Here is a 57,671-nt window from a genome sequence, read left to right as displayed (position 1 = left end):
CCAGTTGCTGACGAAATTGCGGCTGAGCGCCAAAAACCACCAGCTCGCCTTGCCCCTGCAACCATGCAGTTAGCTGCGTACGGTAATCGCTGCGCAGCGCCGTGAGTTCGCGGCCCGCAGGTTTTCCTGCGCGGTAGAACATCACCGGCAGAACCACCATCATCGCCAGCATGATGGCACCCAGCGTCAGGGCCAGCGTGACATCGATAAAACTCAGGCCGAAGGTCACCAGAATAATCACCACCATCGCACTGATAAGCGGCGATATTACGCGCAGATAAAGGTGATCCAGCGTATCGACATCGGCGACGAGGCGGTTGAGCAAATCAGCCTGACGAAAACGCGCAATACCGCCCGGTGTCAGTGGCATGATTTTGGTGAATGTGAACACGCGAAGGTGAGCCAGTACGCGGAAAGTCGCATCATGGCTGACCAGCCGCTCGGCGTAACGTCCTGCGGTCCGGGTAATAGCCCCACCGCGCACGCCTGCCGCAGGCAACATGTAGTTAAACGTATAGAGCCCCGCCAGCCCGGCAACGGCAGAGGCCGCCAGGAACCAGCCGGAAAGCGTGAGCAGCCCGATGCTGGCCATCAGCGTGACGATGGCCAGAATGACGCCCAGCGACAGGCGGAACCAGTGACGGCGATATAACGCGAGATAAGGCAGAAGAATTCTCATGATTACAGCTCCTTACTGCGCTGAGATAACAGACTGGCGAACAATCCACCCTGAGCAACCAGTTGCGTGAATGTGCCGCGCTCTGCGATTTGCCCTTTATCCATGACCCAGATTTCGTCGTAGTCGCGTGTATCTTCCAGCTGATGGGTAACCAGCAGCGTAGTCTGCGATCGGGACGCCTCGTTTAAGGCACTCATCACGCGTTTTTCGCTGTGTGCGTCAAGGCTGGCCGTCGGTTCATCTAGCAGCAATAACCTGCAGGGAGAAAGCAGGGCGCGCGCGACAGCGACACGCTGCGCCTGACCCACCGACAGTCGCGCCGCGCTGTCGCCCAGTTCAGTTTCCAGTCCCTCAGGCAGCAGCGGCAGGAATTCATTCACATACGCACGGTTAATTGCACTTTGGAGTTGTGCTTCGCTGATATCTGGCTGATTCAAAAGAATATTCGAACGCAGCGTCTGCTCCGGCAGATGTGGGTTCTGGCCGACCCAGCTGAGTTGTTTACGCCATTCATCATTGCGCAACGATTTCACCTCAATGCCGCTGGCACTCAGGGAACCCTGATATGGCAGAAAACCAAGGAGAGCACTGAGCAGGGAGCTTTTGCCCGCACCGCTCAGCCCGACAATCGCAATGCGCTGTCCTGCCGGAACAGTAAAGGTCAGCGGCCCTGCCAGCGTTTTTCCCTGCGGCGACTTAACCAGCAGGTCTCGCGCCTCAAGTGAAACGTCATAACCCTGCGGCCAGCTTTTATCACCGTCACCCATTTCGGCTTCTTCGGCGCTCAGGAAGGTCAGCAGGCTTTCAGCCGCGCCGACCGCTTGCGCTTTAGCGTGATAAAACGCGCCTAAATCACGCAGGGGCTGGAAGAATTCTGGTGCGAGGATGAGCACCAGGAATCCGGCAAAGAGCGTGACCGGCGTACCGTAGCTGCCAAAATTGAGCTCGCCAAGGTAGGAAAAACCGAAGTAAACGGCGACGACGGCGATGGAAATTGAAGCGAAAAACTCCAGAACCGCAGAGGACAAAAATGCCAGACGTAAAACGTCCATGGTGCGCGCACGGAAGTTCTCAGTGGAGCGTTTGATTTTCTCCACTTCGGCAGAGCCGCGGTTGAAGAGGCGTAAGGTGTCCAGACCCCGCAGGCTGTCGAGGAAATTACCGCTCAGACGCGCGAGGGCGACAAAGTTACGACGATTTGCATCCGCCGCGCCCATGCCAACCAGCGCCATAAAAAGCGGGATTAGCGGGGCAGTGACGAGCAGAATTAATCCGGCAGCCCAGTTAATTGGGAACACGCTGACCAGAATCAGCAGGGGAATAATCCCGGCTAATGCAATTTGCGGAAGGTAGCGGGCATAGTAATCCTGCATATCTTCGATTTGTTCAAGAATGATGCTGGCCCAGCTACCGGCCGGTTTACCCTGAATCCACGCGGGTCCCAGTTTTTCGAGGCGGTCCAGAACCAGTTTACGCATTTCCTGACGAATAACCCGCCCGCAGATAAAGCCAACCTGTTCACGTAACCAGGTCACGACGGCGCGCAGAATAAACGTCAGGGCCATCAGCAGGAAGCTTTGTAAGAGCGTTTCACGCGGCGCATGTTCAATGATCAGACTGTGCAGTAATCCGGCCATCAGCCAGGCCTGTGCGAGGATCAGCAAACCAGAAAGCAGACCCAGCATCATAGACAGTCTGATCCAGCCTTTAGCGCGGGAGCTTTGTTGTTTTAACCAGCGGATAAGTTCTTGTTGTCGTGTTTTATTCATCAGGCATCAGTCTGCGCAGCAATCCGGATGGGAGGGCGCTCATGTTACATGCTCAGACCACAAACTGAAAATAATAAGGCGGCAATTACGCCGCCTTATTCGTTACTCTTTGTATGGACTCTATGTCCAATAACTACCCGAAGGAGTAATTATAAATCCGGGGCTTGCGATAAACCGTCCAGATAGCGTTCGGCATCCAGCGCGGCCATACATCCGGTTCCCGCAGAGGTAATTGCCTGACGATAGATATGATCCATGACATCGCCGGCAGCGAAAACGCCCGGAATGCTGGTCTGTGTTGCGTTGCCATGCGAGCCGGACTGCACTTTGATGTAGCCATCTTTCAGTTCCAGCTGACCTTCGAAAATGCCGGTGTTCGGGCTGTGACCGATAGCGATGAACACGCCAGCTACGTCAACCTGCGATTTTTCGTCAGTACGGACATCAAGCAGGCTCGCGCCGGTGACGCCCATCTGATCGCCGACCACTTCGTTCAGCGTTTTGTGCGTGTGCAGAACGATGTTGCCGCTGGCGACTTTATCGTTCAGACGGTCAACCAGAATTTTTTCCGCACGGAAACTGTCCCGACGGTGAATGAGGTGAACCTCGGAGGCGATGTTCGCCAGATAAAGCGCTTCTTCTACAGCCGTGTTGCCGCCGCCGACTACCGCAACTTTCTGATTGCGGTAGAAGAAGCCGTCACAGGTTGCACAGGCAGACACACCGCGACCTTTAAATGCTTCTTCAGAAGGCAGACCGATATAACGTGCCGAAGCACCGGTGGCGATAATCAGCGCGTCACAGGTATATTCGCCGCTGTCACCGGTCAGGCGGAAAGGACGGTTCTGCAAATCAACTTTGTTAATATGGTCGAAAATGATTTCGGTATTAAATTTGGTCGCGTGCTCGTGCATACGTTCCATTAAGCCCGGACCGGTCAGACCTTCCGGATCGCCCGGCCAGTTTTCCACTTCCGTGGTGGTGGTCAGCTGACCGCCTTTTTCGACACCGGTGATTAAAACCGGGTTGAGGTTAGCGCGTGCAGCATAAACTGCCGCGGTATAACCCGCCGGGCCAGAGCCCAGAATCAATAATTTACTGTGTTTAACCGTACTCATGCGTAATTCATCTCCGCGATGGCGACTAGCGATAGACAGATTGTAGGGAAAATAGCGCGTTAAAAAAAGCAAACTCAGATGTTGTTAACGATTTGTCTGATAGTTTTTACTGCCGAACCCGCGTAGAAAGGATTTCGCTGCAGGTAACTGTTTGATGGTTAGAGTAAAAAAACAGCGTAAAGACATGAATGCGCTGGCAGGTTGTTTGCCCATACGCGGACTTTTGATGACAAATCACGGCAGTTTGTGTGGATTTGACTGAAATAAGGCGTGAACGGAATTGTTATTGTTCAAAGATTAAAGATAGCTAAAAAGGCGCGCTGGCTTTTCAATCTGGCACGTTCTTCTGATTTTGCTTCTTTTACTTTGACAATCCGCTGTGCATTTGCGAAAACATCAGGGGAAGAAGAAATTAACTGCCTGTCTGTGACTTGAATTTATGCAATTGGCTGCTACCAGACCCGTTCTGGTCTTGCTTTTTGACTTTTTAGTTACAGCAGGGTTTAGTGAATCAGGTTGGCTGTTTACAACCTATTAATTTCGCACGGTTATTTCTTTTGAGTATCCGCTTATACGGCCGTGTTCCTTTTGACAGGGGATCAACACGACTTTTGGATGCGTGAACCTTAATAATCGGGTCTTCGCTTGGGACAACCCTTAGACATTGAAGTTGGCTGGGGTATGGCAGGTGCAGGGAAGGACAGCAGAGAGACAATAATAATGGTAGACAACAAAAAACGTCCGGGAAAAGATCTCGACCGTATTGACCGTAACATCCTCAACGAATTGCAAAAGGATGGCCGGATTTCAAACGTCGAGCTTTCCAAACGTGTGGGATTATCTCCGACTCCATGTCTGGAGCGCGTTCGTCGTCTGGAACGTCAGGGCTTCATCAATGGCTATACCGCATTGCTCAACCCGCATTATCTGGATGCTTCGTTGCTGGTATTTGTTGAGATCACTCTCAACCGCGGCGCGCCAGATGTGTTTGAGCAGTTCAATGCGGCAGTACAAAAACTCGAAGATATTCAGGAGTGTCATTTGGTTTCTGGGGATTTCGACTATCTGTTGAAAACCCGCGTACCTGATATGTCGGCTTACCGTAAGTTGTTAGGTGAGACTTTGCTTCGTCTGCCGGGCGTTAACGACACCCGTACCTATGTGGTAATGGAAGAAGTGAAACAGACGAATCGCCTGGTCATTAAGACACGGTAATTGTCAGGTGCAAAACCTTGCATTTTTAGCTACACTCCTGTGTATCTATACAGCTATGGCGCCGGGGTCTACTCTCGGCGCTGTTGCTTTTTCTCAGTTCACAGGAACCTGGAGAGCCTTTCTTGAGCCAGGAATATACAGAAGATAAAGAAGTTACCCTGAAAAGACTGAGCAATGGTCGCCGTATCCTGGAGGCTTTGCTGGTTGTGGTAGCGATTTTTGCTGCTTATTTAATGGCAGCACTGGTGAGTTTTAACCCCTCTGATCCAAGCTGGTCTCAGACCGCATGGCATGGGCCTATTCATAACTGGGGCGGTGGTGTGGGTGCCTGGATGGCCGACACGCTGTTCTTCATTTTTGGCGTATTTGGTTACGCTATTCCCCCTATTATCCTGTGTCTGTGCTGGGCGGCTTTCCGTCAGCGGGATAATCAGGATTTTGTCGATTATTTTGCTCTGTCGCTGCGCCTTATCGGGACGCTGGCGCTTATTGTTACGTCCTGCGGTCTGGCATCCGTCAACGTCGATGACCTTTACTACTTCGCGTCGGGCGGTGTGATCGGCAGTTTGCTGAGCACAGCGATGACGCCGTACTTCAACAACGTCGGGGCAACGCTGGTTCTGCTGTGCGTCTGGGCGGCCGGGCTTACGCTGTTCACCGGCTGGTCATGGCTGACGATCGCTGAAAAAATCGGCGGTGCAGTGCTTGGTGTCACTAATATCGTGACCAACCGTTCGCGCCGGGATGAAGATTACGAATACGACGAGCAGGACGATCCGTTACTGGAAGACGATGACGAAAAACCGGTAGCGAAAGTGGCTCCTGCCGCGGTTGCTGCTACTGCGGCGGCTGTGCCAGAGGCTGTCGCGGCTTCAGAAGCTGACGAAGACGACGTTCTTTTCTCTGCGCCTTCCGTGACTAATCCGGCAGTACAAACGCCTCCGGTTACGCCGGTTATTGCAGCCGAACCAGCTCCGGCTATGGCGGCAGAAACAGTGAATCCGTATGCGGCTGAACCGCCGGTGGCAGAAATAGCTCCGTCTCCGCAAGCACCGCAGCCTGCGGCTCCGCCGTTATATAACTTCGAAATTCCGGAAGAGACACCTGTGCCACGTCATCCGCAGCCGGTACAGCAATCACCTTCTCCGGCACCGGTTCAGCGCAGCGATGACGATGGTCCGAGTATGGGTAACTGGCAGACGGCGGTTGAGCATTCACGTTCTCCGTTCGATTTCAGCTCTGCGGCACCTGATGCGGCGCAAATTGCGAGCGTCGCGGCCACCGCAGCACTGGCAACCGGCCTTGCGCAGGCAGGGCAGTCGGCGGCAACGTCTGCCAGCAATACGTTTATGCCAGCGTTCAGCGCCGTGAGTGATGAAAATCCTCAGGTGAAGAAAGGCTTCGGGCCGGAATTGCCGCGTCCAAATCCGGTGCGTATCCCAACGCGTCGTGAACTGGCTTCCTACGGGATTAAATTGCCGTCGCAGCGCATCGCCGAACAGCAGAAAAATGCACAAGCTGCCGCGCAAAAAGAGGCAGAACACGCTGACTGGCATAACGATCCTCTGGCGCAGGCTGATGAGGAAGCCCGACAGGAAGCGGCGTTGCAGGAAGCTTTTGCGGCTCAGCAACAGGAACGCTACGGTGAATCTGTCACCGAAGATGAGCCTGATGAAGAAGCAGCGTTGCAGGAAGCGGAATTACGCAACGCGTTTGCAGCGCGGGAAAACGCCCGTTATCAGCAGGACGTCGAACCGCAAAGTGGTCTGGTTCAGCATCATCACTCGCAGAGTCTGCCGCCAGAGGCGACAAATACCGTTGCGGATGATTTCGCTGCCGCTGCGATGAAACTGAGCCAGCACGATGCGTTTAGCTTCTCGCCAATGGCCGATCTGGTTGATGATACGCCGTCAGAACCGTTATTCACGTTGCCAGCTCAGGCAGAAGAAGAGCCGCAACCTGCTGCGTTTGCACAACAGCCGCCTTATCAGCGTCAGGCCGCTTCAGAGCCTGTGCAGCATGCGCAGGAATATGAAGCGCCACGTCAGTCATCGCCGTCTGCACAGCCTGATATGGACAGCCTGATCCACCCGTTCCTGATGCGTAATGAGCAGCCGCTGGTCAAGCCGACAACGCCGCTGCCGTCCCTGGATTTGCTGACCTCGCCACCGGCGGAAGCAGAACCTGTTGACGAGTTCGCCCTCGAGCAGATGGGCAATCTGATCGAAGCGCGCCTGAACGATTACCGCATTAAAGCGGATGTCGTCGGAAAATTGCCAGGTCCGGTCATCACACGTTTTGAGCTGGATCTTGCGCCGGGCGTGAAAGCCGCGCGAATTTCTAACCTGTCGCGTGACCTTGCCCGTTCATTATCCGCCGTCGCCGTGCGCGTCGTGGAAGTGATCCCCGGCAAGCCGTACGTTGGTCTGGAGTTGCCGAATAAAAAGCGCCAGACAGTGTATCTGCGTGAAGTGCTGGACTGCGCGAAATTCAAAGAAAGTACCTCTCCGCTGACGATCGTGTTGGGTAAAGACATTTCAGGCGAGCCCGTTATTGCCGATCTGGCGAAAATGCCGCACTTGCTGGTGGCCGGTACAACCGGTTCCGGTAAGTCTGTGGGTGTGAACGCCATGATCCTCAGCATGTTGTATAAATCCAAACCAGAAGATGTGCGCTTCATCATGATTGACCCGAAAATGCTCGAGTTGTCCGTGTATGAAGGGATCCCGCATCTGCTGACCGAAGTGGTTACCGACATGAAAGATGCAGCGAATGCGCTGCGCTGGTGTGTCGGTGAAATGGAGCGTCGCTATAAACTGATGTCCGCGCTGGGTGTGCGAAATCTGGCGGGTTACAACGAACGCATTCTTGAGGCGGAAGCGATGGGCAGACCGATTCCCGATCCATTCTGGAAGCCTGGCGACGGTATGGCTGCAGAACCGCCATATCTGCAAAAAGAACCGTTTATTGTGGTGATGGTCGACGAATTTGCTGACCTGATGATGACCGTCGGTAAAAAAGTGGAAGAGCTGATTGCACGTCTGGCACAGAAAGCCCGTGCGGCCGGTATCCACCTGGTGTTGGCAACACAGCGTCCTTCCGTCGACGTCATTACCGGTCTGATCAAGGCGAACATCCCGACCCGTATTGCCTTTACAGTGTCGAGTAAAATCGATTCCCGCACCATCCTCGATCAGGGCGGCGCAGAATCGTTACTGGGTATGGGTGACATGTTGTATATGGCACCAAACTCATCGATTCCGGTTCGTGTTCACGGCGCATTTGTTCGTGATCAGGAAGTGCACGCGGTGGTTCAGGACTGGAAAGCCCGCGGTCGTCCTAAGTACATCGAAAGCATCGTTTCCGGTGGCGACGATGGCGAAGGCGGCGGTCTCGGTCTGGACGGTGATGAAGAACTCGATGCCCTGTTTGATCAGGCCGTTGCGTTCGTCGTCGACAAGCGTCGTGCGTCCATCTCAGGGGTTCAGCGTCAGTTCCGTATCGGGTATAACCGTGCGGCGCGAATTGTGGAACAGATGGAAGCGCAGGGCATTGTCAGTGCACCGGGCCATAACGGTAACCGCGAAGTGCTGGCTCCGCCATCACACGAATAAATCATTGGGTTTTGCCGGGTTTTGTTAAGAGGGGTCGCGAATGCGGCCCTTGTGCAAAGATGCGTAAAATGACTGCTTTTCAGATGATTGAGCTACCACCAGGGCGTTGCCTCGGATAGAGTTCGCACCCTACGTCTTTTGTCTTCGTGAAAGGCATCGTCTGAAGTTTAAGAATTTTTGAGGTAATTATAAGAATGAAAAAATTGTTATTGGTAGGGTGTTTACTGACTGCATTTACCTCCGCTTCCGTTATGGCTGATGCCAGCAGTGATCTCAAATCCCGCCTGGGTAAACTGAATACTTTCCACGCCAGCTTTACTCAGACTGTGACCAGCGATGACGGTTCTGCCGTTCAGCAGGGTGAAGGCGAACTGTGGGTCAAACGTCCAAACCTGTTTAACTGGCATATGACGACGCCGGACGAAAGCATTCTGGTTTCTGATGGCAAAACACTCTGGTTCTACAACCCGTTTGTTGAGCAGGTCACTGCAACCTGGCTGAAAAATGCTACAGGAAACACGCCGTTCATGCTGATTACCCGCAACGACAGCAGCGACTGGTCAAAATATAACGTGAAACAGCAGGGTGATGATTTCCAGCTGACGCCGAAAGCGTCCACAGGAAATTTGAAGCAATTTGCAATCACGGTTACACCATCAGGCACCATCAAAAGCTTTACTGCGGTTGAGCAGGATGGCCAAAAGAGCGCTTATACCCTGAAGGGTGAGCAAAACGCGTCTGTTGATGATGCGAAGTTTAAATTTACTCCGCCAAAAGGTGTGACGGTGGACGACCAGCGTCAGTGAGGTAAGCTTGAGTAATCTGTCACTCGATTTTTCCCTGAATGAATTCCAGCCACTGGCCGCGAGAATGCGGCCGGTAACACTTGCAGAATACATTGGTCAGCAGCATCTCCTCGCTCCGGGCAAACCTTTGCCGCGTGCCATCGAGGCGGGTCAGTTGCACTCGATGATTTTGTGGGGGCCGCCAGGAACCGGGAAAACCACGCTGGCAGAACTCATTGGCCGTTATGCAAATGCCGACGTTGAGCGTATTTCAGCGGTGACCTCAGGGGTGAAAGATATCCGTGAAGCTATCGAGCGCGCCCGGCAAAATCGTGATGCCGGGCGTCGTACCATTTTGTTTGTTGACGAAGTCCACCGTTTCAACAAAAGTCAGCAGGATGCTTTTCTGCCGCATATCGAAGACGGTACGATTACATTTATTGGTGCCACGACAGAAAACCCGTCATTCGAACTCAATTCTGCCTTGTTATCCCGTGCCCGTGTTTATCTCCTTAAATCGCTGACGGCTGAAGATATCGAAAAAGTCATCGATCAGGCGCTGACGAACGCTGAGCGTGGCTATGCCAACGAAAAAATTCGTGTCCCGCCTGAAACGCGTCGCATGCTCTCTGAGCTGGTTAACGGTGATGCCCGTCGTGCGCTGAACAGCATCGAAATGATGGCTGATATGGCTGAGATTGATGCCAAAGGCTACCGCACGCTGACCCCGGAACTGCTTACCGAGATTGCCGGAGAACGCAGCGCGCGTTTCGATAACAAGGGCGACCGTTTTTACGATCTGATTTCTGCGTTACATAAATCCGTGCGCGGTTCCTCGCCGGATGCGGCGCTGTACTGGTACGCACGCATTATTACCGCCGGTGGCGATCCGTTGTATGTCGCACGGCGTTTACTGGCGATTGCGTCTGAAGACGTCGGTAATGCCGATCCGCGTGGTATGCAGGTGGCTATTTCGGCCTGGGACTGCTTTACGCGCGTCGGCCCCGCAGAGGGCGAACGTGCCATTGCGCAGGCTATTGTTTATCTGGCGTGTGCGCCGAAAAGTAACGCGGTCTATACCGCTTTCAAATCGGCAATGCGCGATGCGCGTGAAATGGCTGATTACGATGTACCGGAACACCTGCGTAATGCACCAACCAAACTGATGAAGGAAATGGGCTTGGGCGCGGAGTATCGTTATGCACATGATGAGCCTAATGCCTACGCGGCCGGTGAAGATTATTTCCCGCCAGAAATGGCCCGAACGCAGTATTATTACCCGACTTCACGGGGGCTCGAAGGCAAGATCGGTGAAAAGCTGGCATGGCTCGCTGAACAAGATCAAAATAGCCCGACAAAACGCTACCGCTAATTTTATCGTTGCGGTAAGGTTATCGGTGATAACTCTTTGACACGCTGCTATTTCAGGCAGCGTGCACCGTCAAATTAACATTCAATAACGACACGTACAGGATTAGCATGCTGGATCCCAATCTGCTGCGTAATGAGCTAGACGCAGTTGCAGAAAAACTCGCTCGCAGAGGTTTTAAACTCGATGTGGAAAAGCTGCGTTCTCAGGAAGAACGCCGCAAAGTCTTGCAGGTAGAAACGGAAACTCTCCAGGCTGAACGTAACGCACGATCGAAATCTATCGGTCAGGCAAAAGCCCGTGGCGAAGACATCGAACCCCTGCGTCTGGAAGTGAATACGCTGGGTGAGAAGCTGGACGCTGCGAAAGCTGAGCTGGATGCATTGCAGAACGATATCCGTGATATCGCTTCCGCTATTCCAAACCTGCCAGATGATTCGGTACCTGCCGGTAAAGACGAGAACGATAACCAGGAAGTCAGCCGCTGGGGCACACCGCGTCAGTATGATTTCGCCGTCCGCGATCACGTATCGCTGGGTGAAATGGCAGGCGGTCTTGATTTCGCTGCCGCAGTGAAACTGACCGGCGCTCGTTTTGTGGTTATGAAAGGGCAAATCGCCCGCATGCACCGCGCGCTGTCCCAGTTCATGCTGGACCTGCACACCGAGCAACACGGTTATCTGGAAGCCTACGTGCCGTATCTCGTTAACCACGAGACGCTGTACGGTACAGGCCAGTTGCCGAAATTTGGCGAAGACCTGTTCCACACCAAGCCTTTAGATGAAGAGGCCGGCAGCAGCAACTATGCGCTGATCCCAACCGCAGAAGTGCCGCTGACAAACCTGGTTCGTGACGAAATTCTGGAAGAAGAATCTCTCCCACTGAAAATGACCGCCCATACACCTTGCTTCCGTTCAGAAGCCGGTTCGTATGGTCGTGATACCCGTGGCCTGATTCGTATGCACCAGTTTGATAAAGTCGAAATGGTTCAGATTGTTCGTCCGGAAGATTCAATGGACGCGCTGGAAGAACTGACCGGTCATGCGGAAAAAGTGCTTCAGTTACTTAATCTGCCATACCGTAAAATGTTGCTGTGTACCGGCGACATGGGCTTCGGTTCAAGCAAAACTTACGATCTGGAAGTGTGGCTGCCTGCGCAAGACACTTACCGGGAAATCTCCTCATGTTCAAACATGTGGGATTTTCAGGCGCGTCGTATGCAGGCTCGCTTCCGCAATAAAACCGACAAAAAACCACGTCTCGTTCATACCCTGAACGGCTCGGGTCTGGCAGTCGGTCGTACGCTGGTGGCTGTGCTGGAAAACTATCAGCAAGCCGATGGCCGCATTGAAGTACCGGAAGTATTACGTCCTTACATGGGCGGTTTAGAATATATCGGTTAACCCCGTTATATATGCACTAATATAGCGAAAAAGCGCCTAATGGCGCTTTTTTTATGCATAAAATCGTGCGCTGCGTTAAGAATTCGCCATTTCCCTCGCTTCAACCCCGCCTTTATTGATAGCAGACAAAGTTTCCTACCTCTTAATTAGTAGTATCCCTGCATTCTGAGTGGGTAACTACTCCAGCACCGGAGCGGGAAAATGTCAGAAATTAAACCAGAAGTCCCCACAGCAAAAAGTGGCATCAGCCGAAGGATGCTGATGAAAACATCAACGTTGGCAGGGCTTGCCCTTGCCGCAGGCGGTTTATCTCTTCCTTTTAGCCGTAAAGCACTGGCGCAAGCCGTGGATGAAGCGAAAATTTCAGCACCCGAAGATAAGGTGGTCTGGGGAGCTTGCTCGGTTAACTGCGGCAGCCGCTGCGCACTGCGTTTGCATGTACGTGATGACGAAGTTTACTGGGTTGAAACAGATAACACCGGCAGCGATATCTACGGAGATCACCAGGTTCGCGCTTGTCTGCGCGGTCGCTCAATCCGCCGGCGGATGAACCATCCTGAGCGTTTGAATTACCCGATGAAACGCGTCGGCAAACGCGGCGAAGGTAAATTCAAACGGATCAGTTGGGAAGAAGCTTTTGATGAAATAGCCAACAACCTGAAGCGTATCGTCGGTAAATACGGCAATGAGGCCGTTTATATCAATTACACTTCCGGCGTTATAGGCGGAAATATAACGCGCTCCTCTCCTTACGCTTCGCTGGTGACCCGCCTGATGAACTGTTACGGCGGTTTCCTTAGCCACTACGGTAGCTACAGTACCGCGCAAATCTCCTGCGCGATGCCATACACCTATGGCAGCAACGACGGTAACAGCACATCTGATATTGAAAATAGCAAGCTGGTTGTATTTTTCGGTAACAATCCGGCCGAAACGCGGATGAGCGGAGGGGGGATCACCTACTATCTGGAAGAGGCGCGCCAGCGTTCCAATGCCCGCATGATCGTGATCGACCCCCGTTACACAGACACAGCCGCCGGACGTGAAGATGAATGGGTCCCGATCCGTCCGGGAACGGATGCCGCGCTGGTTGCAGGTCTGGCGCATGTGCTGATCACCGAAAATATGGTCGATCAGGCTTTCCTTGATTCTTATTGCGTAGGTTACGACGAAAAAACCTTACCGGCAGATGCGCCAGCTAACAGCCATTACAAAGCTTATATTCTCGGCCAGGGGGCGGATGGCACGGCCAAAACACCTGAATGGGCTTCACGCATCACTGGTATTCCGGCAGACAAAATCGTGAAACTGGCGCGGGAAATTGGTCAGGCTAAACCGGCCTATATTTCTCAGGGCTGGGGGCCACAACGCCAGGCCAACGGTGAACTGACTTCACGCGCGATCGCCATGCTGCCGATTCTGACCGGTAACGTCGGGATTAACGGCGGTAACAGCGGGGCGCGGGAATCCACGTATACCATCACCATTGAACGTATGCCGGTGCTGGACAATCCGGTTCAGACGCAGATTTCCTGTTTCAGTTGGACAGATGCGATTGCGCGTGGCCCTGAAATGACGGCTAAGGCAGATGGTGTTCGTGGCAAAGACAAGCTGGATGTACCGATTAAGTTCATCTGGAATTATGCCGGTAATACCATCACCAACCAGCATTCCGATATCAATAAAACTCACGATATTCTGCAGGACGACTCGCAGTGCGAGTTGATCGTGGTGCTGGAAAACTTCATGACCTCTTCGGCTAAATACGCCGATATCCTGTTGCCGGATCTTATGACTGTCGAACAGGAAGACATTATTCCTAACGAATACGCCGGCAACATGGGATATCTGATTTTCATCCAACCCGCGACTTCAGCCAAATTCGAGCGCAAAGGCATTTACGAGATGATGAGTGAAGTAGCGCGTCGTCTTGGTCCGGATGTTTACAACAAATTCACCGAAGGCCGTACTCAGCGGGAATGGCTGCAGTATTTGTACGCCAAAATGCTGGCGAAAGACCCGGCGTTACCTGCGTATGAAGAACTGCGCGAGATGGGTATTTATAAGCGTAAAGACCCAGCCGGTCATTTCGTGGCCTACAAAAAATTCCGGCAGGATCCTGTTGCTAACCCGTTGAAAACGCCTTCCGGAAAAATCGAAATTTACTCTTCCGCGCTGGCAGAAATCGCCAGCGAATGGGAACTGCAAAAAGACGAAACCATCAGCCCGTTACCCATTTATGCCGCCACTTTCGAAGGCTGGGATGACCCGAAACGCAGCCAGTTTCCGCTACAAATGTTCGGTTTCCATTACAAGGCGCGTATTCATTCAACGTACGGCAACATCGACGTTTTGCAGGCCGCGTGCCGTCAGGAAGTCTGGATCAACCCGATTGATGCGCAAACCCGTGGCATTCAAAACGGCGACAAAGTGAAAGTCTTCAACGACCGTGGCGAAATCCGTGTGGCCGCAAAAGTCACGCCCCGGATCATGCCCGGCGTTGTTGCTATGGGGCAGGGCGCATGGCATCAGGCCAATATGAGTGGTGATCGTATTGACCATGGTGCCTGCATGAACACGCTGACGACTCAGCGGCCTTCGCCTCTCGCGAAGGGGAATCCTCAACATACTAATCTGATTCAAATAGAAAAAGTCTAAAGAAGCGACGGACAAAGAGCCAGGCTCAGTGACACGGTTGTTAAATTTTCGCTCCTTAAACCGGGGCGTATGTGGAGTATGTAATGTCGGATCAAAACAGAACTAAATCCGGTTCAGGGATCGGGATCAGCCGCCGTGACCTGGTTAAAGGAACTACGCTGGCCGGGATGGCCGCTGCAGTTGGAGGCATTTCGCTGCCGTTCAAATCTGTGCGAGCAGATTCAGACCCAGCGACGGCAAAAATGGGCGATGAGAAAATCGTCTGGAGTGCGTGCACTGTCAACTGTGGCAGCCGTTGTCCGCTCAGAATGCACGTTGTGGACGACGAAATTCGTTACGTCGAAACCGACAATACCGGCGACGATGATTATGAGGCGCTGCATCAGGTGCGGGCCTGTTTGCGCGGGCGTTCAATGCGCCGCCGTGTTTACAATCCCGACCGTCTGAAATATCCGATGAAGCGTGTCGGCAAACGCGGTGAAGGAAAATTTAAGCCAATCAGCTGGGATGAAGCGTTCGACACGCTGGCCGGTAGCCTGAAAGATATTATTCAGCGTTTTGGCAATGAAGCAATTTATCTCAACTACGGCACCGGTACGCTGGGCGGTACCATGACGCGTTCGTGGCCACCGGGTAAAACCCTGATTGCACGCCTGATGAACTGCTGCGGCGGCTATCTCAATCATTACGGCGATTACAGCTCCGCACAGATTGCCGCCGGTCTGAATTATACCTACGGAGGCTGGGCGGACGGCAACAGCCCTTCAGATATTGAAAATAGTAAGCTGGTGGTTCTGTTCGGGAATAATCCGGGCGAAACCCGCATGAGCGGCGGTGGCGTGACGTATTACCTCGAGCAGGCCCGCCAGAAGTCCAACGCCCGCATGATCATTGTCGATCCACGTTATACCGATACCGGTGCGGGTCGTGAAGATGAATGGGTGCCGATCCGCCCGGGGACCGACGGGGCACTGGCGGCTGCGCTGGCTCACGTGATGATTACCGAAAATCTGGTCGATCAGCCGTTCCTCGACAAATATTGCGTCGGTTACGATGCGAAAACTTTACCGACCGGTGTCCCGCAGAATGCGCATTATAAAGCCTATATTCTCGGCGATGGTCCGGATGGTATTGCGAAAACGCCAGCGTGGGCGGCAAAAATTACCGGCATTTCTGTCGATAAAATCGTGAAGCTGGGGCGTGAAATTGGTCAGGCAAAACCGGCCTTTATTACTCAGGGCTGGGGGCCGCAGCGCCATGCAAACGGTGAAATTGCAACCCGTGCCATTGCGATGCTGGCGATTCTGAGCGGCAACGTTGGCGTTCACGGCGGGAATTCCGGTGCGCGCGAAGGTTCGTACGAAATCCCGTTTGTACGTATGCCGACGTTTGAAAATCCAATTCAGACCAGCATTTCCATGTTCCTCTGGACCGACGCTATCGTCAGGGGGCCGGAAATGACGGCCACCAAAGACGGTGTTCGCGGAAAGACTAAACTGGATGTGCCCATCAAGTTTATCTGGAACTATGCCGGTAACTGTCTGGTCAATCAGCACTCTGATATCAACCGTACGCATGAAATTCTGCAGGACGATACGCAATGCGAAATGATCGTGGTGATTGATAACCACATGACGTCGTCAGCGAAATATGCAGACATTATTTTGCCGGACTGTACGGCCTCAGAGCAGATGGATTTTTGCCTGGATGCTTCCTGCGGCAACATGGACTACATCATTTTTGCTGACCAGGCAATCAAGCCACGTTTTCAGTGCAAAAATATTTATGAAATGACCTCTGAACTGGCGCGTCGTATGGGCGTTGAACAGACGTTTACGGAAGGGCGCACGCAGGAAGAGTGGATGCGTCATCTGTATCAGCAATCCCGAGAAGCACTGCCGGAACTGCCGGATTTCGACACATTTCGTAAACAGGGCATGTTCAAGAAACGCGATCCTGAACAGCATCACGTGGCGTATAAAGCGTTCCGTGAAGATCCTGCCGCCAATCCGCTGGATACCCCTTCCGGCAAAATCGAAATCTACTCGGCTGAGCTGGCAAATATTGCCGCTGAATGGGAACTCGCCAAAGACGATGTGATTGATCCGCTGCCGGTTTATGCCGCCGGTTTCGAGAACTATGACGACCCGCTGGCCAGCAAATATCCCCTGCAACTGACCGGCTTCCATTACAAAGCGCGCACCCATTCAACCTACGGCAACGTCGACGTACTCAAAGCTGCCTGTCGTCAGGAAATGTGGATCAACCCGATGGATGCTTCACAGCGGGGTATTGCGAACGGCGACATGATCCGCATTTACAACGATCGCGGCGAAGTGCGCATTGCCGCCAAAGTGACTCCTCGCATGATGCCGGGTGTTGTCGCGCTCAGTGAAGGTGCCTGGTATTCCCCCGACAGCAAAAAAATCGACCGCGCGGGCAGCATCAACGTACTGACGTCTCAAAGGCCTTCACCGCTGGCGAAAGGTAACCCCTCTCACACCAACCTTGTGCAAGTGGCTAAGGTTTAATGGAGCAAAACATGACAACTCAATATGGATTTTATATTGATTCAAGCCGCTGCACAGGCTGCAAAACCTGCGAAATGGCCTGTAAGGATTTCAAAAATCTGACGCCTGACGTCAGTTTCCGACGGGTATACGAATATGCCGGTGGCGACTGGCAGCAGGACGGCGATGGCTGGCATCAGAACGTCTTCGCCTATTACCTGTCGATTTCCTGTAACCATTGCGCAGATCCGGCCTGTACCAAAGTTTGCCCGAGCGGCGCCATGCATAAACGGGAAGATGGTTTCGTAGTGGTCAACGAAGACGTATGCATCGGTTGCCGTTACTGCCATATGGCGTGTCCGTACGGTGCGCCGCAGTACAACGAAGCCAAAGGTCATATGACGAAATGCGACGGCTGTTATGAGCGGATCGCAGAAGGCAAGAAGCCCATTTGTGTTGAATCCTGCCCGCTACGTGCGCTGGATATGGCACCGATCGAAGAACTGCGTGCGAAATACGGCGAACTGGCTGAAGTCGCGCCTTTGCCCGCTGCACATTTTACTCACCCAAATATCGTCATCAAACCCAATGCGAATTGCCGTCCGGTAGGCGATACCACGGGTTATCTGGCTAACCCGAAGGAGGTTTGAGATGGGAAACGGATGGCATGAATGGCCTTTAATGGTCTTTACGGTTCTCGGGCAATGCGTGGTTGGCGCATTTATCGTGCTGGCGATTGCATTGCTGACCCGGCGTAGCGAAGAAGAATATCGCCGGATCCACCTGTCGATGTTTTTTCTCTGGGTGCTGATGGCGGTAGCTTTTATCGCCTCGGTTCTGCACCTGGGCTCACCGCTGCGCGCTTTCAATTCTCTCAATCGTCTGGGCGCTTCACCACTGAGTAATGAAATCGGCAGTGGATCACTTTTCTTTGCCTTAGGCGGGATTTACTGGTTGCTGGCTGTCCTCAACAAAATGCCTAGCGCATTGGGAAAAGTCTGGCTGATCGTGACCATGGTGGCTGGTGTGGGTTTCGTTTATGCCATGTGCCGTGTTTACGAAATCAATACGGTGCCGACCTGGGATAATGCTTACACCGCGTTCCACTTCGGGCTGACGGTGCTGATTGGTGGCCCGGTTCTGGGGTATCTGCTGCTGCGCGGCGCTGATATTAACGGCTGCGCGCTTCGCCTGCTGCCGGTTATCAGTGTCACGGCGCTGGTCGTCAGTATGTGTGTGGTGGTAATGCAAAGTGCCAGCCTTGCCTCGATCAACAGCGCCGTTCAGGCGGCTTCTGCGCTGATCCCGCAATACGGCATGTTGTCAGTTTCACGGCTGGTGCTGATTGCTTTGGGGCTGGGTTGCTGGATTTGCCCGCTGATACTGCGCAAGCGCCCTGCGATCGCTTCAATGGTTTTAGCTTTCGTGCTGGTCTTTGCCGGGGAGCTGATTGGACGTGCAATTTTCTATGGTTTGCATATGACCGTGGGTATGGCCGTCAGCGGCTGATTTCAGTTTATCAGGGAACGCGCCGTCGGTAGTGATGTGCACCCAAAAGAAAGAGTTAACTATGTCAGCAGAATCAATAAGTTTATCCGCGAAGGTACTGGGCGCGATGCTGTTTTATCCCCCGGATTCAGAACAAGTTCAGCCTCTGATTGCCTTGCTCAAAAGCAATGACTGGGTGCAGATGTGGCCATGCGCAACGCCGGAGGCGAAAGCCTGTGCCGCAGAATTGTTCGCTGAGGCCAATGTTTCAGCGGAAGAGTTAAATGACGCATGGCAGCGCCTGTTTGTCGGGCCTTATGCCTTACCGGCCCCGCCGTGGGGCTCAGTCTATCTCGATAAAGAATCCGTCATTTTTGGCGATTCCACACTGGCATTACGCCAGTGGATGCGTTTAAACCATATTGAACCGCATCTTAAGCAGGCTGAACCGGAAGATCACATCGGGCTGATGCTGATGTTGTCCGCCTGGCTTGCTGAAAATTCGCCGCAACTGCTGGGTGAATTTCTGACTGTACATTTGATGCCATGGGCAGGGCGTTATTTCGAATTGCTGGGAATGAAAGCTGAACATCCGTGGTATGAGGGCGTGGCCGTTCTGGCGGAATCAACGCTTAGCGGATGGCGAGAGGCACTGGTGCTGGAAGCTATTCCGGCGAAGGAACTGTATTTCTGATGAGTGATCCACGGGATAGCCGTTACTATCACGCCTGGATGAGCAGCCGGGTTGTCAGCCGCCGGGGGTTATTCCGTGGATTATTGTCATCCGCAAAGCCGTCTGCAGAAGTAAATACGGTCGCCGGAGATTTGCGTCAGCAGGCCGTGCCGCGTCCACCGCAGGCGCTGGCAGAACCGCTTTTCCTTAAGCAATGCAACGGGTGCGGGCATTGCGCGGATGCTTGTCCTGTAGGTTTACTCAGTATTGAGTCCGGTAAGGCCGTACTCATTATCGATTACGCGGAATGTGATTTTTGTAGTGCCTGTACTCAGGCCTGTGAACGCGGTGCGCTTGACCTGAGCATTTCGCCGGACACGGGCCTGCGTCCGGTAATTCTGCCGCCCTGTTTAGGTCGCATGGATGATTTATGCAGGATGTGCGAAATTGCGTGTCCGCGCTCGGCAATATTTTTTAATCAACAGAATCAACCTTCCGTAGATAACCAGAAGTGTGACGGCTGCGGTAAATGCAAACTTGTTTGTTATCATGGTGATATTCAATTGTCATTGAAGCGTCATGATTCCTGATCTCTTTGCTTGATTAGCGATTTCAATCATCACCCCGCAGTTTGTGCGCAGGCCTCTTTTTGCCAGATTGACATTTTTTTGGCCGGTGGCATGATGCGCGCAATTTCTCCGATTTTTGGTCGTCAACAACCTATGTCCGCCTATTCCCGTCCCGTCGCTCTACTGTTGTGCGGACTTCTCCTGCTGACGATTTCTATCGCCGCTTTAAACACGCTGGTGCCGTTGTGGCTCAGTCACGAACAACTGCCAACCTGGCAGGTCGGGCTTGTCAGTTCATCGTATTTCACTGGCAATTTGCTGGGTACGCTGATTGCCGGCAGCCTGATCAAACGTATTGGTTTTAACCGCAGCTATTATCTTTCCTGCATCATGTTTGCTGTCGCAACCGCGGGTCTGGCGCTTTCCATGGACTTCTGGAGCTGGATCACCGCACGCTTTGTCGCCGGTGTAGGCTGTGCGCTGATCTGGGTTGTGGTGGAAAGTGCCTTGCTGCGCAGCGGTACAGTGAAGAACCGTGGTCAGCTGCTGGCGGCCTATATGATTATGTATTACATCGGTACAGTGGTCGGGCAACTGCTGGTCGGCACCGTACCAACAGCAATCTTCAGCGTGTTGCCTTGGGTGACCGCGTTGATTGTGATAGCGATGCTGCCACTGCTGTTAACGCATATCGAAAATCAGGACAGCGAACAACCCCGCCACGCGGTGCTGCCGATGTTCAGACGTCGTAACGCACGTCTGGGGATAAATGGCTGTATTATTTCCGGAATTGTCCTTGGGTCACTCTATGGTCTGATGCCGCTTTTCCTGACCCATCAGGGAATGAGTGATGCGAATGTGGGTTACTGGATGGCATTGCTGGTCAGCGCAGGAATTATCGGACAGTGGCCGGTAGGGCGACTGGCCGATCGTTACGGACGTCTGATGGTGCTGCGTATCCAGATTTTCGCCGTGATCCTCGGCAGTATCGCCATGCTGAGCGGTTATGCGATGGCGCCGACGTTGTTCATTCTCGGTTGCGCGGGCTTCACGTTGTATCCGGTTGCGATGTCATGGGCTTGCGAAAAAGTAAATTCTGAAGAGCTGGTCGCGATGAATCAGGCATTACTGATGAGTTACACCATCGGCAGCCTGGCAGGCCCGACAATGACTGCGATACTGATGCAGAGCTATTCTGACCGGTTGTTGTTTGTGATGATTGCTGTGGTTTCACTGGTTTATCTGGTGATGCTGATGCGCAAAGCCGACCATCATCATAATCCCGTGGCAACGGCCTGAACTGAGCTATTCAGTACGAAAGCCTTAAATGCAAAAAGACGCCATGAGGCGTCTTTTTTATGGGCAACAATTTGACAAGAAACAATCAGTTCATTAATAAATGACTTTATGTCCGTAGCTGGCAAGAATGTTTTTTACGCGTTCCATAATTTCTTTGGTCGGTGGGTTCACGCCATCCAGACCATATTTCTCACCCATCGCAGTCCATTTGTGTTTGCCCAACTCGTGATATGGCAACAGTTCAATCTTCTCGATGTTCGTCATATCTTTGGTGAACTCACCGAGTTTGTGCGCGGAATCATCATCATCTGACCAGCCCGGCACAACCACATAACGGATCCAGGTACGCTGATTTCGTTTAGCCAGATAGCGGGCAAAATCCAGGGTACGGTGGTTAGAGACGCCGACCAAATTCTGGTGAATATCATCGTTCATCTGTTTCAGATCGAGCATTACCAGATCTGAGACGTCCAGTAATTCGTCGATCACCGGATCATAACGTCGGACAAAGCCGTTTGTGTCCAGGCAGGTGTTAATGCCTTCTTTCTGACATGCGCGGAACCAGTCACGCACGAATTCAGCCTGAAGGATTGCTTCGCCGCCAGAAGCCGTTACGCCGCCGCCAGAAGCATTCATAAAGTGGCGATAAGTCACCACTTCTTTCATTAAGTCATCGACATTGATCTCTTTCCCGCCATGTGTATCCCAGGTATCGCGATTGTGGCAATACATGCAACGCATCAGGCAACCCTGGAAAAATACAATGAAACGGATACCTGGGCCGTCAACGGTGCCACAGGATTCATATGAGTGGATGCGACCTTGAACTGACATTGCGGGTTATTCTCCATATTGACCAATGAATAGCAGTCTACATGTGCGGGTGCTGGTCTGGCAGAGATAAACTGGAAACTACAGGTTTATGATACCAGACAATCAATAAGGTTGATTGTCAGCAATGGCGGTACTGCTTTGCCAGAGGTCCACGGCGTATAGCGCTCTGGCAAAACAGACTGTCGCGAAGACAGTGCGGGTAGTGAGGATGAAACAAAGGCTCCACGTTGTGGAGCCTTTATATATCACGCTAAATCATCAGCAGATTATTACAGGGACTTGGTGAAAGTACGGGTAATAACGTCTTGTTGCTGTTCTTTAGTCAGTGAGTTGAAGCGTACTGCATAACCAGATACACGGATGGTCAGCTGAGGATAGTTTTCAGGATGTTCCATCGCATCTAACAGCATTTCGCGGTTCATGACGTTCACGTTCAGGTGTTGACCACCTTCGATGGACGCTTCGTGGTGGAAGTAACCATCCATCAGGCCCGCGAGGTTCGCTTTACGAACATCATCATCTTTACCCAGCGCATTTGGAACGATAGAGAAGGTATAAGAAATACCATCTTTTGCGTAAGCAAACGGCAGTTTAGCAACAGAAGTCAGAGAGGCAACAGCACCTTTCTGGTCACGACCGTGCATTGGGTTAGCGCCTGGGCCAAATGGAGCACCCGCACGACGACCGTCTGGGGTGTTACCAGTTTTCTTACCATAAACCACGTTAGAGGTGATGGTCAGAACAGACTGAGTTGCTACAGCGCCACGGTAGGTACGCAGTTTCTGAATTTTCTTCATGAAACGTTCTACCAGGTCACAAGCGATGTCATCTACGCGAGAATCGTTGTTACCGAACTGTGGATATTCGCCTTCAATTTTGAAGTCTACAGCCAGGCCGTCTTCGTCACGGATGGTGCTAACTTTTGCATATTTGATAGCAGACAGGGAGTCAGCAGCAACTGACAGACCTGCGATACCACATGCCATTGTGCGATAAACATCACGGTCATGCAGCGCCATCAACGCAGCTTCGTAGCTGTATTTGTCGTGCATGTAGTGAATGATGTTCAGTGCTGTGACATACTGTTTAGCCAGCCAGTCCATGAAGTGATCCATGCGGTCCATAACTTTGTCATAGTCCAGCACTTCATCCATCATTGGCGCTTCTTTAGGGCCAACCTGGATTTTCATTTTTTCATCAACGCCGCCGTTGATTGCATACAGCATGGTTTTCGCCAGGTTTGCACGAGCACCGAAGAACTGCATTTGTTTACCCACAACCATTGGGCTCACACAACAAGCGATAGCGTAGTCATCGTTGTTGAAATCAGGACGCATCAGGTCATCGTTCTCATACTGTACAGATGAGGTATCGATAGACACTTTCGCTGCGTACTTTTTGAAGTTCATTGGCAGCTTTTCAGACCACAGGATGGTCATGTTCGGCTCTGGTGAAGGCCCCATGGTGTACAGAGTATTCAGGAAGCGGAAGCTGTTTTTGGTTACCAGAGTACGACCATCAACCCCCATACCTGCCAGGGATTCAGTCGCCCAGATTGGGTCACCAGAGAACAGTTCATCATACTCAGGCGTACGCAGGAAACGAACCATACGCAGTTTCATAACCAGGTGGTCAATCAGTTCCTGAGCTTGTTCTTCGTTCAGTTTGCCTGCTTTGATATCACGTTCGATGAACACGTCAAGGAAGGTAGATACGCGACCGAAGGACATTGCAGCACCGTTCTGAGATTTCACCGCAGCCAGGTAGCCGAAGTAAGTCCATTGAACCGCTTCTTGTGCGTTGGTGGCAGGACCAGAAATGTCGCAACCGTATTTGGCAGCCATTTCTTTAATCTGACCCAGAGCACGGTGTTGTTCAGAGATTTCTTCACGCAGCTGGATGGTCATTTCCAGATTCACGCCGTTTTCCAGATCATTTTGCAGAGACTGGAATTGTGCGTATTTATCAGCCATCAGGAAATCAATACCATACAGCGCAACGCGACGGTAGTCACCGATGATACGGCCACGGCCATAAGCATCTGGCAGACCGGTCAGAACGCCAGATTTACGGCAGTTCAGAATGTCTTTGGTGTAAACGTCGAAAACACCCTGGTTATGGGTTTTACGGTAGTCGGTGAAAACTTTTTTCAGCGCTGGATCCAGTTCACGGCCATAAACTTTACATGAACCTTCAACCATTTTAATGCCGCCGAATGGGATCAGAGCACGTTTTAATGGCGCGTCAGTTTGCAGACCAACGATAGTTTCCAGAGATTTATTGATGTAGCCAGCGTCATGAGAAGTGATGGTAGCCGCAACGTCAGTATCAAAATCAACAGGAGCCTTAGTGCGGTTCTCCAGTTTGATACCTTCCATTACTTTATCCCACAGGGTGGTTGTCGCTTGAGTCGCGCCAGCCAGGAAGGATTCATCACCTTCATACGGTGTGTAGTTTTTCTGAATGAAGTCGCGGACGTTTACGCCATTCTGCCATTCACCAGCACTAAAACCTTCCCATGCGTTGGTCAATTTTTCATTGAGCTTGGACATTTTGCACCTACCTTCTAATTTGGATTTCTTAAAAATCGCGTGTAAAACTGTCGTAACAAGAGTGCCACGTTGTATCAGTGGTGCTTCTCATCGCGAAGATATATGACCCAATACGTTAACCCTACCAGCAAACCGCCCCCAATGATGTTACCGATGGTCACAGGAATGAGATTGTCGATGATAAAGTTAGTGATGTTCAGTTCTGCGAATTGTGCCGGAGTTGCGCCGACAGCCTGCCAGAATTCTGGTGTCGCAAAGTTCTTCACCACTATGCCTAAAGGGATCATGAACATGTTGGCAATGCTGTGCTCGAAACCGCTGGCGACGAACATGCCGACGGGGAGGATCATTGCGAACATTTTGTCCATCAGACTGCGGCCGGAGTAACTCATCCATACCGCCAGGCAAACCATCAGGTTAGCCAGAATCCCCAGACAAACGGCTTCAATAAACGTGTGATGCATTTTATGGTCAGCAGTTTGCAGAACGTTCAGTCCCCACAAACCATTATCGACCATATACTCACCTGAGAACCAAATCAGTGCGACAAAGAACAGGCATCCGATAAGGTTACCAATATAGACATTGACCCAGTTACGTGCCAATTGCCCCCAGGTGATACGCCCGCTGGCTTTCGCAATCACGATAAGCACAGTGGAAGTAAACAGGTCAGCGCCGCAGACAACGACCAGCATTAAACCCAGTGAGAAGCAGATGCCCCCAACGAGTTTTGCGAGGCCGTAAGGGACGGTGCCGGTGCCTGTGGTGGCAGTGATATAAAAAGCAAAGGCGATAGAAATAAAGACGCCAGCAGTAATGGCTAAAAAGAATGTTTTTAACGGCTGTTTGGTGGCTTTATAAACGCCGGCATCTTCAGCAACTTTCGCTGTAGCGGCGGGTAATATTAGATCGAAGGGGTTGTCAGCTTTCACATTAACTCTCTTATTCAGGGCTATGCACTGCGCAACGAGATACTAGCAAAGCAGTATAACGTAAAAATTGACGTGGATCATACGAGGCGGTTTTTGGTGCTTTTTGATGTACTACTGAAGGGGTGGTTTTTTGCTTAACTCAATGAAAATAAAAGAATAAAAACATTTTAATTTTTACAAATAAAGTTGATGGACGTTCAAATTATTTTTATTTATACGTAAATTATAATAAGCCATTGTTAATGGCTCTCGTCAATTTTACTTTGTGTTTTTTACAGATGAGCAACTTATTAAAAAGTCCGTGGGGCTTAAGTCAGAAAAATGACAACCGGCCTTTATTTCGCGGCGAATTACACGTCATTTTTTCGGCTGAGTCAAACATTTGGCGGTAAATAAACCCCCAAAGCCATTACGAAGGGAAATAAAAAACCGGCAGAAAATTCCGCCGGTTCGTAGATTTTTCAAACGTCGGAAGGTCAGGCTTTTGACCAGTAACGGCGTTTTGCTACCTGGAGTTTTTCGTAAGCGCCCAGCAGAGCCTGATGAGCAGGCAATGCTTTGAGGTCGGCATCTACTGCAAACAGACCGTGGAAACGCTCTTCGCCGCTGATGGCTGCTGAAGCATCATCAACCGCTTTCTGACCGTACATTTTCACGAATGCCGTGTAGTACTGAGCCGGATCACGATCTTCTTCCAGGGATAGCTGAAGAAGTGTTTGCAGACAACGGTAATAGTTGTTGCGCTCATCGCTGTAAACCGATGCATTGAATTCATGCGCCCATTCAGCCCATGTCAGCGCCTGATCCAAATCGCCGCCTGCCAGTGCCAGCATAGATTTCAGCTCGCCTACGCGCAGGGTGTACCAGCCGTTGTCTTTGCCGCTGGCGATGCCCAGAAGCTCGCGAACGCGGGTAAAGTCATCAAGACCTTCATCATCAAGCTGTGTGATCATTTCCAAATAAGCTTCTTTTGGCAGATCGCTGTCTGGCAGAGCCAGCAACTGATCGCGCAAATGAGCGCCCATGCTGTTGTTCGCCAGCAGCAGATCTTCTGCAGGATAGATGTCCGACATACCCGGAACGATAATGCGGCAGGCATACACGTCAAGATGCTCGTAATCCGCGATATAAACTTCAGCGTCCTCTTTATCAAAGATTGCCATCAGCGTGGCGAACTCTTCTTCTGTCTTGCCGCTGAAGTTCCAGTCTGCAAACGGATAGTCGGCATCCTGCTTAAACATATCCCAGGAAATCAGACCGCTGGAATCGATGAAGTGAGTTTCCAGATTGGCATGTTCAGCCACTTCTTCGTCATCGAAGGTTGGGGCGGCGAAGACGTCCAGATCTTTCAGGCTGCGGCCCTGTAGTAATTCAGTGACCGTACGCTCCAGTGCAACACCGAAGTCCGGGTGTGCGCCGAAGGAAGCGAAACAAGTCCCGTTGGACGGGTTGAACAGCACTACGCAAATGACCGGATAGTCGCCGCCCAAAGAGGCATCGTAAGACAGGATTGGGAAACCTTCTTCTTCGAGTTTGGCGATGGCTTCAACCACACCCGGATAGCGCGCTAGCACGTCAGCAGGGATCTCTGGCAGGCTGATAGATTCCGCGATGATACGGTTTTTGACATAACGCTCGAAGACTTCAGACAGACCCTGAACGCGGGCTTCATTCGCGGTATTCCCGGCAGACATGCCGTTTGACACATACAGGTTACCGATGATGTTCATCGGAATATATACGGTTTCCAGGTCAGACTGACGGGTGAACGGCAATGCGCAAATCCCGCGATCCGGGTTGCCGGATTGCAGATCAATCAGATCGCTGGCGACCAGTTCTTTATCTGCATCGTAAAATGCGTGCAGACGCTCATCCAGAATACCTTCAGGCAGAAGGTTATCTTCCGGTAGCGGGAACCATTTCTCGTTTGGATAATGCACGAAGTCGCTGTTGGCAATTTCTTTGCCCAGATAGAAATCGGCGAAGAAATAGTTGGTCGACAGACGCTCAAAATACTCACCCAAAGCAGAAGCCAGAGCGGCTTTTTTGCTGGCGCCTTTACCGTTGGTGAAGCACAGCGGGCAGTCGCGGTCGCGAATGTGCACTGACCAGACGTGGGGAACCGGATTCAGCCAGGAAGCTTCTTCGATATTAAAGCCGAGATCGGTGAGTTTTTGTTGGAAGCGGGAAATGGAGTCTTCCAGCGCCGCGTCTTTACCAGGAATAAAAGTTTGCGTCATTGAGTTCACTTTTGAGCGTGCTAAAAACGCGCAATGATACGGGGTTTTGCGTATTAGCTCCATGTATTCGTGTTAAGAATGTAATCGCTGTGTGAAGTCAAAGGGTTGAGTTTGAACGCGCTGTAATAGCACCTCCCATTTGTCTGTTCATACACACATTATTCCGCAAAATCAGCGTTAAAAGGAGGAATGAACCTTGTGACGCAGATCTCAACGCGCTTTATCAGGTCATGAGGAATAACCGTTACAGATGGCTTGTTTCGAATGATAAAACCGGTAAATTAATGGTAACTATGTGGCTGTCTCAGAGAAGTGGTGAGGGGAAATGACTCAGGTTTATAATTTTAGTGCAGGTCCGGCAATGATCCCGGCTGAAGTGTTGCGTCGTGCGGAACAGGAACTTTGTAACTGGCACGGACTGGGTACCTCGGTGATGGAAATCAGTCACCGCAGTAAGGAATTTATCCAGGTTGCTGAAGAATCCGAAAAGGATATCCGTGATCTGCTCAATATTCCCCGGAACTATAAAGTACTGTTCTGCCACGGTGGCGCACGTGCGCAATTCGCCGCAGTTCCAATGAACCTGCTGGGCGATAAAGCGTCTGCTGATTATATTGATGGCGGTTACTGGGCTCACAGCGCTGTTAAAGAAGCACAAAAATATTGCTCGCCGAATGTCATTGATGTCACCACCACGATTGACGGCAAACGTGGCATCCTTCCAATGAACGAGTGGAAGCTGAGTGCAGATTCTGCTTACGTTCATTACTGCCCGAACGAAACCATTGACGGTATTGCTATCAATGAAATGCCTGATTTCGGGAATAAAATCGTTGTGGCCGACTACTCATCCTGTATCCTTTCGCGCCCGATTGATGTCAGCCGCTTTGGCGTAATTTATGCCGGCGCGCAGAAAAATATCGGTCCGGCTGGCCTGACGCTGGTTATTGTACGCGAAGATTTATTAGGTAAAGCGCGCACTGAGCTGCCATCTATCCTTGATTACACCGTACTGGCCGAGAACGATTCCATGTTCAATACCCCGCCAACGTTCGCCTGGTACCTGTCAGGTATGGTCTTCAAATGGCTGAAAGAACAGGGCGGTCTGCGTGAAATGGAAAAACGCAATCAGGCCAAAGCTGAACTACTGTACGGCTCCATCGATCGCACAGGTTTCTATCGTAACCCGGTTGCCGCAGCGAACCGTTCGTGGATGAACGTTCCGTTCCAGATGGCCGACGCGTCACTGGATAAACTGTTCCTGGATCAGGCGCAGGACGCCGGTCTGCATGCGCTGAAAGGCCACCGTGTAGCCGGTGGGATGCGCGCATCCATTTATAATGCAATGCCGATTGAAGGTGTCAAAGCGCTGACCGACTTTATGGCGGAATTTGAAAAACGCCATGGTTAAGCGCGCTGGCTTTCGGGCCAGTACAATGCTTTTGTTAGAAGCCTCAAAAATGACCCCGGCTTGCTGTCCGGGGTCATTTTATGAAAAGAAGAATTGGAGAAAGAGTGGAATCCCTGACATTACAACCTGTTGCGCTGGTTAACGGCAGCATCAATTTACCCGGCTCAAAAAGTGTTTCTAACCGTGCGCTTTTACTGGCTGCTTTTGCACAGGGCACTACCCGCCTGACTAACCTGCTCGACAGCGATGACGTGCGTCATATGTTGAATGCACTGACACAACTGGGCGTTACGCACCGTTTATCAGCAGATCGTACCGAATGTGAGATTGATGGTCTGGGCAACGCTTTTTCTGATGCTAAAGGTCTGGAACTGTTTCTGGGGAATGCGGGCACTGCGATGCGTCCGCTGGCGGCTGCATTATGCCTGGGTGAGCAGGATGTCGTGCTGACTGGCGAACCGCGTATGAAAGAGCGTCCGATCGGCCACCTGGTGGATGCACTTCGCCAGGGCGGCGCACAGATTGATTATCTGGAGCAGGAAAATTATCCGCCGCTGCGTCTTCGCGGTGGTTTTAGTGGCGGTGACGTCAGCGTGGATGGCAGCGTTTCCAGCCAGTTTCTGACGGCGCTGTTAATGACAGCTCCGCTGGCAGACAACGACACGACGATTCAGATTAAAGGCGATCTGGTTTCCAAACCTTATATCGACATCACCCTGAACCTGATGAAAACTTTTGGTATTGAAGTTGAGAATAACCAATATCAACAGTTCCATATCAAAGGGAAACAGCAATACGTTTCACCGGGCGCTTATCTGGTGGAAGGTGATGCGTCATCTGCTTCCTATTTCCTCGCGGCAGCAGCCATCAAAGGCGGCACTGTGCGTGTGACCGGCATCGGTAAAAACAGCATGCAGGGCGATATTCGTTTTGCTGATGTGCTGGAAAAAATGGGTGCAACTATTCACTGGGCTGATGACTATATTGAATGCACACGTGGCGAGCTGAAAGGCATAGACATGGACATGAACCATATCCCTGATGCGGCGATGACAATCGCTACCACTGCATTATTTGCCGAAGGTCCGACGACGCTGCGTAATATTTATAACTGGCGTGTCAAAGAAACCGATCGTCTGGCGGCGATGGCGACAGAATTGCGTAAAGTGGGCGCAACGGTGGAAGAGGGTGAAGATTATATTCGCGTTGAACCGCCGAAGGCCCTGAAATTTGCTGAGATCGGAACCTATAATGATCACCGCATGGCGATGTGTTTCTCCCTGGTGGCGTTATCGGACACCCCGGTCACTATCCTTGACCCGAAATGCACGGCGAAAACCTTCCCGGACTATTTTGATCAACTGGCTGCGATCAGCACTCTGGCTTAAACTCTTCCGGTATGTGTGAAGACGGCGGACATCTTTGATGTCCGCTTTTTGCTTTAAAGGTGTCAGAAACGTCCGCTTTTTAGGCAACTGAAAAATGCGGGGTAACAGTTGCCACAAAGGCAGCGTATAATGCCGCTCCTGAATTAGTCGTCTTAGGCTAATGAAGCGGGTATTCCCCACCGAAAGGAGACAAAAATGACGGCTTTAGCCCCGGTAATCACCGTTGATGGGCCAAGTGGTGCAGGTAAAGGTACTTTGTGTAAAGCTTTGGCCGAAGCCTTTAACTGGCACTTACTGGATTCCGGTGCCATTTACCGCGTTTTAGCGCTGGCGGCTTTACATCACCAGGTTGATATTGTCTCAGAAGAGGCGTTAGTTCCGCTGGCCGCACATCTCGACGTTCGTTTTGTCGCTCAGGATGGGCAGTTACAAGTGATTTTAGAAGGTGAGGATGTCACCAACGAAATCCGCACCGAGACGGTCGGGAATACGGCCTCACAGGCTGCGGCTTTCCCCCGTGTTCGTGAAGCATTGTTGCGTCGTCAGCGTGCGTTCCGTGAAACGCCGGGCCTGATTGCTGACGGTCGTGATATGGGCACCGTGGTTTTCCCTGACGCGCCTGTGAAGATCTTCCTGGACGCGAGTTCAGAGGAACGTGCAAACAGAAGAATGCTACAGTTGCAGGAAAAAGGCTTTAGTGTTAACTTTGAACGGCTTTTAGCCGAGATCAAAGAACGCGATGATCGTGATCGTAACAGATCTATTGCGCCTTTAGTGGCTGCTCCTGATGCGTTATTGCTGGATTCAACCAGTATGTCCATCGACGAAGTCATCGAAAAAGCGCTGGCTTATGCCACAGAAATTCTAGGATTGCCGCAAAAACAAACCCGGTAATCGAGCCATAATCTGGTGCTGAAGAACATTCAGTGCCAGTTTTGGCTATAGTTTTTTTTAACCTCGCCGCAAGGATCTGTAGCGGGGCATTTGAAACAACCCCATCCAGCAGGAAGCCAGATGGACGTTAAACTTAAGAACCTAAAGATTATCAACATGACTGAATCTTTTGCTCAACTCTTTGAAGAATCCTTAAAAACAATCGAAACCCGTCCTGGTTCCATCGTTCGTGGTGTTGTTGTGTCTATCGACAAAGATATCGTACTGGTTGACGCCGGTCTGAAATCCGAGTCTGCAATCCCGGCAGAACAATTCAAAAACGCACAGGGCGAACTGGAAATCCAGGTTGGCGACGAAGTTGATGTTGCGCTGGACGCTGTTGAAGACGGCTTCGGTGAAACTCTGCTGTCCCGTGAAAAAGCTAAACGTCATGAAGCTTGGATCACGCTGGAAAAAGCTTACGAAGAATCTGCAACTGTTACCGGTGTTATCAACGGTAAAGTTAAAGGCGGTTTCACTGTTGAGCTGAACGGTATCCGTGCGTTCCTGCCAGGTTCACTGGTAGACGTTCGTCCTGTTCGCGACACGCTGCATCTCGAAGGCAAAGATCTTGAGTTCAAAGTCATCAAACTGGACCAGAAACGCAACAACGTTGTTGTTTCCCGTCGTGCAGTAATTGAGTCTGAGAACAGCGCAGAGCGCGATCAGCTGCTGGAAAACCTGCAGGAAGGCATGGAAGTTAAAGGTATCGTTAAGAACCTCACTGACTACGGTGCATTCGTTGATCTGGGCGGCGTTGACGGCCTGCTGCACATCACTGACATGGCTTGGAAACGCGTTAAGCACCCAAGCGAAATCGTTAATGTCGGCGATGAAATCACTGTTAAAGTCCTTAAATTCGACCGCGAACGTACCCGTGTGTCACTGGGTCTGAAACAACTGGGCGAAGATCCATGGGTCGCTATCGCTAAACGTTACCCAGAAGGTACTAAACTGACGGGTCGCGTTACTAACCTGACTGATTACGGCTGCTTCGTAGAAATCGAAGAAGGCGTTGAAGGTCTGGTTCACGTTTCTGAAATGGACTGGACTAACAAAAACATCCACCCATCTAAAGTTGTTAACGTGGGCGATGTTGTTGAAGTTATGGTTCTGGATATCGACGAAGAACGTCGTCGTATCTCCTTGGGCCTGAAACAATGCAAAAACAACCCATGGCAGCAATTCGCAGAAACCCACAACAAGAACGACCGTGTTGAAGGTAAAATCAAGTCAATCACTGACTTCGGTATCTTCATTGGTCTGGACGGCGGCATCGACGGCCTGGTTCACCTGTCTGACATCTCCTGGAACGTTGCAGGCGAAGAAGCAGTACGTGAATACAAGAAAGGCGACGAAATCGCAGCTGTGGTCCTGCAAGTTGACGCAGAACGTGAGCGCATCTCCCTGGGCGTGAAACAACTGGCTGAAGATCCATTCAATAACTACCTGTCTGTTAACAAGAAAGGTACTATTGTTACTGGTAAAGTCACAGCAGTTGACGCTAAAGGTGCTACAGTTGAATTAGCTGGTGGCGTAGAAGGTTACCTGCGCGCTTCAGAAGCTTCTCGCGACCGTATTGAAGATGCAACTCTGGTTCTGAGCGTTGGTGATGAAGTTGAAGCTAAATTCACCGGTGTTGACCGTAAGAACCGTGTAGTAAGCCTGTCCGTCCGTGCTAAGGACGAAGCAGACGAGAAAGATGCAATCGCTGTTGTTAACAACAAACCAGCAGAAGAAAGCAACTTCTCTAACGCTATGGCTGAAGCATTCAAAGCGGCAAAAGGCGAGTAATGACGGGGGGCGGCTCTGTCGCCCCGAAACGGTAGTTTAGCTGCAAAGCTTGGAGGTACTATGACCAAGTCTGAACTTATTGAAAGACTTGCTGGCCAGCACTCTCATATCCCGGCGAAAGCTGTTGAGGATGCAGTGAAAGAGATGCTTGAGCATATGGCTGCAACCTTGGCTGATGGTGAACGCATCGAAATCCGTGGGTTTGGCAGTTTTTCTCTTCACTACCGTGCTCCGCGTGTGGGACGTAACCCTAAAACGGGCGATAAAGTTGAGCTGGACGGTAAGTACGTTCCTCACTTTAAGCCAGGTAAAGAGTTGCGTGATCGCGCGAACATTTATGGCTAAGGTTTATTCCTGAAACATAAATGACTGCCTATAGCGAATGCAAAACGGTGCCTTTAAGGTGCCGTTTTTTTTGTCATTTTCGACCTGAAGACTGTTTCCGTTTTCTCTATTCTGCTTATTATTTGCGTAATGCCTCGCATCGATTCCTTCTGATACTTGTCCCTTTTTCGCTCAAAAACCATACTCCAGTCCTGACGTTGACCTGAATTACAGGCCGTTTAACGCTGAGGGTAAAAACATCAAAATCTCAATGGATGAGGTCGCAATTGCCATTATCACCGGCATGGTGCCGCTGATTTTTCTCGCCACAATTCCCACGACAGTTCAGCTTGTTGCCTTATTTCTGATGACTTGTCTGCTGTTCGTTCCTGAACGAAAACTATTCAGACTGATTGCCATCACATTACTGAGCTTCTGTTGGGCTGCTTATCAGGGGCAAATCCAGCTGCAACAGATTTCATCCCTTCAGGGCGTTAAACGTGAAGTGATTGCCGAGGTGAAAACGGTGAGTTTGGGAACGGAAGGGTCTTCCCGCTTCTTCAGGATAGAAAGAGAGGAGGGTAAACGCGTTTTTCCTCCCGTGTTATTCCGGGCTAAATGGGAAGGGGATACTACGCCTCTGTTGGCAGGGCAACGATGGAAAATACTTGTCAGCCTGCGTCCGGCACATAGCCTGCTCAATGAAGGTGGCTTTGATGCACAGCGCTGGGCGTTGTCGCAGCATGCGCCACTGACCGGCACAATCTACAGCGGGGAGCCTCTGGACACTGAGGCGGACTGGCGTCAGCAATTTATCCAACGCGTCATGCAGAAGATGCCAGAACTTATGAATGCGCCAGTGCTTATTGCATTGGCATTTGGGGAGAAAGGGTTGATTCAAAAACCAGAAATGTTGGTTTTACAGCGTACCGGGATTGCGCATCTGGTCGCCATTTCCGGTCTGCACATTGGGATTGCCGCATTGTTTGGTGGGTGTTTGGCGCGGATGTGTCAGTGGTTTATGCCTGTCAGATTAATCGATTATCGCTTTCCGCTGGTAGTCAGTGAGATTTTCCTGCTGGTTTACACGTGGCTTGCCGGTTGTAATGCGCCTGCTATGCGGACAGCGATGGCATTCTCATTATGGATCCTGCTGCGTTACTTTCGGGTTCGTTGTCATCCCTGGCAGGTCTGGTTATGGGGCGTAGCGCTTTTACTAATAACTGATCCGATGAATTTATTGTCAGATAGTTTTTGGTTGTCGTGTTTTGCCGTTGCTTCTCTCGTTTTCTGGTTTCAATGGGTGCCTTTACCGGCGAAGTTTCAGCAGCACTGGTACTGGTGTGTCATTCGTTGGGGACATTTGCAGGCCGGAGTGACCCTGCTTTTATTGCCCCTGCAAACTTGCATTTTCCATGGGATCAATGTTGCCTCATTTCTGGCAAATATGTGGGCTGTACCAGTTGTATCACTACTCACAGTTCCCTGTGTTCTGGTCGTCCTTTTTCTGAACATCTTCCCGGCCGGGTTGCTGACGGGGATCCAAACCTTACTCTGGCAGGGTGCTGATTACACACTGAATCTGGCAATGTGGGGCGTAAGACCATTCATCGGTAATTGGTTTGCGCTGGGAGAAAACTTTCTGTTTGTCAGTTTGTTGGGATGGGTTGCTATAATTTTTTGCCGTATCGGGCACGTGAAACAATGGGTTTCAATACTGGTGTCGTTTTGCGCGGTATCCGTAGTCTGGTACGGACGGATCCCTGCTGAACGCTGGCGTGTTGATATGCTGGACGTCGGGCATGGTTTGTCGGTACTCATCAGCCGGAATGGGAAAGGTATTCTCTATGATACGGGGAATAAGTGGGAAGGTGGGTCAGCGGCTGAACAGAATATTTTACCGTTTTTGAATTGGCATAATATCGAGTTAGAACAGATAATTATCAGTCACAACGATATGGATCATCGTGGTGGCCTGCCATTTTTGCAATCGCGATATCCTCAGGCAAGTTTGCGGGAGAGTTCCATGTCAGAGGGGCATCTGGCGTGTGTGGCCGGAGAACACTGGCAATGGCAGGGGCTGAATTTTAACGTTTTATGGCCGGAGGCAAAAGTTGCTGATGCCCGAAATGATGACAGTTGCGTCATCCGCATTGATGATGGTTCATTCAGCCTTTTGCTGACAGGGGATATTGAAGCCGGTTCAGAAAGGGCCTTGATCAGGAAATCGAGGCAGAAATTGCACTCTACAGTGCTTCAGGTTCCTCATCACGGGAGTAATACGTCGTCTTCACCGCCTTTTTTGCGGGCTGTTTCGCCGGAATCGGCGCTGACATCGGCAGCACGTTTCAACAAATGGCATCTTCCCGCGCATAAAGTTGTTAGCAGATACAACAAAGCCCGCTATGACTGGCACTCCACTTCGGATTCCGGTCAACTAAGCCTGTTCATTTATGGTGATTATTGGGCAATTAAAGGCTTACGGGAGCAATTAAACCCACGTTGGTACCACCGCCGGTTTGGAGTATCAGTAGATAATGAGTAGAATAGGCCGCTATTTCTTTCGATGCTGGTTGATATTGCATGATGAACGATAAAGATCTCTCCACGTGGCAGACATTCCGTCGCCTATGGCCGATGATCACACCTTTTAAAGCCGGGCTGGTTGCTGCGGCTATTGCGCTGGTCGCCAACGCCGCCAGTGATACCTTCATGCTGTCTTTGCTGAAACCGCTTTTAGATGACGGATTCGGAAAAGCAGACCGCTCAATTTTACTCTGGATGCCACTTGTCGTAATTGGTCTGATGATTGTTCGTGGCGTGAGCGGGTACATTTCGAGCTACTGCATCTCCTGGGTATCGGGCAAAGTGGTTATGCATATGCGCCGCCGCCTGTTTGGTCACATGATGAGAATGCCGGTCGCATTCTTTGACCAGCAATCCACCGGTACCTTGCTTTCCCGTATTACCTATGACTCTGAGCAGGTGGCTTCATCGTCTTCCAGCGCTCTTGTCACCGTCGTGCGTGAAGGGGCTTCAATCATTGGCCTGTTTATCATGATGTTTTACTACAGCTGGCAGCTTTCAGTGATCTTGCTGGTCATAGCACCGATCGTTTCGGTTGTTATCCGCGTGGTGTCTAAACGTTTCCGTAACATCAGTAAATCGATGCAAAACACGATGGGACAAGTGACGACCAGCGCAGAGCAGATGCTGAAAGGGCACAAAGAAGTTCTGATCTTTGGTGGCCAGAAAGTTGAAACTGAGCGTTTTGATAAAGTCAGTAACCGTATGCGTCAGCAAGGTATGCGTATGGTTTCTGCTTCATCGATTTCTGACCCGATTATTCAGCTGATCGCCTCTCTGGCACTGGCTTTCGTGCTGTATGCGGCAAGCTTCCCGTCTGTGATGGAAACACTCAGTGCCGGTACGATCACCGTGGTCTTCTCCTCGATGATTGCGCTGATGCGCCCGCTGAAGTCCCTGACGAACGTCAACTCCCAATTCCAGCGCGGTATGGCAGCTTGCCAGACGCTGTTCTCTATTCTGGACATGGAGCAGGAAAAAGACGAAGGCAAGCTGGAAGTTAAACGCGTTAAAGGGGAAGTTGAATTCAAGAATGTCACCTTCACCTATCCTGGTCGCGATGCTCCTGCGCTGCGCGATATTTCTTTCGCTCTTCCGGAAGGGAAAACTGTTGCGCTGGTGGGGCGTTCCGGGTCCGGTAAATCGACTATTGCCAACCTGCTGACACGTTTCTATGACATCCAGGAAGGTAAAATCCTGATGGACGGTCATGACCTGCGTGAATATACCTTGTCATCACTGCGCGATCAGGTTGCACTTGTATCGCAGAACGTTCATTTATTCAACGATACGATTGCCAACAACATTGCGTATGCCCGTACTGATCTTTATTCCCGTGAAGAAATCGAAAAAGCCGCAACAATGGCTTATGCGATGGATTTCATCGGTAAGATGGATAAAGGTCTGGACACGGTTATTGGCGAGAATGGCGTCCTGCTTTCTGGTGGCCAACGCCAGCGCATCGCGATTGCGCGTGCGTTGCTGCGCGACTCGCCGATTCTGATCCTTGATGAAGCGACTTCTGCGCTGGATACCGAGTCAGAACGTGCAATTCAGGCCGCACTGGATGAACTGCAAAAAAACCGTACCTCTTTGGTGATTGCGCACCGCCTATCGACCATCGAAAAAGCCGATGAGATTCTGGTGATTGAAGATGGTTGTATTGTGGAACGTGGCTCACACACCGCATTGCTGGAAGAACGCGGTGTTTATTCGCAGCTCTACCGGATGCAGTTTGGCCAATGATTGAGCGTATCTGGTCAGGTAAATCACCGCTCTATCTGTTGCTGTTGCCTTTGTCCTGGCTGTACGGGTTAATCTCGAATTTAATCCGTTACAGCTATAAATCAGGGCTTAAAAAAAGCTGGCGGGCGCCTGTGCCCGTCGTGGTAGTGGGGAACCTCACTGCCGGGGGCAATGGTAAAACGCCGGTGGTTATCTGGCTGGTTGAAACGCTACAGCAGCATGGATTCCGCGTGGGCGTAGTTTCACGCGGTTACGGCGGTAAGGCTGAAAGCTATCCGCTGGTATTAGCAGCAGATACAAAGGCTGCTCAGGCGGGTGATGAGCCCGTATTGATCTTCCAGAGAACCGGAGCGCCTGTTGCGGTGTCCCCGGTTCGTTCTGATGCCGTTAAAGCACTGCTGGCCGCGCATGAGCTGGACGTCATTATCACGGATGATGGCCTTCAACATTACGCGCTTCAGCGTGATGTTGAAGTTGTGGTGGTTGACGGCGTCCGGCGCTTTGGCAACGGCCACTGGTTGCCTGCCGGACCGATGCGCGAACGTCAGGCGCGTCTGCGTTCTGTTGATGCGGTGATTACCAACGGTGGCACCGCGCTTGCCGGTGAGCTGTCTATGGTTTTACAGCCGGGCAAAGCCGTGAATCTGGTGACGGGTGAACTGCGCGATGCATCGATGCTGAAGAATGTGGTGGCGATGGCCGGTATTGGTCATCCACCACGCTTTTTTGCGACACTCAAACAGCTGGGGGTAGATTTGCAAAAGGAAATCGCTTTCGCCGATCATCAGGCGTACTCCCCTGAACAGATTTCCGCTACGGTACAACCCGGTCAGCAGCTTCTGATGACGGAAAAAGATGCCGTAAAATGCCGCTCTTTTGCTCAGCCGGACTGGTGGTATTTGCCCGTCGAAGCAAAAATTCAGGGTTTACAGGCAGAGAAATTATTGCAAAAAATAGCTGATCTTATTTTGAAAACCCATCTTTAAGCGGGTTGTATCTTCGAAATCCACTTCAGATATTCGAAATTTACGTAAATTTATAATTTCAATGCGACTGATTTTAATGACTTATTTGCGTAAATATTAATGACCCTTAAAATTATTGCGTATCGTGACTTGCTATTGTTTGCAGGTTATGAGTAAATGCGTACAGCCTGTGTTACAGCGCTATTTATGTATGAGTGTAGAGTAAAGCAGTTCCTCCCAGACGTTATCTCTTTCCCGATGATTCCGCTTCCAAGACGAACCTTCTAAGTCCCTCCCATAAGTAATTGTCTGAACTATTGGCCAACATTGCCGAATGGCAGGATCTTATTGAGTAAAAGTTAAAGGGTTTTAAATATGTCTAAGAAAATGGGTCAGGTTAAGTGGTTCAATGAAAGCAAAGGTTTTGGTTTTATTGAGCAAGCTGATGGCGGTAAAGATGTCTTTGTACATTTCTCCGCAATCGCAACGGATGGTTTCAAAACTCTGGCTGAAGGCCAGCGTGTAGAATACACCATTCAGGACAGCCCGCGTGGTCCGGCTGCTGCTAACGTTATCGCTCTGTAATCAGAGAATAATGTGATGATATGAAACAACTCGAATTGTCTTTCATATCAGCAGAGTAAAACCCGCCCAACGGCGGGTTTTTAGTGCCCGAAAAGAAATGAGCTTTAAAGAAGTTCGCAGTAAAAATAATCGTTAAACAAATTCGCTCATTAGAGGTTTTTTATAAAAAAATAACTTAGATATGGGCAAACGCATCCGAACAATAATAAAAAAGTGTGTTCATGGATGCCCAAAGAAAGGATAGAAATTATGATGTTAAAAATGGGTTTAGTTAAATGGTACAACCAGGCTAAAGGCTACGGTTTTATTTGCCCTCTGGATGGTTCTTCTGAGATTTATGTTCAGCGTACCTCCATTGCCAATACCGGTAATAAATCACTGAGTGCCGGTCAGCGTGTAGAGTTCACCACTTACCGCAGCGTAGCACATGGCCCTTCAGCGGCTGATGTTATTGCGTTCTAAGTCTGGTTTTTGTAATGCGCCGTTGAGCTGAATTTTACGCTCCGGCAAAAATATGTTATCGGTATCCACAGTTTATCGCTGCCACGGATACCGATATGTCTCACCCGGTTATATCTCTCAGTTCGGCCCGCACCCTGCATTTATCTGCACAAAATCTTCTTAAACCTCTGACCCGAAAACCGTCTGCCGGTGATGTTGTCGATTCCATTCAGAATATGGGATTGCTGCAAATCGATACGATCAGCGTGGTTGCCAGAAGCCCTTACCTCGTATTGTTTAGCCGCCTCGGAAATTATTCCCCACAATGGCTGGAAGATGCGTTATCTGAGGGGAAAATTTTTGAATACTGGGCGCACGAAGCCTGTTTTATCCCTCGCGAGGATTACGGGTTATTGCGGCACAAGATGCTGAACCCGCAGGGCATGGGATGGAAATTTTCTCAAGACTGGTTTGATGAACATCAGGCTGATATTCAAGCTCTTCTGAGCCATATTGCAGAAAAAGGTCCGGTGCGTTCTGCGGATTTCAGTGCGGAGAAAAAATCAAACAGCGGCTGGTGGGACTGGAAACCGCATAAAAAACATCTGGAAACGCTGTTTACTTCCGGAAAGCTGATGGTGTCCGAGCGACGTAATTTTCACCGCGTGTACGATCTTGCAGAGCGCGTCATGCCCGGCTGGGATGATGCGGCGCAGGCACTTAGCCAGGAAGCGGCGGAATATCAAATGATGTGTCGTTCAGCGCAGTATCTGGGGATATTCAAAGCGGAATGGCTGGCAGATTATTATCGCCTTAAACGTGTTGATACCCGGAAAGTGATTGAAACACTCCTGGAAAATGGAGAAGTTACGCCTGTTGAAGTCAGCGGGCTGGAGGGAAAATATTATGTCCACCAGCAACAATTTCCTCTGTTGCAAAAAGCGCATGAGTCACGAATCAGCTCAACGGTGACAACACTGCTTTCACCGTTCGATCCGGTTGTGTGGGATCGCAAGCGCGCCTCGACTCTTTTTAATTTTGATTACCGGATTGAATGCTATACGCCGGAGGCAAAGCGTCAGTACGGGTATTTCACGTTACCGATCCTTCAGCGCGGCGAGTTAGTCGGGCGCATAGATGCCAAAATGCACCGCAAGGAAAAGGTTCTGGAGGTGAAAAGCCTTCACCTCGAGCCTGAAGTCACGATGACATCCCGGCGTGCGCAGGACATTCAGGGCGCGATTACGCGCTTTGCTGCATGGCAGGGAGCAGAAGACGTATTGTTTTCGAAAGGGCCGGAAGCGTTAACGGTGTTATGGAATACGGGTTGGCGCGTCTGATCCAGAAAGTAAAACGGCTGCATCAGGCAGCCGTTTATTCACGATGATTGCAGGTGTTACTCAGCATTAGTTGCTGAAGTTAGCGAACATTGCGATGATTTTGTTAATAGTTTTCATTTTGTGCTCATATCAGAAGTTTATAATGTGATGTGCATCACAAAAAAAATTGTACTCCCACGTAATCTGCAACGCAATCCTTCATGAGTGATATTTTTTAATCACATTAATTTAACTTTCTGGAGGCGTAACAGAAGGTGACGTGAGGATTAACGGAGAGGGGGTGTTATGCTATTCTCTGGAGCCGTTGTATTGTGTTTTCCAATGCATTTTTGCGTGACGCCCTGCTGAAAAGCGGTGTATTCGCCTCCGGGAGGAATTAATGGACCATCGTTTACTTGAAATCGTTGCGTGCCCTGTGTGTAACGGGAAACTGTACTTCAATAAAGAAGCACAGGAATTAGTGTGTAAAGCCGACAGTCTGGCTTATCCGGTTCGGGACGGCATCCCAGTATTATTAGAAAACGAAGCCCGCCCGCTTTCTGTTGATGAGACACATCCATGAGTTTTATTGCAATTATCCCGGCCCGTTTTGGGTCCAGCCGCCTGCCCGGTAAGCCTTTGGCCGATATTAACGGTAAACCGATGGTTGTGCACGTCATGGAACGTGCGCTGGAATCCGGTGCGAAACGCGTGATTGTAGCGACCGACCATCCGGAAGTTGTGGCCGCAGTGAAAGCTGCAGGTGGTGAAGTCTGCCTGACCAGCCCTGATCATCAGTCTGGTACCGAACGTCTGGCAGAAGTTATCCAAATTTGTCAGTTTGCAGATGATGAAATCATCGTTAATGTGCAGGGCGATGAGCCGCTGATCCCGCCGGTGATTGTCCGTCAGGTCGCTGAAAATCTGGCTAACAGCGTTGCGGGTATGGCAACGCTGGCAGTACCGATTGAATCTGCCGAAGAAGCCTTCAACCCGAATGCAGTAAAAGTGGTTCGCGATGCTAACGGTTACGCCATGTATTTCTCCCGCGCGGCCATCCCTTGGGAACGTGAGCGTTTCGCTGTTTCTAAAGACACGATTGGCGACGTCTTCCTGCGCCATATCGGTATTTATGCCTATCGCGCCGGTTTTATCCGTCAGTACGTTCAGTGGGAACCGAGCAAACTGGAGCACATTGAGTTGCTCGAACAACTCAGGGTGCTGTGGTATGGTGAAAAAATCCACGTTGATGTCGCGAAAGCCATTCCTTCAGTAGGGGTTGATACTCCGGAAGATCTGGAACGCGTACGTAAGATCCTGGGCCACTCGCATTTCTGAGCCACGGTTAGCGGACGGAATGCGTCACATTCCGTCCATTCTTATCTGACGTTCCTTCCAGTTTCCGAGTTATCCTCTCTCTCCTGAAGCAATTATCCGGTTTTTGTTTGATCTGAAACGGGGTATTCATCTGTCGAAGCTTTCATCATAAACGTTAATCTTTTCGTCACTGCGAATACGTTATGGAACAGCTAAAAGCCGAGTTAAGTATTGTTTTGGGCGAGCGTTTATCCCGCCTTGAATGCGTCAGTGAACAACCTTATGCCCATCTTTTTTCTCTTTATGATGAGCAGGGCTATGCAATGCCGCTGATGGCGAAAAGTTTTGTCTGCGAAGGCATCGCGGGGCAGGAAGCCTACAAACTCTCGATGCTGGCCAGAGAAGGCGTAGTGCGCGTGCCGACGGTTTACGGCATGGTCACGACGCATCAAAAACCCTATCGGGAAATTTTGCTGATTGAACGTCTGCGCGGCGTCTCAGCAGAAGCACCCACCCGCACGCCGGAACGCTGGAAAATATTGCAGGAGCAAATCGTTGAGGCGATGCTGGCCTGGCACCGTATTGACAGCCACGGTTGCGTCGGTTCAGTCGACAGCACCCAGGAAAACCGCTGGGAAAACTGGTATCCGCAACGTGTTGAAGTGCTGTGGTCAACCTTATCAAATTTACAGGCGCCGGAACTCACGCCGGAAGATCGCACGGTGCTTTTCCGTTCCCGATCCAGCATTGCGACCTTGTTCAGGGAATTCGATGACACGCCGGTTCTGGTTCACGGCAATCTTTCCCTGCGCAGTATGCTGAAAGACCCGCGCAGCGATCAGCTTCTGGCGATGATTAATCCGGGTACCGTTTTATGGGCACCGCGTGAATTTGATTTGTTCCGTCTTTGGGAAAAGGGCATGAGCGAGCAACTGCTGTTCAGCTATTTGCAAAAAGCGCCCGTCTCAGACACCTTCCTTGAGCGCCGTTGGTTCTATTTACTGTGGGAATCTGTCGCGCACCTTATCCATACCGGTAAGCTCGATCGCCGCCAGTTTGACTATGCGCGACAGCAACTGTTGCCGTGGCTTAACTGACGGGCTTCTTTTCGGATGACGGCAGCGTCATCCATTGCCAGATACTCCCCAGCGTTTCGTACCACGCCCGTTCACTGTGAGATAAGAAAAGTGCCTGCGGAAGGGCTCTTTCCCACGGGTTAAGCGGGGAATCAATTGCCAGCTGATTAGCCGGAGCCGGGATTGGGCTCAGTCCCGCCTGCCTGAAGAAAACCAGTGCGCGGGGCAGATGATTGGCGGAGGTTACCAGCACGAAAGGCTGATCACCGGCCAGAATTTTTACCTGCTGCGCTTCCTGATGCGTATCCCGTGGCTTATCGAGCAAAATGATATCACTCTCCGGCACACCTAAACTCTCCGCCACTTTCCCTGCAACGGCCGCACTGCTCACCGGATTTGTCATGGCCTGCGCGCCGGTAAACACGATTTTCGATCCCGGATTTGCACGATAAATTCGGATCCCCTCTGCGACGCGGGGCAGGCTGTTGCTGATCAGGTTGGAGCTGGGTGCCCAGTCCGGGTTATAGGTATAGCCGCCACCGAGAACGACAACGTATTTTACCGGCGGATGCGCCTGAGGCTGATACGTCGGATAGCCAGATTCCACCGGGCGAAGTAAATTGTCAGCCACCGGCTGGAGGCTCAGCAGTAGCAACAGCAGCCAACTCAGTGAAAAAAACACTTTTCCGGTTTTTTGCCAGCGGGTCATCCATAACAACACCAGCGCGATCGCCATCATCAGCAGGATAAAAGGCAGTGGCATTAACAGGCCGCCGACAGTTTTTTTTAGGATAAATAGCATCAGAAACCGGTCCTTTTGGGTGAAAAAACGACATCCGGGCGTGAATCAGCGTCAGGATGATTTATTCTATGCCAGCCTGTGCCAAAATAGCACCTCACGCGGCGATGCCGCACAGAGATAACCCGGCAAAACGTTTTCAGGAACAAGGTTCAATTCATGCAGGATCGTAATTTTGACGATATGGCCGAAAAGTTTTCGCGCAATATCTACGGCACAACGAAAGGACGTATCCGTCAGGCCGTGCTGGGTCAGGATCTGCAGGAGTTGATGAAGACTTTGCCGCAGCGGCCGTTGCGTATTCTTGATGCAGGCGGTGGCGAAGGGCAAATGGCCTGCGAACTGGCCGCTTTAGGACATCAGGTCTTGTTGTGCGATCTCTCCGGTGAGATGATCCGTCGCGCGCAGGCTGCGGCGATTGAAAAAGGTGTGAGCGACAACATGCAATTTGTACATTGTCCCGCTCAGCACATCGCAGAACATTTGGAAGCGCCGGTTGATCTGATATTGTTTCACGCGGTCATTGAATGGCTTGCGGAACCCCAACAGGCGCTGGCTGCATTGACCGATTGCCTGGTGCCGGGTGGCGCAATCTCGCTGATGTTTTACAATATCCACGGTCTGGTCATGCGGCACATGATCCTGGGAAATTTCGGTCATGTTGAAGCCGGCGTGCCAAAAATCAAAAAGAGCTCCCTGTTGCCCGATCATCCGCTGGAACCTGCGCAGGTCTATCAGTGGCTGGAAGAGCTTGGGATGCAGATAAGCGGCAAAACCGGTGTTAGAGTATTCCACGATTATTTGCGAAACAGACAACAACATAAGCAGGATTTTGACGAGCTTCTGGCGCTGGAACAGCGTTATTGCCGTCAGGAACCTTTTGTTAGTTTGGGACGTTACATCCATGTGATGGCGCATAAACCCATTCTGAAGGACGAATTATGAGTGAATTTTCCCAGACTGTACCCGAACTGGTCGCCTGGGCACGGAAAAATGATTTCTCAATTTCGCTGCCAACGGAGCGGCTGGCTTTTCTTCTGGCAATTGCCACGTTAAACAGCGAGCGCCTTGATGGGGAAATGAGTGAAGGTGAGCTGGTCGACGCGTTTCGCCACGTCAGTAAAGGTTTCGAGCAGACAAACGAAACGGTCACCGTTCGTGCCAATAACGCCATCAATGATATGGTGCGTCAGCGCCTGCTCAACCGGTTTGTCAGCGAACTGGCGGATGGCAATGCCATTTATCGCCTGACGCCGCTGGCCATCGGTATTTCAGATTATTATATCCGTCAGCGTGAATTTTCTACCCTGCGGTTGTCTATGCAATTGTCGATTGTTGCACAGGAACTTAAGCGTGCGGCCGATGCCGCCGAAGAGGGTGGCGATGATTTCCACTGGCACCGCAACGTTTATGCGCCGCTGAAATATTCCGTCGCTGAAATTTTTGACAGTATCGACATGACCCAGCGGATCATGGATGAGCAGCAACAGGGCGTGAAAGATGATATCGCCGGGTTGCTCAACAAAGACTGGCGTGCGGCCATTTCCAGCTGTGAAATCCTTTTGTCAGAAACCTCGGGCACGCTGCGTGAATTGCAGGATACGCTGGAAGCTGCGGGCGACCTGTTGCAGGCGCACCTGTTGCGTATTCAGGATGCCACGATGGTGGAAATGGACCTGAGCTTCGTCGACAAACTGGTTTTCGATTTACAGAATAAACTCGACCGCATCACCAGCTGGGGCCAGCAGGCGATTGACCTGTGGATTGGCTACGACCGCCACGTGCATAAATTTATCCGTACGGCTATCGACATGGATAAAAACCGCGTATTTGCGCAGCGTCTGCGACAGTCGGTTCAAAACTATTTTGACCAGCCCTGGACGCTGACATTCGCCAATGCGGATCGCTTGCTGGATATGCGTGATGAAGAACTGGCATTGCGCAGTGAGGAAGTCACCGGTGAGTTACCGCCGGATCTGGAATTTGAAGAATTTAACGAAATCCGCGAACAGCTTGCGGCATTGATTGAACAGGCATTACAGGTCTATCAACAACAGAAAACGCCGCTCAATCTGGGCATGGTAATGCGCGAATATCTCAAACAGTATCCGCGGGCCCGACACTTTGATGTCGCGCGAATTGTGGTCGACCAGGCAGTTCGCCTTGGTGTGGCTGAAGCAGATTTTTCAGGGTTGCATGCCGAATGGCAGGCAATCAATGATTACGGAGCCAAGGTGCAGGCCCATGTCATCGACAAATATTGAACACATAATGCCAGCTAAGCTGGCGCAGGCGCTGGCAAATTCAGTGTTTCCTGCTCTCGATAGCCAGCTCCGTTCTGGCCGCCATATTGGCATTGATGAACTCGATAACCACGCTTTCCTGATGGATTATCAGGAAGAAATGGAGTTGTTTTATAGCCGCTACAGCGTAGAGCTGATCCGGGCACCGGAAGGTTTCTTCTATTTGCGCCCGCGCTCGACGACGCTGATCCCCCGTTCGGTGCTTTCCGAGCTGGATATGATGGTGGGGAAAATTCTCTGCTATCTGTATCTCAGCCCGGAACGCCTTGCGCACGAAGGGATTTTTACCCAGCAGGAACTGTATGACGAGCTGCTAAGTCTGGCCGATGAAAACAAGCTGCTGAAATATGTCAATCAGCGCTCGACCGGTTCGGATTTAGATCGCCAGAAATTACAGGATAAAGTCCGTACGTCTTTGAACCGTCTGCGCCGTCTGGGCATGGTGTATTTCATGGGTGTCGACAGCAGCAAATTCCGTATCACCGAAGCGGTATTCCGTTTTGGTGCGGATGTTCGCAGCGGCGATGATGCCCGTGAAGCACAGTTACGGATGATCCGCGACGGCGAAGCGATGCCCGTCGACAGTGCGTTGTCACTGAACGATGAAAGTGAAGACGGCGAGTTGCAGGCAGGGCATCAGGGACCTGATAGCGCAGAGGATGAACAGGAATGATTGAACGCGGTAAATTTCGCTCACTGACGCTGGTTAACTGGAACGGGTTCTTTGCCCGGACTTTTGACCTCGATTCACTGGTCACCACACTTTCCGGCGGTAACGGTGCGGGTAAATCCACCACCATGGCTGCGTTTGTTACGGCGCTGATCCCTGACCTGACACTGCTGCACTTCCGTAATACCACCGAAGCTGGTGCAACCTCCGGTTCCCGCGATAAAGGCCTGCACGGTAAATTGCGTGCGGGCGTGTGTTACTCGGTGCTGGATGTGGTGAACTCACGCCACCAGCGCATTGTGGTTGGCGTACGTTTGCAACAGGTTGCAGGCCGTGACCGCAAAGTTGACATCAAACCGTTCACCATCCAGGGCTTGCCGGTTGCGGTTAATCCGACGGAAATGCTGACGGAAACGGTGGGTGAGCGTCAGGCTCGCGTGCTGTCTTTGCAGGAGCTGAAAGATCGCGTCGAAGCCATGGAAGGTGTCCAGTTTAAGCAGTTCAACTCGATCACTGATTACCATGCACTGATGTTCGATCTGGGGGTCATACCGCGTCGTTTACGTTCGGCGTCTGACCGCAGCAAGTTCTATCGTCTGATAGAAGCCTCGCTGTACGGCGGGATTTCCAGCGCCATCACACGTTCCCTGCGTGACTACCTGTTGCCGGAAAACAGCGGTGTGCGTAAGGCATTCCAGGATATGGAAGCCGCGCTGCGTGAAAACCGCATGACGCTGGAAGCTATTCGCGTAACGCAATCCGACCGTGACCTGTTCAAACATCTGATTTCTGAAGCGACATCTTACGTGGCGGCCGACTATATGCGCCACGCCAATGAACGTCGTATTCACCTCGATGGCGCGCTGGTATTGCGTAACGATTTGCTTACCAGCCGGAAACAGCTGTCCGGCGAGCAATACCGTCATGTCGAAATGGCGCGTGAACTGGCCGAGCAGAGCGGTTCACAAAGTGATCTGGAAACCGATTATCAGGCAGCCAGCGATCATCTCAGTCTGGTGCAGACCGCGATGCGTCAGCAGGAAAAAATCGAGCGTTATGAAGGTGATCTTGAAGAGCTGACGTATCGTCTGGAAGAACAGAATGAAGTCGTGGCGGAAGCCAGCGAACTGCATGCTGAACATGAAGCGCGAGCTGAGGCCGCCGAGCTTGAAGTCGATGAGCTGAAAAGCCAGCTTGCCGATTACCAGCAGGCGCTGGACGTTCAGCAAACCCGTGCGATTCAATACCAGCAAGCGTTGCAGGCCATTGAACGTGCGCGCGACCTGTGCCAGATCCCGGATCTGAGCACACAGAACAGCGAAGAATGGCTGGAAACATTCCAGAGCAAAGAACAGGAAGCCACAGAAATCCTGCTCCAGCTGGAACAAAAAATGAGCGTGGCATCAGCGGCGCACAATCAGTTTGAAACTGCGTATCAGCTTGTGGTGAAAATCGCCGGTGAAGTCAGCCGCAGTCAGGCCTGGCAAACCGCGCGTGAATTATTACGCGACTGGTCTTCTCAGCAGCATCAGGCAGAGCGCGTCGAACCGTTGCGCATGCGTTTGTCCGAGCTTGAAGGCCGTCTTCGTGAGCAGCAGGACGCTGAGCGTCAGTTGCAGGAATTCTGCAAACGCACCGGGCAGGATGTGCAGCCGGAAGATCTGGACGAAATGCAGCGCGAGCTGGAAGTCCAGATTGAAGAGTTGCAGGGCGTAGTTTCACAGGCCGGTGAACGCCGCATGGAAATGCGTCAGGAACTCGAACAGGTTCAGTCGCGCATCCGTGAACTGACTGCCCGTGCGCCGGTCTGGCTGGCCGCTCAGGAAGCACTGAGCCAGCTGAGTGAGCAAAGTAAGGAACCGCTGGAAAACAGCCAGCAGGTGACTGAATACATGCAGCAGTTGCTGGAAACCGAACGGGAAACGACGGTTGAACGCGATGAAGTCGCTGCACGTAAGCGCCGCATCGAAGGCCAGATTACCCGTCTGAGCCAGCCAAGCGGTGCGGAAGATTCCCGCATGATTGCGCTGGCCGAACGTTTCGGTGGCGTACTGCTCTCCGAGATTTATGACGACGTCACCATCGACGACGCCCCGTATTTCTCCGCGTTGTATGGCCCGTCACGTCACGCGATCGTCGTGCCTGATCTGTCGTTGATCCGCGATCAGCTCGACGGGCTGGATGATTGCCCGGAAGACCTCTATCTGATCGAAGGGGATCCGCAGTCATTTGACGATAACGTCTTTGAAGTGGAAGAAATGCAGGGTGCGGTGCTGGTCAAAACCGGCGACCGTCAGTGGCGTTATTCCCACTTCCCGCAGGTACCGCTGTTTGGCCGTGCCGCGCGTGAAAATCGTCTGGAAACCCTGCATAAAGAACGCGAAAATTTATCCGAGCGTTACGCGACACTGTCGTTTGACGTCCAGAAAATCCAGCGCGCGCATCAGGCGTTCAGCCGCTTCATCGGCAGCCATTTGGCCGTTGCTTTTGATGCCGATCCTGAAGCAGAAATCCGCACGCTAAGCGGACGTCGTGGTGAGCTCGAGCGCGCTCTGAATGCGCACGAAAGCCAGAATCAGCAGCAACGTCAGCAATACGAACAGGCTAAAGAAGCTGTCGCGATGCTGAACAAATTGCAGCCGCGTGTTGGTTTATTATGCGACGAAACGCTGATCGACCGTGTGGAAGAAATCCGTGAAGAAATGGATGAAGCGCAGGATTCTGCCCGTTTCATCCAGCAGCATGGCATTTCTCTTGGCAAACTCGAACCGCTGGTCTCGGTGTTACAAAGTGACCCGGAACAGCACGAGCAGCTGAAAGAAGATTATGCGCAGGCTCAGCATTCACAGCGTCTGGCGAAACAGCAGGCGTTTGCCCTGACCGAAGTCGTTCAGCGTCGCGCTCACTTCGGCTATACCGATTCTGCCGGTATGCTCAATGAAAACAGTGACCTGAATGACAAACTGCGCCAACGCCTGGAGCATGCGGAAGCGGAACGTACCCGCGCTCGTGAGCAGATGCGTCAGCATCAGACCCAGCTGACGCAATACAGCCAGGTTCTGGCATCCCTGAAAAGTTCGTTTGATGCGAAACGCGACATGCTCAAAGAACTGAGCCAGGAATTGCAGGATATTGGCGTTCAGGCCGATCCGAACGCCGAAGCGCGCGCCAAAACGCGCCGCGATGAATTGCATACCGCTCTCAGTACGAACCGTGCACGCTGCAACCAGCTCGAAAAACAGATTACTTTCTGTGAAGCCGAGATGGACAATTTGCAGAAGAAATTGCGCAAGCTGGAGCGCGATTACCATCAGAGCCGTGAGCAGGTGGTGACGTCGAAAGCCGGCTGGTGCGCCGTGATGCGTCTAGTGAAAGATAATGGCGTTGAGCGCCGTCTTCACCGCCGCGAGCTGGCCTATATGGACGGCGACGAACTACGTTCTATGTCGGATAAATCCCTCGGGGCGCTGCGGCTGGCAGTGTCTGACAACGAACATCTGCGCGATGTGCTGCGTCTTTCCGAGGATCCAAAACGTCCGGAGCGCAAAATTCAGTTCTACATTGCGGTCTATCAGCATCTGCGCGAGCGTATCCGTCAGGATATTATCCGCACCGACGATCCGGTGGAAGCCATCGAACAGATGGAAATCGAGCTGGGACGCCTGACGGAAGAACTGACGGCGCGTGAACAACAGCTGGCCATCAGCTCGAAGAGTGTGGCGAATATTATTCGCAAAACGATTCAGCGTGAACAAAACCGTATCCGCCAGCTCAACCAGGGTCTGCAGGCCGTGGCTTTTGGTCAGGTCAAAAGTGTGCGTCTGAACGTCAATGTACGTGAAGCCCACGCCGGTTTGCTGGATGTGCTTTCTGAACAACAGGAACAGCATCAGGACTTGTTCAGCAGCAACCGTCTGACTTTCTCCGAAGCGCTGGCAAAACTGTATCAGCGCCTGAATCCACAGATCGATATGGGGCAACGCACGCCGCAAACGATCGGTGAAGAACTGCTGGATTACCGTAACTACCTCGAAATGGAGGTGGAAGTTAACCGTGGTTCTGATGGCTGGCTGCGTGCAGAGAGTGGCGCGTTGTCTACCGGTGAAGCGATCGGTACGGGTATGTCGATTCTGGTGATGGTGGTTCAGAGCTGGGAAGATGAATCGAGCCGCATGCGTGGTAAAGATATTTCGCCTTGTCGCCTTCTGTTCCTCGACGAAGCGGCCCGTCTGGATGCCAAATCTATCGCGACTCTGTTTGAGCTTTGCGACAGGTTGGAAATGCAGCTTATTATCGCGGCACCGGAAAATATCAGCCCGGAAAAAGGTACGACTTACAAACTGGTACGTAAAGTGTTCGGCAATAACGAACACGTGCATGTAGTTGGTTTACGTGGATTTGCTCCGGAGCTTCCTGCACTGGCAACGACAGAGGCCGACGTTTCCTGATCCGTTTCTGAAGTCCTGACGCCCTGGTATTTTACCGGGGCGTTTTTTATTGTTTGCGGCTCCTTATTTTCTTCATACTGTTTTCCTTAAATATTGATTTACCCTCAGAATATTACTTATTCATTTCTCTGATACTTTATTAAGAATATGTCTTATCCATAAATAACTATTAAGACATTTTTCAAATACCTGGCTGAATAGTGAGCTGATGCTTTGCCGCAGAATGGAAAGTGCACAATGAAGTCTTTATTTCGGCTGACGGCTGGCTTAGAGTCTTTACGTGAGATACGGACTCTATTGCATTGAGTTCCTACGCAAAAAAAGAATTCTCTTTATATACTTAATCTAAGAGCTGCTGGCTTAATTTTGGGGATCAAATTGGGCAATTTATCGGGAGGCAAGGGAAAATGTTAATGAATCAAAGGTCTCTCAGGTTTTTAGTCGCCAGCTGTCTGCTGGCAAGCGGTCTGTCGCCATGGTTTTCTACCTGGGCCGCAGTACCCACTATGCCGGTAGGAAAAACTACGCTATCCAGCGTTCAGAGCATGAGTCAGTTGCAGGCAGAACTGGCGCCGCGTGGCATTCGTCCGTTGTATTTATCGTCTTTGTCCTCACTTTACGCTGCCAATCATATGCAGCCGATGTGGAATGACAGAGGATCCATCCAGATTTTCCAGCAGCAATTAGCTGAGCTGGCGATTTCAGGCATTCAGCCGCAGTTTACTCAGTGGGTTAAATGGCTGACGGATCCTGAGGTTAAGGGAATGGCGCGCGATGTTGTGTTGTCCGATGCGATGCTGGGGTATTTGCAATTTACCAGCAGCGTCGAAGCCAATGGCGACAAATGGCTTTACAGCAACGTGCCATATAAAATGACTACGCCGCCGCTGACGGTGATTAACCAGTGGCAACTGGCTGTACGTCAAAGTGACACGGCGCGGTATCTGTCAACGCTGACGCCACAGCATCCTTATTACGCTAAAATGCACGATGCCCTGAAGCTGATGCTAACAGACAATCGTCCGTGGCCGGTGATGACTGGCGCTGCGAGTTTACGTCCCGACCAAATCAGCGATGACGTGCCTGCTCTGCGTGAAATACTGACCCGGACGGGGATGATGGTGGCGTCACCGGAAGAGGCTAAATCGCCGAAACCGACCGATGAAACTATTGCGCCTAATGTACCGGGAAGTGCGTCGAATGACGATTTGTCTGTCGATGAGACCGCCGATAAATCTCAGCCAGCGACACCGGCGGTCAGTCCTTCTGCGACTTCGGTTCAGGATGTGTTGCCGACGGTTCAGGCCGGTGATACACCGGCTCCGGCCGCGCCGGTTGCTGTGTCGAATAATCAGTACACACCGGATCTGGTCGAAGCCGTTAAGCGCTTCCAGAAATGGCAGGGGTTAGAAGCTGACGGTATTATTGGCGGACGCACGCGCCAATGGCTGAATGCATCTCCGCAATTGCGCGCCACATTGCTGGCTCTAAACATTCAACGTTTACGTATTCTTCCGGGCAATGTGAATACGGGCATTATGGTGAATATTCCTAACTACCAGCTCACATATTATCTCAACGGCAGCGAAGTTTTATCCTCGCGGGTCATTGTCGGGCGTCCGAGCCGCAAAACGCCTTTAATGAGCAGCGCGCTGAATAATGTCGTGGTCAACCCGCCATGGAACGTGCCGACGACCTTAGTGCGTGAAGACATTGTGCCTAAGGCCATGAACAACCCATCGTACTTCCAGCAGCACGGTTATCAGGTGTTGTCCGGCTGGAGCAATGATGCGGAAGTGATTGATCCGTCGATGATTGACTGGGCGATGGTTTCGCCAAGTCATTTCCCGTATCGCATCCGTCAGGCACCAGGCGCGAGCAATTCCCTTGGCCGGTATAAATTCAATATGCCGAGTTCAGATGCTATTTATCTGCATGATACGCCTAACCACAACCTGTTCAGCAAAGACATTCGTGCGCTGAGTTCAGGGTGCGTGCGTGTAAACAAAGCGTCGGAACTGGCCAATATGTTGTTGCAAGATGCGGGCTGGAACGATACCCGAATTTCTTCAGCGCTTCAGGGCGGTAATACGACGTATGTAGCGATCCGTCATCACATACCGGTAAAACTGTTCTATCTGACGGCCTGGGTGGCTGACGACGGTAAGCCGCAATTCCGTACAGATATTTACAATTACGATGCGACTGTGAGATCAGGTGCACAAATTTTGCCTCAGGCGGAAATATTGCTCCAATAAATGCAGTAAAACTAATCTGATAAAGGTCTGAATACTTGGCCTGACAACGAGCGTGAGCCACTGGCACGCTCGTTTTGCTTTGCAGGGTCCCTTGACTCGCAGAAATTTGGCGGTTAAGGTTCAAAACGGTTCCGAATGGGGCTTATTTTTGACTCTCTTACCGGATAGTAAACTGTTCATGAATGAAATCGACAAACATCGCCGTAAATGGCTGGCATTAGGCAGTGCCGCTATGGGGATTGCATTGCTTCCGGGTCGTGCATTCGCCACTCTTTCCACACCTCGTCCGCGTATTTTAGTGGTTAACAATCTGAATACCGGCGAAACCCTCAAAACTGAGTTTTTCGATGGAAAGCGTTATAACAAGGATGAGTTGGCCCGGTTGAATCATCTGTTCAGGGACTATCGTGCGGAAAAAATAAAAAGCATCGATCCCGCGCTTTTCGACCACCTCTATCGTTTGCAGGTTATGCTCGGCGGAACGAATAAACCGGTTCAGTTAATTTCCGGCTACCGTTCTCTGGCGACCAATAACAGTATGCGTGAACCGGGGAGCGGCGTAGCAAAACACAGTTACCACACGCTCGGGCAGGCCATGGATTTCCATATTCAGGGCATCGAACTGAGCAATATCCGCAAAGCAGCATTAAAAATGCGGATGGGTGGTGTAGGATATTATCCACGAAGTAACTTTGTGCACATTGATACCGGACCAGCACGAACCTGGTAGTGTGCGTAATTAATGGCCTGCCCAAACGGACAGGCCATTTTGTGGAGCCCTATGAAATTCCATCTTATTACTGTCACGGCGTTCAGCCAGAATTGCTCACTGATTTGGTGTACAAAAACGAATCAGGCCGCGCTTGTCGATCCGGGCGGAGAAGCAGCAAAAATTATCCGCGAAGTATCCGATAAAGGTGTGCTGGTTACGCAAATTTTGCTGACACACGGCCATCTTGACCACGTCGGTGCCGCAGCTGAACTGGCTGCCCATTATCAGGTGCCGATCATTGGGCCACAAAAGGAAGATCAGTTCCTGCTCGATGCGTTGCCAACGCAAAGCCAGATGTTCGGCCTTGATCATTGTGACCCGCTGACGCCAGATACCTGGCTGGAAGAAGGGGATACCGTGAGCGTGGGCGAGGAAATACTCTCTGTGCTCCATTGCCCGGGACATACGCCGGGACACATTGTTTTTATCAATGATAAAACGCGCCTGGCAGTTTCAGGTGATGTGATTTTTAAAGGCGGAGTAGGGCGCAGTGACTTCCCGCGTGGAGATCATCAGGCGCTGATTCACTCAATCAAAACAAAATTATTGCCGTTGGGTGATGATATCGTCTTTATTCCGGGTCATGGACCAATGTCCGATTTTGGCTATGAACGTAAAACCAACCCCTTCCTGCAGGATGAAATGCCGGTCTGGTAAACGTTTTGGCTAACAGAATACCAATACAAAAAGCCCGTCAGTTTCCAGACGGGCTTTTTAATGGAATTCAGAACGCCGAATCCTTACAGCACGGCGACAATGGCTTCACACAACGGTGCCATGTTTTCGAGCGTAATACCGGCTACGTTGATACGGCCAGAGTTCACTGCGTAAACGCCGAATTCATCACGCAGACGCAGCACCTGATCTTTGGTCAGGCCGCTGAATGAGAACATCCCGTTCTGATTGATAATGAAGCTGAAATCCTGCTGCGCGCCTTTTTCCTGCAACGTGCTGACAAACAGCTGACGCATGCGGTGAATACGCTGACGCATATCGCTCAGTTCCTGCTCCCACAGCGTGCGGAGTGCCTCGTTACCCAGAATAGTGGCAACAACAGCGGCGCCGTGAGCGGGTGGGTTAGAGTAGTTTGCACGGATCACGGATTTCACCTGGCTGAATGCGCGGTCTGCGGTTTCAGCATCAGCCGCCACCAGCGTACAGGCACCCACGCGTTCATTGTATAGCCCGAAGTTTTTCGAGTAAGAGCTCGCAACCAGCAATTCTTTATGATTAGCCACAAACAGGCGCAAGCCGGCAGCGTCTTCTTCCAGACCTTTGGCAAAGCCCTGATAAGCGAAATCAAACAGCGGCAACCAGCCATTGGCGACAGACAATTCTGCCAGTTGGGCCCACTGTTCAGCCGTCGGATCAATGCCTGTCGGGTTGTGGCAGCAACCATGGAATAACACCACGTCGCCAGCTTGTGCGTTGCTCAGGCTTTTCAGCATGCCGTCAAAATCGAGGCTGTGATTCGCGGCGTCGTAATAATTGTATTCTGCTACTTCCAGACCGGAAGCAGAGAAAACGCCTTTATGGTTTGGCCAGCTTGGATTGCTGACCCAAACGCGTCTTGCGCTGGTCTGGGTGGCGATAAAATCGGCTGCAATACGTAATGCGCCGGTTCCGCCCGGAGTTTGTGCGGTGCGGGCACGTTTGTCGGCAATCACAGCGTTGTTTTTGCCAAACAGCAATTCCTGCGTACAGCGTGCAAAATCAGGTAACCCGTCAATGCTCAGATAGGTTTTTGTCGTTTCATTTTCCAACAGGAATTGTTCAGCTTTCTTCACACTGGCCAGAACCGGTGTTTTACCGGTTTCATCTTTATAAACACCAATCCCCAGATTGATTTTATTTGAGCGGTCGTCCGCGCGGAAAAGATCGGAAAGACCCAGAATCGGGTCGGCAGGTGCTGCAGTGATTTTTTCAAACATGTTGGAAACTTCCATAGCCTGATATTGCGAAAGAGGGCATCAGGGTAACGCCGGAGACCTTATTTGCCAACCGTTTGCGGTAAAAAGAAAGCAGAGTTGTGAGAACACGTACGAGATTAAAATAATTTATGAGATAGGGTGGCAAAGCTCTTTTCAGGCAAATGCTAAAAAAGCAAAAGGCAGAGCCGAAGCCCTGCCTTGATATCCACTTTGATGCGCCCGAAAGCGCATCGTTAAGCGATATTAGAACTGGTATTGCAGACCAACACCAACGATGTCGTCTGTGCTGCGACCGGCTGCTTTGGTGTAGCTGTTGTCATCCAGCAGGTTGATTTTGTAGTCAACGTAGGTAGACATGTTTTTGTTGAAGTAGTAGTAAGTACCAACTTCTACGTATTTAACCAGGTCAGCATCGCCGCCAGCGTAGGTAGAACCGTTGTTGGTGAAACCATTCAGGTTCTTACCTTTAGACTGCAGGTATGCGATAGACGGGCGCAGACCGAAATCGAACTGGTATTGAGCTACAACTTCGAAGTTCTGAGTTTTGTTAGCAATCGCGTCTGGGTTACCGTAATCGGTGGTGTTGCGTGATTCACCGTAGAAGGTTGCCAGGTACAGGTTGTTAGCATCGTATTTAGCGCCGAATGCGTATGCGTCAGCTTTGTCACCAGTACCATCTTCTTTCTGCAGAGTAGTACGGTTAGAAGAGAAGTAAGCACCAGTGATACTAACACCAGAGTTGCCGATTGCGTAAGCTGCAGAAGTACCCCAGCCGTCGCCATTGGAATCAACTGCACCACGGCTGTCACGACCTTCGTCGTTTTTACCCTGGTACTGTACAGCGAAGCTCAGGCCATCAACCAGACCGAAGAAGTTGCTGTTACGGTAAGTAGCCAGA

Annotated in this window: 44 protein-coding genes (2 of these 44 running past the window's edge); 34 read left to right on the top strand and 10 right to left on the bottom strand. The window is 51.3% G+C overall.

Annotated features, from left to right (window positions below; genetic code table 11):
* The 3 genes from cydC to trxB form a co-directional block, all read right to left on the bottom strand.
* Nucleotides 1–679: the 5' portion of a cysteine/glutathione ABC transporter ATP-binding protein/permease CydC gene (cydC, locus tag J8X26_RS08345; protein ID WP_208950639.1), read on the bottom strand. Its footprint begins 1,043 nt before the window's first position; 679 of the gene's 1,722 nt are visible here — the first part of the coding sequence; the start codon lies at nucleotides 677–679; its stop codon lies off the left edge, out of view.
* 2 nt (nucleotides 680–681) lie between these two features.
* Nucleotides 682–2,448 carry a cysteine/glutathione ABC transporter permease/ATP-binding protein CydD gene (gene cydD / locus J8X26_RS08340; RefSeq protein ID WP_152324206.1) on the bottom strand — a complete coding sequence of 589 codons (1,767 nt, stop codon included), beginning with the start codon at nucleotides 2,446–2,448 and terminating at the stop codon, nucleotides 682–684.
* A 149-nt stretch (nucleotides 2,449–2,597) separates the two neighbouring features.
* The gene (trxB, locus tag J8X26_RS08335; protein WP_120161190.1) at nucleotides 2,598–3,566 is read right to left on the bottom strand and encodes a thioredoxin-disulfide reductase; all 969 of its coding nucleotides are present in this window, start codon (nucleotides 3,564–3,566) and stop codon (nucleotides 2,598–2,600) included.
* A gap of 270 nt (nucleotides 3,567–3,836) precedes the next feature.
* On the opposite strand from trxB, the gene J8X26_RS08330 reads away from it, so the two are divergent.
* The 13 genes from J8X26_RS08330 to J8X26_RS08270 all read left to right on the top strand — a co-directional run bounded on the left by J8X26_RS08330 (nucleotide 3,837) and on the right by J8X26_RS08270 (nucleotide 21,149).
* Nucleotides 3,837–4,001, top strand: coding sequence for a hypothetical protein (locus J8X26_RS08330; RefSeq protein WP_165058113.1), 165 nt, complete (start codon nucleotides 3,837–3,839; stop codon nucleotides 3,999–4,001).
* Between the two features lie 285 nt (nucleotides 4,002–4,286).
* The gene (lrp, locus tag J8X26_RS08325; RefSeq protein ID WP_013574775.1) at nucleotides 4,287–4,781 is read left to right on the top strand and encodes a leucine-responsive transcriptional regulator Lrp; all 495 of its coding nucleotides are present in this window, start codon (nucleotides 4,287–4,289) and stop codon (nucleotides 4,779–4,781) included.
* A 122-nt stretch (nucleotides 4,782–4,903) separates the two neighbouring features.
* Nucleotides 4,904–8,395, top strand: a complete 3,492-nt coding sequence (locus tag J8X26_RS08320; protein WP_208950638.1) for a DNA translocase FtsK 4TM domain-containing protein — start codon at nucleotides 4,904–4,906, stop codon at nucleotides 8,393–8,395.
* 194 nt (nucleotides 8,396–8,589) lie between these two features.
* The gene (gene lolA, locus J8X26_RS08315; RefSeq protein ID WP_208950637.1) at nucleotides 8,590–9,201 is read left to right on the top strand and encodes an outer membrane lipoprotein chaperone LolA; all 612 of its coding nucleotides are present in this window, start codon (nucleotides 8,590–8,592) and stop codon (nucleotides 9,199–9,201) included.
* Between the two features lie 7 nt (nucleotides 9,202–9,208).
* Nucleotides 9,209–10,552 (top strand): replication-associated recombination protein A, encoded by a 1,344-nt coding sequence (locus J8X26_RS08310; RefSeq protein WP_208950636.1) that lies wholly within the window; start codon nucleotides 9,209–9,211, stop codon nucleotides 10,550–10,552.
* 107 nt (nucleotides 10,553–10,659) lie between these two features.
* Nucleotides 10,660–11,952: a serine--tRNA ligase gene (gene serS, locus J8X26_RS08305; protein WP_152324203.1), complete on the top strand. Its 1,293-nt coding sequence runs from the start codon at nucleotides 10,660–10,662 to the stop codon at nucleotides 11,950–11,952.
* Between the two features lie 201 nt (nucleotides 11,953–12,153).
* A complete protein-coding gene (ynfE, locus tag J8X26_RS08300) occupies nucleotides 12,154–14,610 on the top strand; it encodes a selenate/tellurate reductase subunit YnfE (RefSeq protein ID WP_208950635.1) in 2,457 nt (818 codons plus the stop codon).
* 83 nt (nucleotides 14,611–14,693) lie between these two features.
* Nucleotides 14,694–17,141, top strand: a complete 2,448-nt coding sequence (gene dmsA / locus J8X26_RS08295) for a dimethylsulfoxide reductase subunit A (protein WP_165058107.1) — start codon at nucleotides 14,694–14,696, stop codon at nucleotides 17,139–17,141.
* 11 nt (nucleotides 17,142–17,152) lie between these two features.
* Nucleotides 17,153–17,770, top strand: a complete 618-nt coding sequence (locus J8X26_RS08290; protein ID WP_208950634.1) for a DMSO/selenate family reductase complex B subunit — start codon at nucleotides 17,153–17,155, stop codon at nucleotides 17,768–17,770.
* A gap of 1 nt (nucleotide 17,771) precedes the next feature.
* Nucleotides 17,772–18,629 (top strand): dimethyl sulfoxide reductase anchor subunit family protein, encoded by an 858-nt coding sequence (locus J8X26_RS08285; protein WP_152324200.1) that lies wholly within the window; start codon nucleotides 17,772–17,774, stop codon nucleotides 18,627–18,629.
* Between the two features lie 61 nt (nucleotides 18,630–18,690).
* Nucleotides 18,691–19,302, top strand: a complete 612-nt coding sequence (gene dmsD, locus J8X26_RS08280) for a Tat proofreading chaperone DmsD (RefSeq protein WP_152324199.1) — start codon at nucleotides 18,691–18,693, stop codon at nucleotides 19,300–19,302.
* Nucleotides 19,302–19,871: a ferredoxin-type protein NapF gene (locus tag J8X26_RS08275; protein ID WP_208950633.1), complete on the top strand. Its 570-nt coding sequence runs from the start codon at nucleotides 19,302–19,304 to the stop codon at nucleotides 19,869–19,871. The genes dmsD and J8X26_RS08275 overlap by 1 nt, the downstream gene beginning before the upstream one ends.
* 132 nt (nucleotides 19,872–20,003) lie before the next feature.
* Nucleotides 20,004–21,149 (top strand): MFS transporter, encoded by a 1,146-nt coding sequence (locus J8X26_RS08270; protein WP_208950651.1) that lies wholly within the window; start codon nucleotides 20,004–20,006, stop codon nucleotides 21,147–21,149.
* A gap of 93 nt (nucleotides 21,150–21,242) precedes the next feature.
* On the opposite strand, the gene pflA is transcribed toward J8X26_RS08270, so the two are convergent.
* The 4 genes from pflA to ycaO all read right to left on the bottom strand — a co-directional run bounded on the left by pflA (nucleotide 21,243) and on the right by ycaO (nucleotide 27,707).
* A complete protein-coding gene (gene pflA, locus J8X26_RS08265) occupies nucleotides 21,243–21,983 on the bottom strand; it encodes a pyruvate formate lyase 1-activating protein (RefSeq protein WP_015689580.1) in 741 nt (246 codons plus the stop codon).
* A 269-nt stretch (nucleotides 21,984–22,252) separates the two neighbouring features.
* Nucleotides 22,253–24,535: a formate C-acetyltransferase gene (pflB, locus tag J8X26_RS08260; RefSeq protein ID WP_152324167.1), complete on the bottom strand. Its 2,283-nt coding sequence runs from the start codon at nucleotides 24,533–24,535 to the stop codon at nucleotides 22,253–22,255.
* 74 nt (nucleotides 24,536–24,609) lie between these two features.
* A complete protein-coding gene (gene focA / locus J8X26_RS08255; protein WP_095922616.1) occupies nucleotides 24,610–25,467 on the bottom strand; it encodes a formate transporter FocA in 858 nt (285 codons plus the stop codon).
* A 476-nt stretch (nucleotides 25,468–25,943) separates the two neighbouring features.
* Nucleotides 25,944–27,707, bottom strand: coding sequence for a 30S ribosomal protein S12 methylthiotransferase accessory factor YcaO (ycaO, locus tag J8X26_RS08250; RefSeq protein WP_208950632.1), 1,764 nt, complete (start codon nucleotides 27,705–27,707; stop codon nucleotides 25,944–25,946).
* Nucleotides 27,708–28,032: 325 nt separating this feature from the next.
* Here ycaO and serC point away from each other — a divergent pair, with 325 nt between their 5' ends.
* From serC to J8X26_RS08180, 14 genes are all read left to right on the top strand, one after another.
* Entirely contained in the window at nucleotides 28,033–29,118 is a 1,086-nt protein-coding gene (gene serC, locus J8X26_RS08245; RefSeq protein ID WP_208950631.1) for a 3-phosphoserine/phosphohydroxythreonine transaminase, read from the top strand.
* 104 nt (nucleotides 29,119–29,222) lie between these two features.
* Entirely contained in the window at nucleotides 29,223–30,506 is a 1,284-nt protein-coding gene (aroA, locus tag J8X26_RS08240) for a 3-phosphoshikimate 1-carboxyvinyltransferase (protein WP_152324710.1), read from the top strand.
* Nucleotides 30,507–30,701: 195 nt separating this feature from the next.
* A complete protein-coding gene (cmk, locus tag J8X26_RS08235) occupies nucleotides 30,702–31,400 on the top strand; it encodes a (d)CMP kinase (protein WP_152324163.1) in 699 nt (232 codons plus the stop codon).
* Between the two features lie 156 nt (nucleotides 31,401–31,556).
* Complete coding sequence (gene rpsA / locus J8X26_RS08230) at nucleotides 31,557–33,233, top strand: 30S ribosomal protein S1 (protein ID WP_101076455.1); 1,677 nt, start codon at nucleotides 31,557–31,559, stop codon at nucleotides 33,231–33,233.
* Nucleotides 33,234–33,293: 60 nt separating this feature from the next.
* The gene (gene ihfB, locus J8X26_RS08225) at nucleotides 33,294–33,578 is read left to right on the top strand and encodes an integration host factor subunit beta (RefSeq protein WP_013574835.1); all 285 of its coding nucleotides are present in this window, start codon (nucleotides 33,294–33,296) and stop codon (nucleotides 33,576–33,578) included.
* A gap of 250 nt (nucleotides 33,579–33,828) precedes the next feature.
* A complete protein-coding gene (locus tag J8X26_RS08220; protein ID WP_244370420.1) occupies nucleotides 33,829–36,102 on the top strand; it encodes a DNA internalization-related competence protein ComEC/Rec2 in 2,274 nt (757 codons plus the stop codon).
* Between the two features lie 38 nt (nucleotides 36,103–36,140).
* Nucleotides 36,141–37,889 carry a lipid A ABC transporter ATP-binding protein/permease MsbA gene (gene msbA / locus J8X26_RS08215; protein WP_152324162.1) on the top strand — a complete coding sequence of 583 codons (1,749 nt, stop codon included), beginning with the start codon at nucleotides 36,141–36,143 and terminating at the stop codon, nucleotides 37,887–37,889.
* Nucleotides 37,886–38,875 carry a tetraacyldisaccharide 4'-kinase gene (lpxK, locus tag J8X26_RS08210; RefSeq protein WP_165058094.1) on the top strand — a complete coding sequence of 330 codons (990 nt, stop codon included), beginning with the start codon at nucleotides 37,886–37,888 and terminating at the stop codon, nucleotides 38,873–38,875. Before msbA ends, lpxK begins: the two co-directional genes overlap by 4 nt.
* Before the next feature lie 354 nt (nucleotides 38,876–39,229).
* Nucleotides 39,230–39,439, top strand: coding sequence for a cold shock domain-containing protein (locus tag J8X26_RS08205; RefSeq protein WP_104921457.1), 210 nt, complete (start codon nucleotides 39,230–39,232; stop codon nucleotides 39,437–39,439).
* 249 nt (nucleotides 39,440–39,688) lie between these two features.
* Nucleotides 39,689–39,901 (top strand): cold-shock protein, encoded by a 213-nt coding sequence (locus tag J8X26_RS08200; RefSeq protein WP_104921458.1) that lies wholly within the window; start codon nucleotides 39,689–39,691, stop codon nucleotides 39,899–39,901.
* A gap of 95 nt (nucleotides 39,902–39,996) precedes the next feature.
* Nucleotides 39,997–41,220 carry a winged helix-turn-helix domain-containing protein gene (locus J8X26_RS08195; protein WP_208950630.1) on the top strand — a complete coding sequence of 408 codons (1,224 nt, stop codon included), beginning with the start codon at nucleotides 39,997–39,999 and terminating at the stop codon, nucleotides 41,218–41,220.
* Nucleotides 41,221–41,599: 379 nt separating this feature from the next.
* Nucleotides 41,600–41,782 carry a Trm112 family protein gene (locus tag J8X26_RS08190; protein WP_104921460.1) on the top strand — a complete coding sequence of 61 codons (183 nt, stop codon included), beginning with the start codon at nucleotides 41,600–41,602 and terminating at the stop codon, nucleotides 41,780–41,782.
* A complete protein-coding gene (gene kdsB, locus J8X26_RS08185; RefSeq protein WP_208950629.1) occupies nucleotides 41,779–42,537 on the top strand; it encodes a 3-deoxy-manno-octulosonate cytidylyltransferase in 759 nt (252 codons plus the stop codon). The genes J8X26_RS08190 and kdsB overlap by 4 nt, the downstream gene beginning before the upstream one ends.
* Nucleotides 42,538–42,719: 182 nt before the next feature.
* On the top strand, nucleotides 42,720–43,613 hold the full coding sequence (locus J8X26_RS08180) for a YcbJ family phosphotransferase (RefSeq protein ID WP_152324158.1): 894 nt from the start codon (nucleotides 42,720–42,722) through the stop codon (nucleotides 43,611–43,613).
* Here J8X26_RS08180 and elyC read toward each other — a convergent pair.
* Nucleotides 43,606–44,394 (bottom strand): envelope biogenesis factor ElyC, encoded by a 789-nt coding sequence (gene elyC, locus J8X26_RS08175; RefSeq protein ID WP_208950628.1) that lies wholly within the window; start codon nucleotides 44,392–44,394, stop codon nucleotides 43,606–43,608. The two genes, J8X26_RS08180 and elyC, sit on opposite strands and share 8 nt — an antisense overlap.
* Nucleotides 44,395–44,550: 156 nt before the next feature.
* Between elyC and cmoM the strand changes: the two genes are divergently transcribed.
* The 7 genes from cmoM (at nucleotide 44,551) to J8X26_RS08140 (ending at nucleotide 55,499) form a co-directional block, all read left to right on the top strand.
* Entirely contained in the window at nucleotides 44,551–45,336 is a 786-nt protein-coding gene (gene cmoM / locus J8X26_RS08170) for a tRNA uridine 5-oxyacetic acid(34) methyltransferase CmoM (RefSeq protein WP_152324156.1), read from the top strand.
* Complete coding sequence (mukF, locus tag J8X26_RS08165; protein WP_152324155.1) at nucleotides 45,333–46,655, top strand: chromosome partition protein MukF; 1,323 nt, start codon at nucleotides 45,333–45,335, stop codon at nucleotides 46,653–46,655. The genes cmoM and mukF overlap by 4 nt, the downstream gene beginning before the upstream one ends.
* Nucleotides 46,636–47,367, top strand: coding sequence for a chromosome partition protein MukE (gene mukE, locus J8X26_RS08160; RefSeq protein ID WP_152324154.1), 732 nt, complete (start codon nucleotides 46,636–46,638; stop codon nucleotides 47,365–47,367). Before mukF ends, mukE begins: the two co-directional genes overlap by 20 nt.
* Complete coding sequence (gene mukB, locus J8X26_RS08155; protein ID WP_208950627.1) at nucleotides 47,364–51,812, top strand: chromosome partition protein MukB; 4,449 nt, start codon at nucleotides 47,364–47,366, stop codon at nucleotides 51,810–51,812. Before mukE ends, mukB begins: the two co-directional genes overlap by 4 nt.
* A 407-nt stretch (nucleotides 51,813–52,219) precedes the next feature.
* Entirely contained in the window at nucleotides 52,220–54,070 is a 1,851-nt protein-coding gene (gene ldtD, locus J8X26_RS08150; RefSeq protein ID WP_208950626.1) for a L,D-transpeptidase, read from the top strand.
* 178 nt (nucleotides 54,071–54,248) lie between these two features.
* Nucleotides 54,249–54,800: a YcbK family protein gene (locus tag J8X26_RS08145; protein ID WP_152324151.1), complete on the top strand. Its 552-nt coding sequence runs from the start codon at nucleotides 54,249–54,251 to the stop codon at nucleotides 54,798–54,800.
* A gap of 51 nt (nucleotides 54,801–54,851) precedes the next feature.
* Nucleotides 54,852–55,499, top strand: coding sequence for an MBL fold metallo-hydrolase (locus J8X26_RS08140; protein ID WP_165058084.1), 648 nt, complete (start codon nucleotides 54,852–54,854; stop codon nucleotides 55,497–55,499).
* 83 nt (nucleotides 55,500–55,582) lie between these two features.
* On the opposite strand, the gene J8X26_RS08135 is transcribed toward J8X26_RS08140, so the two are convergent.
* Together J8X26_RS08135 and ompC are read right to left on the bottom strand one after the other, a co-directional pair.
* On the bottom strand, nucleotides 55,583–56,773 hold the full coding sequence (locus J8X26_RS08135) for an amino acid aminotransferase (RefSeq protein WP_152324149.1): 1,191 nt from the start codon (nucleotides 56,771–56,773) through the stop codon (nucleotides 55,583–55,585).
* 243 nt (nucleotides 56,774–57,016) lie between these two features.
* A protein-coding gene (ompC, locus tag J8X26_RS08130; protein WP_275858770.1) for a porin OmpC crosses the window boundary here: on the bottom strand, nucleotides 57,017–57,671 show its 3' portion. Its footprint extends 458 nt past the window's final position; 655 of the gene's 1,113 nt are visible here — the last part of the coding sequence; the start codon falls outside the window, past its right edge; its stop codon occupies nucleotides 57,017–57,019.

It is taken from the genome of Rahnella sp. ChDrAdgB13 (assembly GCF_017655185.1).
GTDB classification, from domain to species: domain Bacteria; phylum Pseudomonadota; class Gammaproteobacteria; order Enterobacterales; family Enterobacteriaceae; genus Rahnella; species Rahnella contaminans.
Note: the sequence above shows the minus strand (reverse complement) of the source record. Positions and strands in the feature narration are given on the sequence as shown.

Coding starts and splice junctions, on each gene's coding strand:
- cydD (WP_152324206.1), bottom strand. CDS start 2,448: ATGAATAAAACACGACAACAAGAACTTATCCGCTGGTTAAAACAACAA.
- trxB (WP_120161190.1), bottom strand. CDS start 3,566: ATGAGTACGGTTAAACACAGTAAATTATTGATTCTGGGCTCTGGCCCG.
- lrp (WP_013574775.1), top strand. CDS start 4,287: ATGGTAGACAACAAAAAACGTCCGGGAAAAGATCTCGACCGTATTGAC.
- lolA (WP_208950637.1), top strand. CDS start 8,590: ATGAAAAAATTGTTATTGGTAGGGTGTTTACTGACTGCATTTACCTCC.
- serS (WP_152324203.1), top strand. CDS start 10,660: ATGCTGGATCCCAATCTGCTGCGTAATGAGCTAGACGCAGTTGCAGAA.
- ynfE (WP_208950635.1), top strand. CDS start 12,154: ATGTCAGAAATTAAACCAGAAGTCCCCACAGCAAAAAGTGGCATCAGC.
- dmsA (WP_165058107.1), top strand. CDS start 14,694: ATGTCGGATCAAAACAGAACTAAATCCGGTTCAGGGATCGGGATCAGC.
- J8X26_RS08290 (WP_208950634.1), top strand. CDS start 17,153: ATGACAACTCAATATGGATTTTATATTGATTCAAGCCGCTGCACAGGC.
- J8X26_RS08285 (WP_152324200.1), top strand. CDS start 17,772: ATGGGAAACGGATGGCATGAATGGCCTTTAATGGTCTTTACGGTTCTC.
- dmsD (WP_152324199.1), top strand. CDS start 18,691: ATGTCAGCAGAATCAATAAGTTTATCCGCGAAGGTACTGGGCGCGATG.
- J8X26_RS08275 (WP_208950633.1), top strand. CDS start 19,302: ATGAGTGATCCACGGGATAGCCGTTACTATCACGCCTGGATGAGCAGC.
- J8X26_RS08270 (WP_208950651.1), top strand. CDS start 20,004: ATGTCCGCCTATTCCCGTCCCGTCGCTCTACTGTTGTGCGGACTTCTC.
- pflA (WP_015689580.1), bottom strand. CDS start 21,983: ATGTCAGTTCAAGGTCGCATCCACTCATATGAATCCTGTGGCACCGTT.
- pflB (WP_152324167.1), bottom strand. CDS start 24,535: ATGTCCAAGCTCAATGAAAAATTGACCAACGCATGGGAAGGTTTTAGT.
- ycaO (WP_208950632.1), bottom strand. CDS start 27,707: ATGACGCAAACTTTTATTCCTGGTAAAGACGCGGCGCTGGAAGACTCC.
- serC (WP_208950631.1), top strand. CDS start 28,033: ATGACTCAGGTTTATAATTTTAGTGCAGGTCCGGCAATGATCCCGGCT.
- cmk (WP_152324163.1), top strand. CDS start 30,702: ATGACGGCTTTAGCCCCGGTAATCACCGTTGATGGGCCAAGTGGTGCA.
- rpsA (WP_101076455.1), top strand. CDS start 31,557: ATGACTGAATCTTTTGCTCAACTCTTTGAAGAATCCTTAAAAACAATC.
- ihfB (WP_013574835.1), top strand. CDS start 33,294: ATGACCAAGTCTGAACTTATTGAAAGACTTGCTGGCCAGCACTCTCAT.
- J8X26_RS08220 (WP_244370420.1), top strand. CDS start 33,829: ATGGATGAGGTCGCAATTGCCATTATCACCGGCATGGTGCCGCTGATT.
- msbA (WP_152324162.1), top strand. CDS start 36,141: ATGATGAACGATAAAGATCTCTCCACGTGGCAGACATTCCGTCGCCTA.
- lpxK (WP_165058094.1), top strand. CDS start 37,886: ATGATTGAGCGTATCTGGTCAGGTAAATCACCGCTCTATCTGTTGCTG.
- J8X26_RS08205 (WP_104921457.1), top strand. CDS start 39,230: ATGTCTAAGAAAATGGGTCAGGTTAAGTGGTTCAATGAAAGCAAAGGT.
- J8X26_RS08200 (WP_104921458.1), top strand. CDS start 39,689: ATGATGTTAAAAATGGGTTTAGTTAAATGGTACAACCAGGCTAAAGGC.
- J8X26_RS08195 (WP_208950630.1), top strand. CDS start 39,997: ATGTCTCACCCGGTTATATCTCTCAGTTCGGCCCGCACCCTGCATTTA.
- J8X26_RS08190 (WP_104921460.1), top strand. CDS start 41,600: ATGGACCATCGTTTACTTGAAATCGTTGCGTGCCCTGTGTGTAACGGG.
- kdsB (WP_208950629.1), top strand. CDS start 41,779: ATGAGTTTTATTGCAATTATCCCGGCCCGTTTTGGGTCCAGCCGCCTG.
- J8X26_RS08180 (WP_152324158.1), top strand. CDS start 42,720: ATGGAACAGCTAAAAGCCGAGTTAAGTATTGTTTTGGGCGAGCGTTTA.
- elyC (WP_208950628.1), bottom strand. CDS start 44,394: ATGCTATTTATCCTAAAAAAAACTGTCGGCGGCCTGTTAATGCCACTG.
- cmoM (WP_152324156.1), top strand. CDS start 44,551: ATGCAGGATCGTAATTTTGACGATATGGCCGAAAAGTTTTCGCGCAAT.
- mukF (WP_152324155.1), top strand. CDS start 45,333: ATGAGTGAATTTTCCCAGACTGTACCCGAACTGGTCGCCTGGGCACGG.
- mukE (WP_152324154.1), top strand. CDS start 46,636: ATGTCATCGACAAATATTGAACACATAATGCCAGCTAAGCTGGCGCAG.
- mukB (WP_208950627.1), top strand. CDS start 47,364: ATGATTGAACGCGGTAAATTTCGCTCACTGACGCTGGTTAACTGGAAC.
- ldtD (WP_208950626.1), top strand. CDS start 52,220: ATGTTAATGAATCAAAGGTCTCTCAGGTTTTTAGTCGCCAGCTGTCTG.
- J8X26_RS08145 (WP_152324151.1), top strand. CDS start 54,249: ATGAATGAAATCGACAAACATCGCCGTAAATGGCTGGCATTAGGCAGT.
- J8X26_RS08140 (WP_165058084.1), top strand. CDS start 54,852: ATGAAATTCCATCTTATTACTGTCACGGCGTTCAGCCAGAATTGCTCA.
- J8X26_RS08135 (WP_152324149.1), bottom strand. CDS start 56,773: ATGTTTGAAAAAATCACTGCAGCACCTGCCGACCCGATTCTGGGTCTT.